We start from the raw sequence: 55,458 nt of genomic DNA, 5'->3' as shown, positions 1-55,458 counted from the left end.
GGTCACGGCCATGGGCCAGGCGGCCGTGCGGGCGCTCCTGGAAGAGGTCGGCGGCACTCCCGCACCGCACAGCGAATTCGTGTTCATGCCCGAACTCGTCGTCCGGGGATCCACTGCGTCCGGAGCAGCGGGAGCTCGTCCACAGGGATGAGCGGGTGCGGTCCGGACCCGACCGAGGGATGATCTGTGAGCAGCCCCGCATCTGGCAGACTGTCTCCCTATGGGTGCTGTGTCTTCCCGGGGGACGACCCCCGGACCCCCGGCCGTACAAGCAGTCCGGCCCAATGAGCCGGGCCCATCCCGCATGGTGATTTCCATGGAGCCTGCTGCACAGACCACCGAGAGCCGCCCGGAGTCCCCGCACAGCTCAATGGCACCACCCGCCCGGCCCAGCACGCTGATGGGGCGCCTGCGTACCCCCCGCCGACCGCGGATCTGGTTCGAAGTCCTTCTGATCGCGGTCAGTTACTGGACGTATTCGCTGATCCGCAACGCCGTTCCCGAGCAGAAGTCCCAGGCTCTGAAGAACGCCGACTGGGTCTGGAGCGTCGAGAACCACCTCTCCATCGCCGTCGAGCAGAGCATCAACCATGCCGTGAATTCGGTGACATGGCTGATCGTGGGGATGAACTACTACTACGCCACGCTGCACTTCGTCATCACCATCGGCGTCCTGGTCTGGCTGTTCCGCTTCCACCCCGGGCGGTACGCGGCGGCCCGCCTCGCCCTCTTCGCCACGACCGTCGTCGCGCTCGCCGGCTACTACCTCTACCCGCTGGCCCCACCCCGCCTGATGAACGGCGGGCACTTCATCGACACGGTCCTGGTGCACCACACCTGGGGCTCGATGGCCTCGGGCAATCTCAAGAACATGTCCAACCAGTACGCGGCGATGCCCTCGATGCACATCGGCTGGTCCCTCTGGTGCGGCCTGATCATCTTCGCCCTGGCGAAGGCGCCGTGGGCGAAGATCCTGGGCCTGCTCTACCCGACGGCGACCCTGCTGGTGATCGTCTCCACGGCCAATCACTTCTGGCTGGACGCGGTGGGCGGCATGCTCTGCCTGGCCTTCGGCTTCACGGTCGCCCGCCTCTGGTACGGAGCGCTCCCGCACCGCCTCCCCCGGCTCCCGGCCCCCCGCTAGCCGCTAACCCCCGTAGAACCGCTCCTCGACGACCGCGCGTGCCCTGCGTGTGATGCGGCGGTAGTCGTCCAGCATGTCGCCGACATGCCCGGGCTCGTATCCCAAATACCGCCCCACGGCGCCCAGTTCGCGCCCGTCGGAGGGGAAGGTGTCGCCTGCCCGGCCCCGTACGAGCATGACCGCGTTGCGCACCCGGGTCGCGAGGACCCAGGCCTCGTCCAGGGTCTGGGCGTCCTCGGTGGGGATCAGGCCTGCCGCATGGGCCGCGGCGAGCGCCTCGCGGGTGCGGGTGGTGCGCAGGCCAGGCTCGGCCCAGCCGTGCTGCATCTGCAGGAGCTGGACGGTCCACTCGACGTCGCTCAGGCCGCCTCGGCCCAGCTTGGCGTGGAGCGTGGGGTCGGCGCCGCGCGGCAGGCGCTCGGACTCCATACGGGCCTTGAGCCGGCGGATCTCGCGGACCGCGTCCTCGCCGATGCCCTCCGGCGGATAGCGGAGCGGGTCGATCAGATCGATGAAGCGTGCGCCGAGCTCGGGGTCGCCCGCCATCGGCTCGGCCCGCAGCAGGGCCTGGCTCTCCCAGACCAGCGACCAGCGCCGGTAGTAGGCGGCGTACGAGGCCAGGGAGCGGACCACGGGACCGCTCTTGCCCTCCGGGCGCAGGTCGGCGTCGATGAGCAGCGGGGGGTCCGCGGTGGGGATCTGGAGCAGCCTGCGCATCTCCGCGACCACCTTGTTCGCCGCCTGCGCCGCCTCGTGCTCGTCCACGCCCTCGCGCGGCTCGTGGACGAACAGGACGTCCGCGTCGGAGCCGTATCCGAGCTCATGGCCGCCGAAGCGGCCCATGCCGATGACCGCGAAACGGGTGGGGAGCAGGTCTCCCCACTCCGCGCGGACGGCGGCGCGCAGCGCGCCGGCCAGGGTGGCCGCGTTCAGATCGGTGACGGCGTTGCCGACGCGGTCCACGAGGGCTCCGGGGTCCTCCTCGGCTGGATTCTCCTCCGTGCCGTACGAACCGATGAGGTCGCCCGCCGCCGTACGGAAAAGCTCCCGGCGCCGGACCCCGCGCACCGAGGCCACCGCGCCCTCGGCCGTCTCCGCACGCCCGACCGCCGAGAGCACCTCCTGCTCCAGGGCCTGGCGGCCGCGCGGTTTCAGTCCCTCGGAGGCGCCGAGCAGCGCCACTGCCTCGGGTGCGCGGAGCAGCAGGTCGGGGGCGAGGCGGCCGGCCGAGAGGACCCGGGCGAGGTTCTCCGCGGCCGCCCCCTCGTCCCTGAGCAGGCGCAGATACCAGGGGGTCTTGCCGAGCGCGTCGGAGACCTTGCGGAAGCCGAGCAGCCCGGCGTCCGGGTCGGCGGAGTCCGCGAACCAGCCGAGCAGGACCGGCAGCAGCGTCCGCTGGATGGCCGCCTTGCGGGAGACCCCGGAGGAGAGCGCCTCCAGATGACGCAGGGCCGCCACCGGGTCGGCGTAACCGAGCGCGGTCAGCCGCTGCCCGGCCGCCTTGGGGCTGAGCCGTGTCTCACCTGGCGCCAGCTGGGCGACGGCGTCCAGGAGCGGCCGGTAGAAGAGCTTCTCGTGCAGCCTGCGGACCACGGAGGCATGACGGCGCCAGGCCTTGTTGAGCTCGGTGACCGGCTCGGCCCGCAGACCCATCGAGCGGCCCAGGCGCCGCAGATCGGCCTCGTCCTCGGGGACGAGATGGGTGCGCCGCAGCCGGTAGAGCTGAATGCGGTGCTCCATGGAGCGGAGGAAGCGGTACGCCTCGTCCAGCTGGGCCGCGTCCGCCCGCCCCACGTAACCGCCCGCGGCCAGCGCTCCGAGCGCCTCCAGGGTCGAGCCGCTGTGGAGCGTCGCGTCGGTGCGGCCGTGCACGAGCTGCAGCAGCTGTACGGCGAACTCCACGTCCCGCAGCCCGCCGGGACCCAGCTTCAGCTCGCGGTCCACCCGGTCGGCGGGGATGTTGTCGACGACCCTGCGGCGCATCTTCTGCGCGTCGGGGACGAAGTTCTCCCGCTCGGAGGCCTGCCACACCAGCGGATTCACCGCCTCGATGTACTCCGCCCCCAGCTCCTCGTCACCGGCGACGGCGCGGGCCTTGAGCAGCGCCTGGAATTCCCAGGTCTTGGCCCAGCGCTGGTAGTACGCCAGATGGCTGGAGAGCGAGCGCACCAGCGGGCCGTTGCGGCCCTCGGGGCGCAGGTTCGCGTCGACCGGCCAGATGGTGCCCTCGATGTTCGTCTCGGAGCAGATCCGCATCAGATGCGACGCGAGCCGGGTCGCGGCCTGCAGGGCCTTGGCCTCGTCCGCGCCGTCCGCCGGCTCCCCCACGAAGATCACATCGACGTCGGAGACGTAGTTCAGCTCGTGGCCGCCGCACTTGCCCATCGCGATCACCGCGAGCCTGCAGAGCGCGGCATCGGCGGGCGCGGCCGTGGATGCGATGGCGAGGGCGGCACGCAGTGTCGCGGTCGCCAGGTCGGCCAGCTCGGCGGCGGCCTGCGCCACGTCGGTCGTGCCGCAGACATCACGGGCCGCTATGGCCAGCAGGCACCGCCGGTAGGCGACCCGCAGCGCGACGGGGTCGTCCGCCCCTGCGAGGCCGCGCTCGAACTCGGCGACCCCCGGATGGAGGTCGGCCGTCTCGTACGTCACGAGCGCGTGCCAGTCCGAGGGATGGCGGGCCAGATGGTCGCCCAGCGCCTCGGAGGCGCCGAGGACCCCGAGGAGCCGGTCCCGCAGCGGCTTGGCGGCGACCAGGGTGTCGAAGAAGACGCGCCGCTCGTCGGGCTCCTGGGCCTCGGCGATCCGTACGAGACCGAGCAGGGCCAGATCGGGGTCGGCGGTGGCACCCAGGGCGTCCAGGAGCACCGGATCGGCCCGTACGGGAGCGAGCTCATGGGCGTCGAGCAGGCGCTCGGCGGCGGAGGGGTCGGTGAAACCGTGCCGCAGCAGCCGGGTGAACGTACTGCTCCTGCGCCCGGGCACCGTCATGCCGCCGCCTTCCATGGCCCTGGATCACGCTTCGGATTCCGAGCCTAGCCTCCAGGTCCGACAGCCTCCATGGGCCGGGCTCCCCGAGAGGCGGGTGACGCGGGCAACGGCTATTGCTGGGTGCAGGCGATGAACCGAATCGGCCGATCACCCCTCTTCACGACTGATCGGGTACCGATACCGGCTTCTCCGCCGTTCCAGGACAAAGGCGCACTCCTTATGACATCGTTCCGCCGCCATGGGCCTCTTGCCATGCTGCTCATAGCCGTCGCGGCGGGAACCGCTGCTGTCATCGGGACCGAGTCTGCGACCTCCTCCGCGCCCACGGTCAGGGCCAACGAGCCGATCGTGCAGCCGGTGCGCACCACCCATCAGTCGGTGATGCAGATCCTCGCCCACGAGGACGACGACCTGTACTTCATGAACCCCGACGTCAGCCAGGCGATCGCTTCGCACTCCAGCGTGACCTCGGTATATCTGACCGCGGGCGAGGCCGACGGCATCAACATGGCGGGCGGCAAGCGCGCCGGGAACCACCCTGCGGCGAACAAGGCGAAGTACGCGGAGGCCCGGCAGAACGGCATCCGCGCGGCGTACGCGCAGATGGCGACCGGCAACCGCAACAGCCCCTGGCAGCGCACCACGATCCCCACCGCGGGCGGCGGCACCGCCGAGCTCGACGTACTCAAGACGCGCCCTCAACTGAGTCTGGTGTGGGTGCAGTTGCACGAGGCGGGCAGCGTCGCGGCGTACCGCCCGCACAGCCTGCACGGACTGTGGGACGGCGAGGTGAAGACGCTCGGCTCCCAGCTGTCCTCCGACACCCCGGTCGAGGACCGTTTCTCGTACACCAAGCCCGAGGTCGTCTCGACGATCGCCGGACTTCTGGAGCGCTTCCAGCCGACCGCCGTACGCCTGCTCGACCCGACGCCGGGGCGCAACCAGAAGACCGGCAGCCTGCTCGACCACCAGGACCACGTGTACACCGCGCGGTTCGCCCAGGCGGCGCTCGCCCAGTACGCGAAGTCCAAGCACCACGCGCACTTCACGGTGCAGAACTACCTCGGCTACTTCACGGGCAATCTGGCGCACTCGCTGGACCCGGCGAACGCGGCCGCCAAGCGGCGCACCGTCGAGACGTACGCGTGGAAGGACAACCACTCCAACTACTGCAAGTCCTCGGCCGGTTGCGGCGACCGCAAGGTGGCGGCCCACGTCAACAGCCACGACTGGACACAGTCCGTGCGCTACACCCGCGGCGAGTCCACCTCCTGGCTGCAGCCGGGCGCCGACGGCAGCCTGACCGCCTTCGGCGTGCTCGACCAGCGCCTCGCCGTCTGGCACCGCTCCCCCGGCATCGACGGCACGTGGTCGGCGCCCGCGCTGAAGCCCGGCTCCGGCATCGACCCCGGTGTCTCCACGGTGATGCTCCCGAAGGGGCGGATCGCGGTCTTCGGCACGCGTACGACGATCGGCAGCGAGCCCTCCGACTACCGCCGCGATGTCGTGCTCACCGTGCAGAAGACCCGCGGCGGTCCTTTCGGCGCCTGGCACTCGCTCGGCACCCCCGAGCTCGCCGACCACTTCGGCACCTCCGACATCAGCGCCCCCGCGGTCGCCGTGGGCAAGGGCGGCCGGCTCACCGTCTATCTGCGCAACAGCACCTTCGGTCTCAGCGCCCGCGCCCAGCAGCCGGACGGCGGCTGGGCCAAGTGGCACTCGATCGGCGGCGCCAACCTGCACGGCGACCCCGCCGTCGCCACCGACAAGGCGGGCCGCGTCCATGTCTTCGCCGCCACCCTGAAGTCGGTGGCGGCCTGGACCCAGGCGAAGCCGGGCGCCGCGCTGAAGGGCCCGCTGCGCACCGGCCTCCCGACGACGACGCTGCCGCTGACCGCGCGCGCGGAAGGCGACGGGGTGCGGGTGTACTTCCGTAAGACCGACTCGGGAGATGTACGGACCGCCCTGGTCACCGGCGGCGCGACGCTCGCGTACTCCCCGGTCACCGACGCGGGCGGCGCCAAGGGCTTCGGACCGGTGAGCGCCACCGGCAAGACGCTCGCCGCCCGCACGGGCTCGGGCCACCTGGGCACCGCGCCCACCGCGACGGACACCTGGACCCAGGACAACTACCTCTTCGCGGGCGCCCCCGCGCTGGTCACCGACAGCTCGGGGGCGGCAAGCGTGGCCGCGGTGGGCCTCGACGGAAAGCTGCACTGGAACCGCGTGAGCTGACCACCCCGACCGAACCACCCCGTCCCCACACAGGAGCGGGCCCCCGGCAGAAGCCGGGGGCCCGCTCTCGTACTTCCGGCGGCTACAGCACCGGGAGGTTCTTGCGGAGCTCGAAGGCGGTGACCTCGCTCCGGTACTCCTCCCACTCCTGCTTCTTGTTGCGCAGGAAGAAGTCGAAGACGTGCTCGCCGAGCGTCTCGGCGACCAGCTCGCTGCGCTCCATCAGCGCGATCGCCTCGCCGAGGTTCTGCGGCAGCGGCTCGATGCCCATCGCGCGCCGCTCGGAGTCCGAGAGCGCCCACACGTCGTCGTCGGCGCCGGGCGGGAGTTCGTAGCCCTCCTCGATGCCCTTGAGGCCCGCCGCGAGGAGCACGGCGTACGTCAGGTACGGGTTGGCGCCCGAGTCGATGGAGCGGACCTCGACGCGCGCCGATCCGGTCTTGCCCGGCTTGTACATCGGGACGCGGATCAGGGCCGAGCGGTTGTTGTGGCCCCAGCAGATGTACGAGGGCGCCTCGCCGCCGGCGCCCGCCGTGCGGCCGCCGCCGCCCCAGATGCGCTTGTAGGAGTTGACCCACTGGTTGGTGACGGCGGAGATCTCGGCGGCGTGCTTGAGCAGACCGGCGATGAAGGAGCGGCCGACCTTGGAGAGCTGGTACTCCGAGCCCGACTCGTAGAACGCGTTGCGGTCGCCCTCGAAGAGCGAGAGGTGGGTGTGCATGCCCGAGCCGGGGTACTCCGAGAACGGCTTCGGCATGAAGGTGGCCTGGACGCCCTGCTCCAGCGCGACCTGCTTCATGACCAGGCGGAAGGTCATGATGTTGTCGGCGGTCGACAGCGCGTCGGCGTAGCGGAGGTCGATCTCCTGCTGGCCGGGCGCACCCTCGTGGTGGCTGAACTCGACCGAGATGCCCATCGACTCCAGCATGGTGATCGCCTGGCGGCGGAAGTCCATGCCGACGTTCTGCGGGGTGTGGTCGAAGTAGCCGGAGTTGTCGGCGGGGGTGGGGACGGTCCCGTCGAGCGGCTTGTTCTTCAGCAGGAAGAACTCGATCTCCGGGTGGGTGTAGAAGGTGAAGCCCAGGTCGGAGGTCTTGGCGAGGATCCGCTTCAGGACGTAGCGCGGGTCGGCGAAGGACGGCGAGCCGTCCGGCATCAGGATGTCGCAGAACATCCGGGCGGTGCCCGGGGCCTCGGCGCGCCAGGGGAGGATCTGGAAGGTGGAGGGGTCCGGCTTGGCGATCATGTCGGATTCGTAGACGCGCGCGAAGCCCTCGATGGCGGAGCCGTCGAAGCCGATGCCCTCGTCGAAGGCCTGCTCCAGCTCGGCGGGTGCGACGGCGACGGACTTGAGGAACCCGAGGACATCGGTGAACCACAGCCTCACGAAACGGATGTCGCGCTCCTCGAGCGTGCGGAGCACGAATTCCTGCTGCTTGTCCATATCTGCTGTTCCTACCCATCCTCGCCGGTCAGGCCGCCCCTGACGCCCCGAGCATTGCATGCCATGGTTTCGGGCGCGTTGCCCGCCGCCTCTGGCCCATTGTGAGGTACGTCGCTATGCGATGAAGGTGTCCGGGTCACTGGTTTCCCAGGCCCGCTGCCACTCCGCGGGCAGCGGATCACCGGAGACCAGCTGTCCGGGCTCCAGCCAGGTGAGCAGTTCCTCGTACGAGGCCACCTCGTGGTGGGAGATCCGGCGCTGCAGCATGTGCGGGCGCAGCTGGGCCGGGTCGTCGACGCCCATCGACGCCATGATCTTCATCGCGCTGCTCACGGTCGCCGCCTGGTAGCGGTGGACCCGCTGGTACTTGTCCTCCACGTCCAGCGCGTGCGCGCGCCGCGGGTCCTGGGTGGCCACCCCGACCGGGCACTTGTTGGTGTGGCAGCGCTGGGACTGGATGCACCCGACGGCGAACATCATGGCGCGTGCCGCGTTGGTGTAGTCCGCGCCGTGGATGAGCCGCTTGACGATGTCGGAGCCGGTGGCGACCTTGCCGCTCGCCCCGATCCGCACCCGGTCGCGCAGTCCGACCCCGACCAGGGCGTTGTGGACGATCCCGAGCCCCTCGGTGAGCGGCATCCCGACGTGGTCGGCGAACTCCATGGGGGCCGCGCCTGTGCCGCCCTCCGCCCCGTCGACGACGATGAAGTCCGGGGTGATGTCCTCCTCCACCATGGCCCGGCAGATCGACAGCACGTCGCGGCGGCTGCCCACGCAGAGCTTGAATCCGGCCGGTTTGCCGCCGGCGAGCTCGCGCATCCGGCCGATGAAGCGGATCAGTTCGCGCGGGGTGTGGAAGACCCGGTGGTAGCCGGGCGAGACGACGGTCTCGCCCTGGGGGACCTCGCGCACCTCAGCGATCTCGGCGTTGACCTTGGCGCCGGGCAGCACGCCGCCCATCCCGGGCTTGGCGCCCTGGGAGAGCTTCAGGGAGACACAGCGCACGGTCTCCCCCGCCGCCTTGCGCGCGAACTCCTTCTCGTCGAAGCCGCCGTCGGGCGTACGGCAGCCGAAGTAGCCGGTGCCGATCTCCCAGACCAGGTCGCCGCCGTGCTCCAGGTGGTACGAGGAGATCCCGCCCTCCCCGGTGTCGTGCGCGAAACCGCCCGCCGCGGCGCCCCGGTTGAGCGCGAGGATCGCCTGCGCGGAGAGCGAGCCGAAGCTCATCGCGGAGACGTTCAGCAGAGCCATGTCGTACGGCTGCGTGCAGCCGGGGCCGCCGATGCTCACGCGCGGGGCCTGTTCGGGGACCGGGCGCGGGGCGACGGAGTGGACGAAGAACTCGTATCCCGGTGCGTAGACGTTCAGTTCGGTGCCGAAGGGGTCCTGGTCGGCGGTGCCCTTGGCGCGCTCGTAGACGGTGGAGCGGGTGTCACGGTCGTACGGCATCCCGTCGTAGTCGCGCTCGATGAAGTACTGCTGCATCTCCGGGCGGATCGTCTCCATGAGATAGCGGAGATGTCCGACGACGGGGTAGTTGCGCAGCAGGGAATGGCGGCGCTGCAGTACGTCGTACGTACCGACGGCGGCAGCGGCCGCGGCTGCGGCGATCAGTCCTTTTCGCACCAGGGTTCCTCCTCGGCTCCGAACTGTTCAGGTCCCCCGTTCGCGTATGCCTATACCATCTCGGGCCATGGGGGGCCTGCGGCACAACCGGGGCCTCAAATGCCTCGCCCGTTACCGCAGAAGGACGCAGATCATGGCCTCCACCAGGACCTCGAAGAACGACCGCAAAGCGCGAATAGAGGAGATGCGCCGCGCCGAGCAGGCGCGCGAGCGGCGCAGTCGCATCATCGCGATCACCGTGAGCGTGGCGGTCGTCGCCGGTCTGGTCGGTTTCGGCGCGTACATGCTCAACAAGGAGTCGGACAAGAAGGACGCGAAGGCTTCGGCGGCCAAGGCGCCCGTCAAGGGCGAGAAGGACTGGGACGCCAAGAAGCTGGGGCGCAACCACGTCAAGACCGTGGTCACGTATCCGATGCACCCGCCCGTCGGCGGCGACCATCTCCAGGTCTGGCAGAACTGCAACGGCGATGTCTACACCAAGGCGCTCAACGACATGAACGCGGTGCACTCGCTGGAGCACGGCGCGGTGTGGGTGACGTACACGGACAAGGCCCCGGCGGGCGATGTGAAGAAGCTCGGCGACAAGGTGAAGCAGACCCCTTACTCGCTGATGAGCCCGTACCAGAACCAGTCCGGCGCGATCATGCTGTCCGCGTGGGGCAAGCAGGTCACGGTGGACAGCGCGGACGACCCGCGGGTCGACCAGTTCTTCACCAAGTACGTGCAGGGCGCGCAGACCCCGGAGCCGGGCGCAGCGTGCACGGGCGGGCTGTCCCAGTGACGCTGACGCGGACCCGGATGGCCGCCGTCGCCGCGGTCGTCCTCGCGCTGCTGTTCGCGGCCGCCGCGACGGTGGCCTCGGCCCGCAGCGACGGTTCGTCCTCGACCGCGGACAGCACGCCGGCCGGGGACTCCGCGGACGCCGGCTTCGCGCGCGACATGTCGGTCCATCACCAGCAGGCGGTGGAGATGTCCTTCATCGTCCGGGATCGTACGGACAATGCCGAGATCCGGCGCCTCGCGTACGACATCGCCAACACCCAGGCCAATCAGCGCGGCATGATGCTGGGCTGGCTGAACCTGTGGGGGCTGCCGGTGACCGACGCCGGCACACAGCCCATGTCCTGGATGGGGATGGGGGAAGAGCCGCCCACGAACGGCGCCCTGATGGTGGGGATGGCGACGAGCGCGCAGCTGCAGAAGCTGGGCAAGGCCGGCGGGAAGCAGGCGGAGATCCTCTATCTGCAGCTGATGACCGCGCACCACAAGGGCGGCATCCACATGGCCGAGGGCTGTGTGGAGCTGTGCAAGGTTCCGGTGGAGAAGAAACTGGCGCAGGGGATGGTCGACGCGCAGCAGTCCGAAGTGCTGCTCATGGCCGATCTGCTCAAGGCGCGCGGGGCGACGGCAACTGCTGCCCGGTGACTCTCACTTGATCTCTTCTTGACCAATGCATACCCCTGACGTGAACAGTTCATCGGCAAGGTGGCCTCTGCACGCGTCTATGCGCGTCCACCCACAATGAACCGCACCACAGGGGGTTCCATGAGTTCTCGCCGCACCAGAGTGCGCGCCGGTCTGAGCCTGGCAGCGACACTGCCACTGCTCGCCGGCGCGCTCGCGCTGTCCATACCCACGGCCAGCGCCGACACCGGACACGGCCGCCACGCGCTCCAGGGCACCAAGCCCACCTGGGCGACGTCTTCCGCGGACCGCGGCGCCACGGCCGATTCGAGCAAGGTCAGCGCACGCGTCTATCTGGCCGGGCGCGACGCCCAGGGCCTGGCGGCGTACGCACGCGCGGTGTCCGACCCGCAGTCCGCCTCGTACGGGAAGTACCTGAGCGCGAAGCAGACGCAGGCCCGCTTCGGCTCGACCCCGGCGCAGGTCAAGCAGGTCACCGACTGGCTGAAGTCCGCGGGCCTCACGGTCACGGGTTCCAACCAGCACTACGTCTCGGTGTCCGGCGATGTCGCCGCCGCCGAGAAGGCCTTCTCCACCCAGTTCCACAACTACCGCAAGGGCAGCCACACCTACCGCGCCCCCACGGGCACGGCGTCGGCTCCCCAGTCGCTGCAGAACGTGGTGCTGACGGTGGTCGGCCTCGACAGCGCGCCGCACGTCGTCAAGCACGACGACACGCTGCCGCCGCCGGAGGCCGTCTTCCGCAACGCGGGCCCGTTCTCGTCGTACTACGGCTCGAACGTCAACAAGAAGCTCCCGAGCGCCTACGGGTCCAAGGCCCCGTACGCGATCAAGGGCTACACCGGCAAGCAGCTGCGTGCCGCCTACGGTGCCGGCGACAAGACCGGCAAGGGCGTCACCGTCGCGATCACCGACGCGTACGCCTCGCCGTACATCGCCCAGGACGCCGCCAAGTACGCCTCGCTCAACGGCGACAAGGGCTACAAGAAGGGCCAGCTCTCCCAGGTCCTTCCGGCGGACTACACCAAGGTCGAGGAGTGCGGGGCCGCGGGCTGGTACGGCGAGGAGACCCTCGACGTCGAAGCCGTGCACGGAGTGGCACCCGACGCGAACATCGTCTACGTGGGCGGGGCCTCCTGCTACGACGACGATCTGCTCGACTCCCTCTCCAAGGTCGTCGACAACCACCTGGCCGACATCGTCTCCAACTCGTGGGGCGACATCGAGGCCAACCAGACCCCGGCGCTGGCCGCCGCCTACGACCAGGTCTTCCAGACCGGCGCGGTCGAGGGCATCGGCTTCTACTTCTCCTCCGGTGACAACGGTGACGAGGTCGCCAACACCGGGACGAAGCAGGTCGACACCCCGGCCAACTCGGCGTGGGTGACGGCGGTCGGCGGTACCTCGCTGGCCGTGGGCAAGGGCGACAAGTACAGCTTCGAGACCGGCTGGGGCACCGAGAAGGCCACGCTGTCCGCTGACGGCACGAGCTGGACCGGCTTCCCCGGAGCCTTCACCTCGGGCGCCGGCGGCGGCACCAGCGCGACGGTGGCGCAGCCGTTCTACCAGCGCGGTGTGGTCCCGAACTCGCTCGCCAAGGCGAACGGCAAGTCGGCCATGCGCACCGTTCCGGACATCTCGGCGGTCGCCGACCCCAACACCGGTTTCCTGGTGGGCCAGACCCAGACGCTGCCCGACGGCACCCTGGGCTACGACCAGTACCGCATCGGCGGCACCTCGCTGGCCGCTCCGGTCATCGCGGGCGTCCAGGCGCTGGCGCAGCAGGCACGTCACGGCATCCCGATCGGCTTCGCGAACCCGTCGATCTACAGCCGTTACGGCACCGGGCTGTACCACGACGTCACGGACCACCCGCTGGGCCAGGGCCAGGGTCTGGGCGTCGTACGGAACGACTTCGCCAACAGCACGGACGCCTCCGACGGCATCCTGACCTCGATCCGCACGCTGGGTCAGGACAGCTCGCTGAAGGCGGTCGTGGGGTATGACGACGTCACCGGCGTCGGCTCCCCGGCGAAGGGCTACGTGAGCTCGTACAGCAAGCGCTAGTCACGCCTGCGTTCGGTGCTCGGGGTGCACCCAGGATTCCTTCCGGAACTTCAGGAGGGCGACCGGGGCCAGCACTCCGAGCACCAGCAGTCCGCCGCCGACGATGAGCAGATAGCGCCAGAGCGGGTCGTTGCCGAACTGGTCCGGCGGTACGAAACCGATGACCAGCGCGGCGAGCGAGGCGACGAATCCGACGCTCGCGACCCAGGTGACGGCCGGCACCCGGAAGCCGCGTACGACGTCCGGCTGCTTCTTGCGCAGCACGACGATGGCGACGAACATCAGCAGATACGCGATGAGGTAGATCTGCACCGTGATGACGGAGAACATCCAGTACTGGCTGGAGACGTCCGAGCTGAACGCGTAGAGGATCCCGATCAGGGTGGTGAGCACGCCCTGCGCGACCATGATGTTCTGCGGCACCCCGAACTTGTTGAACTTCTGCAGCCAGGGCGGCAGATACCCCTCCTGGCGCGAGATCATCAGCAGCCCCTTGGAGGGCCCGGACAGCCAGGTGAGCATCCCGCCGAGCGAGGCGGCGACGACCATGATGCCGACGACCTTGGTCATCCAGCCGACGTGGAAGTAGTCGAAGAAGGCCTGGAAGGCCTGCATCAGACCGGCGGTGAGGCTGAGGTCCTTGGACGGCATGACCCAGCTGATGGCGAGCGCGGGCAGGATGAAGATGAGCAGGACGAGCCCGGTCGCCAGAAAAATGGACCTCGGGTACTGGCTCCCGGGCCTGCGGAGCGACGAGACATGGACGCCGTTCATCTCCATGCCCGCGTAGGACAGGAAGTTGTTGACGATCAGCACGAGGCTGGCGAGCCCGGTCCACGGCGGCAGCCAGTGGCTCGGGCTCATCGGGGCGGCGGAGGGATTGCCCTGCCCGAGGAAGACGAAGCCGAGGACGACGAGCAGGACGCCGGGGATCAGTGTGCCGATGATGAGCCCCGCGCTGGAGAGCCCTGCGACGGTCCTGGTGCCGCGGGACGAGATCCACACGCCGGTCCAGTAGACGACGATGATGACGATCGCGATGTAGAGCCCGTTGTCGGCGAGGCTCGGGTCGATGACGTACGCGAAGGTCGAGGCGACGAAGGCGAGCAGGCTCGGGTAGTAGGCGATGGTCATCGCGAACTGGCACCAGACGGCGAGAAAGCCGAGCGGCTTGCCGAGCCCCTCGCTCACCCACCGGTAGATCCCCCCGGACCACCCGGAGGCGAGCTCGGCGGAGGCGAGCGCGGTGGGGACCAGGAAGACGACGGCAGGCAGCAGATACAGAAAGATGGCCGCCAGCCCGTAGATGGCCATCGAGGGCGAGGGCCGCAGACTGGCGACGGACGCGGTGGTCATCAGCGCGAGGGTCACCCAGGAGATGAACTGCCGCTTCGTACCGTCGCCGGCGGGGATCTCGTCGTCCTGTACGGCTTCCGTGGTCGTCATGGGCCCATGATCAGCAGCATGCGGCGGGGTCGCATGCTGTCGGGGTCCGTATGGGAAACCGGCCCGCGCCAGGACATCGCGTCAGAAAGACGATTAGACTGGGGGCCGTGCCTCAACTACGCCTCGCACTGAATCAGATCGACTCGACCGTCGGCGATCTCACCGGGAACGCCGAGGCGATCCTCCACTGGACCCGGCACTCCGCCGGGCAGGGTGCCCACCTCGTGGCGTTCCCCGAGATGGCGCTGACCGGCTACCCCGTCGAGGACCTCGCGCTGCGCTCCTCCTTCGTCGAGGCCTCGCGGGCCGCGCTCAAAGCACTCGCGCGGCGGCTCGACGACGAGGGGTTCGGGGAGATTCCCGTCGTCGTCGGGTACCTCGACAAGACCGAGCAGGCCCAGCCCCGCTACGGCCAGCCGGCCGGCGCACCGCGCAATGCGGGGGCCGTGCTGCACCGGGGGCAGGTCGCGCTGACCTTCTCCAAGCACCACCTCCCCAACTACGGCGTCTTCGACGAGTTCCGCTACTTCGTGCCGGGCGAGACCCTGCCCGTCGTACGCGTCCACGGCATCGATGTCGCGCTCGCCATCTGCGAGGACCTCTGGCAGGACGGCGGCCGTGTGCCGGCCACCCGCAGCGCCGGGGCCGGGCTGCTGATCTCCATCAATGCCTCGCCGTACGAGATGAACAAGGACGACCAGCGCCTGGAGCTGGTGCGCAAGCGGGCCCAGGAGGCCGGGTGCACCACCGCCTATCTCGCGATGATCGGCGGCCAGGACGAGCTCGTCTTCGACGGGGACTCGATCGTCGTCGACGCGCGGGGTGAAGTCATCGCGCGCGCCCCGCAGTTCAGCGAGGGCTGCGTGGTCCTCGACCTGGAGCTGCCCGCCGCGGGCGCGGTGCCGAGCGGTGTCGTGGACGACGGGCTGCGCATCGAGCACGTCACCCTCGGCGAGGAGCCGCTGCCCGCGTACGAGGCGGAGTACGTCGGCGGATACGCCGAGCGGCTCGACGACGACGAGGAGCTCTACACCGCGCTGGTCGTGGGCCTGCGCGCGTACGCCGCCAAGAACGGCTTCAGCTCGCTCCTCATCGGCCTCTCCGGCGGCATCGACTCCGCGCTCGTCGCCGCCATCGCGTGCGACGCGGTCGGCCCCAAGAACGTCCACGGCGTCTCGATGCCCTCGAAGTACTCCTCGGACCACTCGCGCGGGGACGCCGCCGAGCTCGCCCGGCGTACCGGCCTCAACTACCGGACCGTCGCCATCGAGCCGATGTTCGACGCCTACATGGGCGCGCTCCCGCTCACCGGTCTCGCCGAGGAGAACCTGCAGTCCCGCCTGCGCGGCACCACACTGATGGCGATCTCCAACCAGGAGGGCCAGATCGTCCTGGCCCCGGGCAACAAGTCCGAGCTGGCGGTGGGTTATTCGACGCTCTACGGCGACTCGGTCGGGGCGTACGGACCGATCAAGGACGTCTACAAGACGGCGGTCTTCCGCCTCGCCGAGTGGCGCAACCGCGCCGCCGCCGAGCGCGGCCAGACCCCGCCGATCCCCGAGAACTCCATCTCCAAGCCGCCCAGCGCCGAGCTGCGCCCCGGCCAGGTGGACACCGACTCGCTTCCCGACTACCCCGTCCTGGACGCACTCCTGGAGATGTACGTCGACCGCGACCAGGGCCGCGAGGCGATCGTCGCCGCCGGGTTCGACGAGGAGCTCGTTATCAAGACCCTGCGGATGGTGGACACGGCGGAGTACAAGCGGCGCCAGTACCCGCCGGGCACCAAGATCTCCCCCAAGGGCTTCGGCAAGGACCGGCGGCTGCCGATCACCAACCGCTGGCGCGAGAGCAGTTAGGGGGTGTCCGGCGGATCAGGTCGCTCTTGCTCGGCGTTGAACCTTTCACTTCTGGTGAGCGGTGGTCTGGTGCGCTCCGTTCGCTTCGCTCTCTCCGCCTCGGCTCTTTGATTCATCCTTCGGATGCCGAGCGCAGCCGCAAGGCGGAGGAGGGCGGCAACGCGAATGGGGTCTCCCCTGCTCTTTAAGAGCTTGGGGAAGTTGACAACTGACGACAACGCGGCAGATGTGCGTGCCAGACCGGCGCGACCGCGGGATGATCCGCCGGACACCCCCTAGAGGCGGGCGGCCTCGCGTTCGTGCGCGGGCCGCGCCTCTTCTCGTACGGGAACGAATGGCGTCCGCGCCCGCCGGTCGACCCGTGCCGCGCCCACCGCGAAGGCCAGGCCGAGCACGGCGAGACCGGCGCCCGCGACGGCGGGCGAGACATAGCCGAAGCCCGCGGCGATCGCGACGCCGCCGATCCAGGCGCCGCCCGCGTTCGCCAGGTTGAAGGCGGCCTGGTTGGCGGAGGAGGCGAGCGAGGGCGCGCCCTGGGCCTTCTCCATGACCATCAGCTGGAGCGGGGAGCCGGTGACGAAGGCCGCCGCACCGAGCAGGACGACGCCCAGTCCGGCGCTCCACGGGGCCCGCATGAGCAGCGGGAAGAGGGCGAGGACCAGGGTGAGCGCCCCCAGCCCTCCGTACAGCGTGCGCTGCAGCGAGCGGTCGGCGAGGCGCCCGCCGAGCAGATTGCCCGCCGTCGCGCCGACGCCGAAGAGCGCGAGCAGGATCGTCACGCTGCCTTCGGAGAAGCCCGCGACCTCGGTGAGCATCGGGGTGATGTAGCTGTACGCGGCGAAGAGCGCGCCGAAGCCGACGACCGTGGTGCCGAGCGCCAGCCAGAGCGGCAGGGTGCGGAAGGCGGCGAGTTCGCGCCGTACGCCTGCCGCCTTCGGGTCCGCGGCGATGGCCGGGACCAGGGCGACGATCGCGGCGATGGCGACGAGGCCGATCGCGCTGACCGCCAGGAAGGTGGCACGCCAGCCGAGGTGCTGGCCCATCAGCGTCGCGGCGGGGACGCCGATGATGTTGGCGATGGTCAGACCGAGGAACATCATCGAGACCGAACGGGCCTTGCGCTCGGGGGCGACCAGACCGGTGGCGACCACCGCGCCGACGCCGAAGAAGGCGCCGTGCGGGAGCCCGCTGAGCACCCGGGCCGCGAGCAGCCAGTCGTAGCTCGGCGCGAAGGCCGAGAGCGCGTTGCCGACGACGAAGAGCACCATGAGACCGATGAGCACGGTGCGTCGCGGCAGCTTCGCGGTGAGCGCGGCGAGCAGCGGGGCGCCGATGACGACGCCCAGCGCGTACGCGGAGACGAGGTGTCCTGCGGCGGGGATGGTGGTGTGGAGATCGGACGCGACATTGGGCAGCAGGCCCATCATCACGAACTCGGTGGTACCGATCCCGAAGGCTCCGATGGCCAGCGCAAGCAGGGCCAGGGGCATGAAAGACCTTTCAGTGTCCGTATGTATAGCTACGGAACAAAGTCTCTCAGAGAAAAAGTCCCTGCTCGTAAACGGCGGATTGCGTCAGATCTGCACGCGGGCGGCGATCGGGAGATGGTCGCTGTCCGTCTGCGGCAGCGTCCACGACGACATCGGCTTCACGCCCTTGACCATGATCTGGTCGATCCTCGCCATCGGGAAGGACGCGGGCCAGCTGAAGCCGAAGCCGTTGCCCGCCGCGCCCTGGGTGGAACGCATCTGGGAGGTGATCGCGTTCAGCGAGCGGTCGTTCATGGTGCCGTTGAGGTCACCGAGGAGGATGACCTTGCCGGTGGTGTCGGCGGCGATCGCATGGCCGAGCGCGTCCGCGCTGGCGTCGCGCTGCGATGCGGTGAAACCGGCGTCGAGCTTCACGCGCACCGAGGGCATGTGGGCGACGAAGACCGCGACCTTGCCGGCCGGGGTCGCCACCGTGGCACGCATCGCGCGGGTCCAGCCCATCTGGATGTCGACGGAATCGGTGTTGCTCATCGGGTACTTGGACCAGAGGCCGACCGTGCCCTGCACCGAGTGGTACGGGTAGGTGGACGCGAGGGCGTCCTCGTACGTCGAGACCTTGCCCGAGGGGATCTCCTGGAGCGCCAGGACCTGCGCGCCCGAGGCCGCGACCGCCTTGGCCGTGCCCACGGGGTCGGGGTTGTCGGCGTTGACGTTGTGCGTGGCGACGGTGAGGTTCCCGCCGGAGTTCTGCTTGTCGGTGAGGAGCCCGCCGAAGAGGTTCAGCCAGACGATCACCGGCAGCAGCAGGGCGATCAGCGCGGTCGCCGAGCGGCGGAGCAGCGCGAAGAGAAGGATCAGCGGGATGCCGATCATGCCCAGCCAGGGCAGGAAGGTTTCGGTGAGACTGCCGAGGTTGCCGATCCGGTTGGGGATCTGTGCGTGGAAGAGCATCAGCAGCGCGATCAGGACCGCGAGGCCCGCCAGCACGAGGCCGCGCCGCCAGATGTCCCGGTCGCCGCGCCAGCGGCCGCCGAACAGGCGCCGGGGTCCGGATCCCGGCCGCTCGTCGTCCGAGCCTTCGTTCCCCGTCTCCTCCATGTACGCCTGCGCCATTCCGCTGCCCTCGCTGCCTTGCCGTGCACGCCGTCCCCGCCTCAGACCCTAGGCGATGGGACGGCGCTTTTCCCCGCCGTCCGTGGACGGCCGTACGGTCGTCAAGACGGCGGAGCGGCCACCACAGGTTGCACCTGTGACACAACGCGCACATCTCAGAGCTGCGGCTTCAGCCCCTGCAGAGCAAGATCCACCAGCCGCTCGGAGAGATCTTCGGGCAGTTCCGCGTCCGGCCGCATGACCGTACGGAGCAGCATCGGCCCGACCAGGATGTCGTTCAGCACATCGATGGGGACGTCCGCGCGGATGGCCCCTTCCGCGACGCCGCGTGCGATGAGCTCGCGACCCATCTCGCGCCGGGCCACGACCACGGTGTCGTGGTAGACGTCCCACAGCTTGGGCGAACTCTTCATCTGTGCAAAGACGTTGTGCAGGAGCGCAGACGAGCGCTGGGCGAGCCCCCGCTGGCGCAGCGATTCGAGCATGGCCACCAGATCGTCACGTACGGAGGTGCCCGGCAGCGGCGGATCCACCGGCTCGATCGCCTTCATGACGTCGCACAGCAGCTCCTCCTTGCCCTTCCAGCGCCGGTAGATGGTGGCCTTGCCGACGCCGGCCGTGCGGGCGATGCGCTCGATGGAGATCTCGGTGAGAGGCGCGCCCTCTTCGAGCAGATTCACGACAGCCTCGATGATCGACCGCTCGACCGCTTCGGAACGCGGCCTGCCGCGGCGGATCTCCTGCCGTACGTCTTCCTGCTCGGTCGAGGACACGCCCGCTCCACCTCTCATCGCACCGGCCGCCGTCAGTCGCTGCCGATTGTCGCCGACACCGGCTCCTCGGCCTGCGCCTTCGCCTCCGCAGGAGGCTTCCCGGGCAGGAAGAGGGCCACCACGACCGTACCGATCAGCGCTACAGCCGCACCACAGAGCGCGGTGGTGTGCATGGCGTCCAGGAAGGACTGGTGGGCCGGGCCGACGAGCGCCTGCCCCTTGGGGCCGAGCTTGGCGGCGACGCCGAGCGTGGCCTCGATGGACTCCCCCGCGGTGTGCCGCAGGTCCGCCGGGAGCAGACCGAGCTTGTCCTCGACTCCACTGCGGTACGCGGCGGACAGCACCGAGCCGAGCACCGCGATGCCCAGCGCACCGCCGACCTGGCGGAAGGTGTTGGAGAGCGCCGAGGCGGAACCGGCCTTCTCACGCGGCAGCGCCTGCATGATCACGACGCTGGTGGGCGTCATGATGTGCGCCATCCCGGTGCCCATCAGGAAGAAGATGACCTCCAGCTGCCAGATGGGCGTGTTCTCGTCCAGGATCGTGAAGGCGGCCAGCATCGCGGCGATCGTGAGCATTCCCGCGGTGCAGACGGCCTTGTTGCCGAAGCGGGCGACGACCAGGCGGGCGCGCGGCGAGAAGATGATCTGGGCCGCGGCGAGCGGCAGCATCAGCAGGCCGGTCTGCAGGGGCGTGTAGCCGCGGATGGACTGGGTGTAGAAGACCGAGAAGAAGGTCACGCCCATCAGCGCGAAGAAGACCAGGCCGATCGCGGCGATGGCCGCCGAGAAGACCTTGTTCTTGAAGTAGCTGATGTCGATGGACGGGTGGTCGCTGCGCTTCTCGTACAGCACGAAGCCGATCAGCACGACGAGGCCCGCGCCCGCGGTGGCCAGGACGGCCGGGTCGGTGAAGTCGGCGAGCTGGCCGCCCTTGATGATTCCGTACACGAGCAGGACGAGGCCGACGACGGAGAGCAGCACGCCGACGAGGTCGATCCGGCCCGGCTTGGGGTCGCGCGAGTCCGGGACGAGGAAGACCATCAGGGCGATCGCCACGATGACGATCGGGACGTTGATGAGGAAGACCGAGCCCCACCAGAAGTGGTCGAGCAGCACACCGCCGGTGATCGGGCCGATCGCGATGGCGAGGCCGACGCCGCCGGCCCAGATGCCGATCGCCTTGGGCTGCTCGTCGCGCTCGAAGACGTTCATCAGGATCGCGAGCGTCGCCGGCATGACGAAGGCCGAGCCGAGGCCCATCAGGGCGCGGAAGATGATGAGCTGGACCGGCGAGCCGGAGGACGCGGCGAGCGCCGAGCCGATGCCGAAGACCGCGAGGCCGAAGAGGAGCATCTTCTTGCGGCCGAGGCGGTCGCCGAGGAGGCCCGCGGTGAAGAGCAGCCCCGCGAAAACCAGGGTGTAGGAGTTGATGGCCCACTCGAGCTCACCCTGGGTGGCGCCGAGGCCGACGGGGTCCGGGGTCGAGATCGTCTTGATCGCGACGTTCAGGATCGAGTTGTCGAGGACGACGATCAGCAGGCTGAGCATGAGTACGGCGAGGATGGCCCAGCGGCGCCGGTGGACTGCTTCGGGTATGCGGGGCGCTGCGGGGGCCCCCGTGGATGTAGTCATGGCGTAAAGACTAGGCCATTTACGATACGAGACCGTCTCGTATTGGAAAGTCTTTACCCGCGCGCTGCGCGAATGTCTGGATAGGTGAACTCGACCTTGCCTATATAGGCAAGGTCGAGTTCACCTATCCAGACAGGGAGCCCGCACACCGGGGGCGCCGTACTGGCGATCTTCTCGATCCACGGCTTCCGGCCCGACCTCCGGCAGGCGGCAAGCGGCAGCGACGTACTGCTGGCGGACCTGGCCGCCCGATTCAGGGATGGCCCGGCGGGCAGACCGGCTGGCGCAGTGACCTCATCCACGCCGGATTACAACAAAAATGTTGTAGTAGGTTGGTGGGGTGACCTACCGCATCGTCTTCACCACCGAGTCCTCCGCCGAACGAGATCAGTTGCCTGCCGAGCGCCGCGACCTCCTCGACCGAGGTTTGGCCAATCTCGCCAAAGACCCCATGCGCCCTCACGTCTCCGCCCCCTACCGGGACCGCGAACACCTGCGATTCGGCCAGGTCGCACCAGGACTGACCGTCGTCTACGACATCGTCGACGACATGGTCATCGTCGTCATCCTGCGCATCCTCGACGCCACCTACATCGACGCTTGAGCACCCTCGATCTGACCGGAGCCCGCAAGCAGTGCGGCCTCACCCAGTCCGACGTCGCCCAAAGGATGGGCATCAGCCAGGCCCGCGTCTCAGCGATCGAGCGCACCCCGCCAGCTCTGCTGAAGCTCCAGACAGTAACGGCCTACTACCAAAGCCTCGGCATGGAACTCCTCTTCGAGCCCAAAATGCGCGTCCACCGCCGGTGAGGAAGTTTCATCGCGATTCATGCAGCCCACCGGGCCCGACGTGACCAGAGACTGGCAGAAGGCACCGGACCTGCTTGCCGACGGGTGTCGCCACGACGTCCCAGCCCGGGGCCAGTAGGTCCATGAGCGGCAGTCCGCGCCCGGACTCGGCGTGCGCATCGTCGAGCCGGACCCCCGGCGCGCGCTGCGGGCGGCGCGAGACGTCGGGATCGTGCAGGCGCACCCAGACCCCGGCCGCGCCCGCTTCGACCTCGGCGATGAGCGGGACGTAGTCGCCGCAGGCCCGGACCGCATTGCCGTAGAGCTCGGAGAGGACGAGCTGGGCGGCGTCGACGAGTTCGGGCGGCGCCCCCGCCCCGAGCAGGGCCCGGGCGGTGAGCCCGCGCGCGGCGCGGAGGTTCCGCGGGGATGCGGACATGTGGAGGGTGAAGCCAGTGGGGGTGGGAGCGAGGTAGTGGCCAAGCGCGGCGGTGGGAGCGAGGGGAAGCAGAAGGGGGTGCGGAGTGGAGGAGGGCATGGGGGCTCCTTGCGGCTCGGTCACCAACTTGGCGCAATTGCGCGCAAGTTGAGCCTGGCGCGAATCCATGATCGATCGCAAACTTTCTACCCAATCCGGTGAAGAACTTCCGAAATCCGCTCCTCCACGGGGCCAGTTGGAGTCAGACTCTCCACATGCCCAACTCCCCCATGGTCCCGACAGTCCGGCGGCGCCGGCTCGGAGCAACCCTGCGCACCTTCCGCAACAAGGCGGGCCTCAGCCTCGACGAGGCCGCGCAGACGATGGGCTGGAACGGCCCGAAGATGTCGAAGATCGAGAACGCGGTGCAGGCAATCCGCCCAGGCGACCTGACCACTCTGCTCACGACATACGGCGTCACCGACCCTCAAGTCCACACAGCCCTGGAGACATTGCGCCAGGACGCCCAGAAGAAGGGCTGGTGGCAGACCTACTCCGGGATCGTGCAGCCGCCGTACGCCGACTACATCTCCCTGGAATCGGACGCCCAACGGATCTGCGCCTGGTCGCCACTCCTGGTCCCCGGGCTGCTCCAGACCGCCGCGTACGCGCGCGAGACAATCACCGGCATCACGACGACCAGGACACCGGACGAAGTATCCGCACTGGCCGAAGTCCGCATGGCCCGCCAGTCCGTACTGACGCGCCCGGGCTTCCCCCTCGAACTGTGGGCCATCATCCACGAGGCGGCTCTGCACCACAGGTTCGCCGCCCGCCCCGGCACGATGCGAGATCAGCTTCGCCGCCTGCTCGACGCCTCCGAACTCCCCAACGTCACCGTGCAGATCATGCCCCTGGACTCCACCGCGCATCCGGGTCTCGTCGGAGGTTTCAGCATCGCGACGTTCCAGCCCCCGATGCCGGACGTCGTCGTCTTGGAGAACGCCAACAGCTCGGCATACGTTGAGGGCGAAGAAGCAGTCCCCTTCACGAGGGCGTACGAGCACATCCAGGCCACAGCGCTCTCGGTGGAGGACTCCCTAGTCCGCATCACAGAGCTGGAAGAAGGCCACAGAAAGTGACAGACCGGAAGACCGACCTGTACGCCCTCGACCTCACGAACGCCACCTGGCAGAAAGCCTCGGCAAGCGGCGCCGAGGGCGACTGCGTCGAAGTGACCGAACTCCCCGGCGGGGCAAGGGCACTTCGAGACTCAAAGAACCCCGACCGTGAAACCCTGCGTTTCACCGCATCGGAGTGGGCTGCGTTCCACAGCGGCGTCATAACCGGGGAACTCTGATGCAGAGGACCGTCGTCGCTACCAGGATGTCGGCGCGCATCGTCGCGGCCGCACTGCCCGTGGACGACTCAACGGCACTCATCGCGCGGATGGAAGAGGGAAGACGCACGTGACGGACCCCCGGGCAGAGCTGTACGCGCATGACCTCTCTGCCGCAACCTGGCGCAAGGCAACCGCCAGCGCCGGAGAGAACAACTGCGTCGAGGTGGCCGAACTGTCCGGCGGCGCTAGGGCAGTTCGGGACTCCAAGAACCCCGACCGCGAGCCCCTGCTCTTCACCACATCAGAGTGGACCGCATTCCGAACCGTCGTCATAGCCGAGGAACTCTGACTTTCTCGGCCCCGAATCACGCATCCATCGCGCACCCTTCACACGGTCGCACCCAGAATGCCTCAATCACGCCGATACCCCACGAGCACTCCGAGGAATCCCGACACTATTATGGCAACCCCACCCGCCACCCTTAGGGAAACCAAGGATGCGAGTATCGCGAGGACCGCAAATGAGATCACCATCGCCACGAATACCCGAAAGGCCTTTGGCTTTTCCAGAAACGAGCTCCATAGCTCCCTCACGTCAACAGCCTCCAATCTCAAATTCAGGTTCCAATTCTCCATTACTAATGGATTCAATAATCCAACAGAGCGCCACCCGGAAGTCGCTTGAGACCACCGTCGCGAGGCTTGGATCGCGCACTTACAAAACCTCCGGAGCGATTGCGATGAGCGCCGACATTTGACTTACCAGGCATCGCCCGCCGAGTCCCACATGAGGGCCGGCGGTGCCACAAAGACGTCCGACGCGTTCGCATCCACGGCCCGCAGGCCGCCCGCCGCACTCTCCGAAATCTTGAGACCCGCGGACTTCAGCGAGAACTCGATCTGCTTCAGCGCCGGATTCGCCGCGGCCTCAGGGGTCTTTACGATCAAGAAATCCTGTGCGCCCTCGACGGACGCAGCCATTTGTAGATCCACCCCGGGAAGCACTTCGCTGTACAGGGCATTCGCACCCTCCAGCGTCGGCTTCGGCAGCGTCCCGCGCCAGCCCAATTCCAACGACCGCCCGTCGCGCGCGATCTTCAGCAGCGGCGCATCCTTACCGCCACCGGAGAACGACATCTCCACCGCCGCCGCTTTCGGACCCACGCTGCCGTCTGCACGAACCGCCAGCGTCGCGTCCGGCGTGACCTATGCGCCGCCCGCCTGCTTGACCCGCACCGGCGTAACCGACTGCTCCAAATGGAAGGTGAACCCGTCCGGATTGGCATACGTCGTCGTGAACTCGGTGCGCTCACCCGTCACTTCGACCCGCTCACCGGAGTCAGCCGCCTCGGCAAGGGCCTGCTGCCCCTCGGACAGCTCAGCCGCCTCCGCCTCCGGAGCAAGATCCAGCCATCCACCCGGGACGGCCGGCACCCCCGCCCACAGGAGCGCTCCCACCACCGAACTCACAGCGGCTCTTCGCCACCTCCGTCGCGCACCACGCCTCGCCATGCCCAACCCCCACCCCTGGAAGCACAACCCACCCGTTGGTCACCTCCCTTGCGGCCTGCACTCACTCAACTGGCGAGGCGATCGGTCCACGAGGTGCACATGTGACGCACGAGATTGCCCCCGCGTGACTGCATATGACAAGGATCAGAGAGCTGGGCGCCCTGCGGCGCGGCCAAATCCAGCACCCCGCTGGCACGCACGCCACATCGCCGCTGTTTGCAGAATCCACTCAACATGGATTACCTGTAAGGGAGTTGCATGTCTGAACAACCGCAGACGGCAGCCATCGCGCAACCCGCCCACTCATTCGGTACTTGCTCCCGCGACGGTCGCGCGCATGCGCTATCGACACGCCTGCCGACCTTGACCGTCATTCAAAGTTGGCCGAAAGTCAGCCAACCGAGCCGACACCCCAAGATCGCTTGAGTTCGCGCCATGTCGACCAGCCCACTAACCGTCACACAGTGTGACCATTCAGTGGCTCTTGGAGGGCCAAACGGCGCCCACTTCCGTCCGGAGGGCACGAGGTGCCACCATGGAGGTGGTCCGGGGACGCCGTCAGGGCGCCTCGAGATGACGAAGAACAGGAGCCGTTGCGATGACGCAACCCCTTCAGGCTGCCCCGAAGAATGCCCTCTACGGCGGCAAGGGCACCCGCCGCATCACCGTCCACGACATCACCGCCGCCAAGGAACGCGGCGAGAAGTGGCCGATGCTCACCGCCTACGACGCGATGACCGCGTCCGTCTTCGACGAGGCCGGGATCCCGGTCATGCTCGTCGGGGACTCCATGGGCAACTGCCACCTCGGCTACGACACCACCGTCCCGGTCACCATGGACGAGATGACGATGCTGGCGGCCGCCGTCGTACGGGGCACCTCGCGCGCCCTGATCGTCGGGGACCTCACCTTCGGCTCGTACCAGGAAGGACCCGTCCAGGCGCTGCGCAGTGCCACTCGGCTGGTCAAGGAAGCGGGGGTGGGCGCCGTCAAGCTGGAAGGCGGCGAGCGGTCGCATGAGCAGATCCAGCTGCTCGTGCAGTCCGGGATTCCCGTCATGGGGCACATCGGTCTGACCCCGCAGTCCGTCAATTCCATGGGGTACCGGGTCCAGGGGCGGGGCGAAGAGGCCGCGCAGCAGCTGCTGCGCGACGCCAAGGCCGTTCAGGACGCGGGCGCCTTCGCCGTCGTACTGGAGCTGGTGCCCGCCGAGATCGCGGCCGAGGTCACCCGCATCCTGCACATCCCCACCGTCGGCATCGGGGCGGGCGCGGAGACGGACGCGCAGGTGCTCGTCTACACCGACATGGTCGGCCTCACCGGCGGCAAGGTGCCGCGCTTCACCAAGCAGTACGCGAACCTCCGCCAGACCCTCGGGGACGCGGCGAAGGCCTTCGCGGACGAGGTCATCGGAGGCACGTTCCCGCAGGAGGAGCACACCTTCCACTGATCGCGACAGACCACTGCCGCAGGAACCGACAGCCCGCCGACATCCCCCATCGGCGGGCTGTCGGCATCCTGTCGGCGGTCTGTCAGTGGGCACTGCTCCAATAGTGGACATGACGCGAATCGACAAGAACCCCGGCAACGGCACCAACGCCGTCGAAGTACGGGGGATGGTCAAGCACTACGGCGAGACCAAGGCGCTGGACGGCGTGGACCTGGATGTCCGTGAGGGCACCGTCCACGGAGTCCTCGGCCCCAACGGCGCCGGCAAGACCACCCTCATCCGAGTCCTGTCCACCCTCATCCAGCCCGACGCGGGCACCGCCTTCGTCGCCGGTTACGACGTACTGAGCCAGCCCCGGCAGCTGCGCCGCAAGATAGGGCTCACCGGCCAGTACGCCTCGGTCGACGAGAAGATCTCCGGCTTCGAGAACCTCTACATGATCGGGCGCCTGCTCGACCTCTCCCGCGCCGACGCCAAGCGCCGCGCCACCGAGCTCCTGGAGCGGTTCTCGCTCGAAGAGGCCGCCAAGCGCTCCGCGGGCACGTACTCCGGCGGTATGCGCCGCCGGCTCGACCTCGCCGCCTCGATGATCGGCCAGCCGGCCGTCCTGTACTTGGACGAGCCGACCACCGGCCTGGACCCGCGCACCCGTAACGAGGTGTGGGCCGAGGTCAAGCGCATGGTCGGCGAAGGCGTCACCGTGCTGCTCACCACCCAGTACATGGAGGAGGCCGAGCAGCTCGCCTCCGCCCTCACCGTCATCGACCACGGCAAGATCATCGCCAGCGGCGGGATCGAGGAGCTCAAGGCGAAGGTCGGCGGCCGCACCCTGCGCATCCGCCCGAGCGACCCGACGCAGCTGCGCGCACTCGCCGCCGAGCTGGACGGCTCCGGCCTGATCGGGCTCGCCTCCACCGCTCTGGACGCCGAGGACGGCGCGGTCATCGTGCCCGTACAGAGCGACGAGCAGCTCACCGCGATCATCGCGGCCGTCTCCTCGCGGGGCTACGGCCTCGCCGCTGTCACCACCGAACTGCCCAGCCTGGATGAGGTGTTCCTCTCCATCACCGGCGAGAAGGCCAGCGCCCCCCAGGACGCCGCCCCTGTCCTCGAGGAGGTCTCCGCATGAGTACCGCAACGCTGACCAAGCCGCCCGTCACCGAACCACCCGCCCTGCGCCAGGGCGAGGCCGACGGCCGTATCGGCCTGCGCGCCAACCTCCGCCACACCGGCGCGCTGATCCGCCGCAATCTGCTGTGGATCAAGAACGACCCGGAGTCGATGTTCGACGCCATCCTGATGCCGGTCATCTTCACGCTGCTGTTCGTGTACGTCTTCGGCGGGTCGATCGGCCAGTCGCTCGGCGGCGGTCAGCACCAGTACGTCCAGTACGTGATCCCGGGCATGCTCGCCATGATGAGCATGAACATCGCCCAGGGAGTCGGCACCGGCTTCAACGAGGACTTCCACAAGGGCATCATGGACCGCTTCCGGTCCCTGCCCATCGGGCGGTCGTCGGTCCTGGTCGCCAAGATCTCCGTCGAGCTGCTCCGTATGCTAGTCGCCACCACGGTCCTGATGATCGTCGCCGCCCTGGTCGGCTTCGACTTCAACAGCTGGCCCGGTCTGTTCGCGGCCGTCGGTCTGGCCGTGCTGTTCGGCTCCGGCATCATGTGGATCTTCCTGGTGCTCGGTGTGACCATGAAGAACGCCCAGTCCGTGCAGGCGATGGGCTTCCTGGTGATGATGCCGCTGCAGTTCGGCTCCTCGATCTTCGCGCCGACGAAGTCGATGCCGGGCTGGCTGGAGGCCTTCACCAAGTACAACCCGATGTCGGGTCTCGCCGACGCGTCCCGCGGTCTGATGCTGGGCGGCTCGTACCCGATCGCCCATGGGCTGATCGTGACGCTCGCCTGGACGGTCGGTCTGACGGCCGTCATGGCTCCGTACGCGATCTACAAGTTCCGTACGAAGAGCTGACGTTCAGGGTTCGCGCCGATCGCGTCGTGCGAGGGCGGTGGCCTCCTCCTTGGAGAGGCTGCCGCCTTCGGCGTGTGCGGTCTCGTACGCCGCATCTCCCAGGACCGCGCGGGTCGCCGACTCGGCGGCGTCGCGGGTTTCGCGTTCCACGGCCGTCGGGACGTGGGACGGGGAGAGCAACCCGTCCGAGGCGCCGATGAGTTGGGCCGCTTTCACTCCAAGCTCCGTGCCGCCGAGCCCGGCCATGGACCGCGCGATGATCCGCAGATACACCGGGGGCATCTGCGGGGCGACCATCTCGGTCAGCGGGTCGTCTGCCAGTTTCAGGGCGTCGACCGCCAGGGCCCACGCGGTGTCGTGGTCCCCGTCCACGCTCGACAGATGGGCGCGGATCCCCACCACGAAGCCGTCGAAGACGGAGAACGACCCCTTGGTGAACTCCTTGCTCAGTTCCTCGAGATGGACGCGCGCCTCGTCCGTACGGCCGGTGCGACCCAGCCACATCGCGAGGAAGATGCGGGCGGCCGGGTTCGCCTCCGTCCCCACACGGGGGCCCTGCGCGAGGACCTCGCGCAGCAACACCTCGCCCGCCTCGCCCTCCCCCATCTCGGCCATCACGCCCGCGAGCCTGACCTGCAGTATCGACATCTGCGCCTTCGCGCCGAGGCTCTCCGCATAGCCGACGGCCGCCTTGAAGTCCTCGACGGCCAGGGCGTATTCACCTCTGCGCTCGCGCGCCTCGCCGCGCGCCGACAGCGCCTCGGCGACACCCCAGTCGTCGCCCAGCGCCGTGAACAGCTCCAGGCTCTCCTCGGCGTCCCGGTCGGCGTCGCCCGCCCATTCGGAGCGGTTGGCAAGGACGTTGGCCCGCATCTCCAGTGCGTTGGCCAGCTCCCACACGTATCCCAGTTCGCGGCTGGTCTCGACGGTCGCGTCGATCATGCCCCGCAGGTCGTCCGCGTTCCCGGTCAGCAGGACCGCGAAGAACCACATGTTGGCCGGCGGCCGGCAGGTCTGCGGGAGACCCGGCCGGTAGGCGGCCCTGATGCCGGTGGCCAGCTTCGCCATCGCCGGGGACGACCACCGTTCGGTGTCCTGGTCGCTGGAAGCCAGCTGGATCAGCCGCACCCCGCGCCGTGCCTCCATGAGCTGCTCGGAAGACATGGGCGGCGGGGTGTCCGTGCAGCGCTCGTAGAGTGCGGGCGCGAGCTCCACCGGATCGGCGGCGAAGGGATCGGGGCCGAGCTCCGCGATCGCTGCCGACCAGTGCCTGATCTCGGAGCGCTGGCCGCGCATCTGCCAGAACCCGTGCAGCGCGTGGATCAGGCAGAGCGCCTCGTGCTCGTCGCGGGCGGCGACGGCGCGGCGCACGGCGGTGCGGAGATTCTCGTACTCGCGCTCCAGTGCGGCGATGGCCTCGCGCTGTCCGCTGCCGCGCAGCTTCGGGTCCTCGGCGCGGGCCATCTCGCGGAAGTACACCAGGTGCCTGCGCTCGGTGTCGGCGCGCTCTCCGGACTCGTCGAGGCGTTCGGCCGCGTACTCCGCGACGGTCTCCAGGAGGCGGTAGCGCATACCTGAGTCGGCCGAAGGGGCCGTCACCACAAGGGACTTGTCGACGAGGGAGCCCAGGGCGTCCATCGAATCGGGGCCGCACACGGCTTCCGCGGCGGCGAGGTCGCAGCCGCCCGCGAAGACGGAGAGCCCGCACAGTACGGACCGTTCGTCCTCGCCGAGGAGGTCCCAGGACCAGTCGACGACGGCGCGCAGGGTCTGCTGGCGCGGCAGTACGGTCCTGGCTCCGCCGGTCAGGAGACGGAAGCGGTCGTCGAGGCGGTCGGCGATCTGGCGCGGGGTGAGCATCCGCAGCCGGGCGGCGGCCAGTTCGATGGCCAGGGGCAGTCCGTCGAGGCGCCGACAGATCTCGGCGGCGGCCTCGGGGTCCTCGTCCGTACGGAACCCGGCCCTGGCGGCGGCACCGCGTTCGGCGAAGAGACGGAGCGCGGTGGGCTGAGGCAGGGGTTCCAGGGGGTGCAGGAGCTCGCCCGGTACGCCGAGGGGTTCGCGGCTGGTCGCCAGGATCGTCAACTCGGGGCAGCGCGCGAGGAGTTCGTCGGCGAGACGAGCGGCCGCGCCGATGACGTGCTCACAGTTGTCGAGGAGGATCAGCATCCGTCGGCGGGCGCAGTGCGCGGCGAGCTTGGCGAGGGGGTCGCCGCTCTTGCGGTCCTGTACGGCGCGCATCTTCTCGGCGCCCGCGCCGTGGAGGACGGTCTCGCGGGCGCCCAAGGCGGCGAGTACGGCCTCGGCGACGTTGTCCGGGTCGTCCACGGGGGCGAGTTCGGCGAGCCAGACGCCGTCGGGCCAGGTGTCCGCGGTGGCCTCGGCGGCCTCCTGCGAGAGGCGGGTCTTGCCCGCCCCGCCGGGGCCGAGAAGGGTGACGAGACGGGCGCGGCCCAGGTCGCCCCGGAGGGCATCGATGTCGCGCTCGCGCCCGACGAAGGAGGTGAGCCGGGACCGGAGATTGCCAGGCCGCTGCGGCTCCGCCGCACCGGGGGCGCTGCCCCCGGACCCCCGCTCCTCAATCGCCGGAGAGGCTTGATTTTGCCCGACATCGGCTTGAACGTGCGGACCGTGAGTTTGGATTCGGCCGGCACCGGCGTGCCCCTGCGGGCCGTGAGCCTGGTTTTGGCCGGCGCCCTCATACCCCTGCGGGCCGTTCCTGTGGGCCGTATCGGCCCGCGCATCAAAGCCTGGTCCAGCAAAATTCAGCCCGTCCGGCGATTGAGGACCGGGGCCCGCGGCAACCCCCCAGGGCGGGGGCGGCGCGAGCAACTCCGCGTGCAAGGAGCGGAGTTCGGGGCCGGGGTCCGCCCCGAGTTCCTCCGCCAGGCCTCGGCGCACACCCTCGTACGCCTCGAGCGCCTGTGCCGTACGCCCCGCCGCCCGCAGCGCCCGTATCCGGAGGACCTGCAGCGGTTCGTCGAGGGGATGCTCGTCGCAGAGCGCCCCCAGTTCGGGCAGCGCCTCCTCGGGGCGGCCCAGTTCCACCGCCGCCGCGAGCGACGCCCGCAGCGCCTCCAGACGCCGCGCCTCCCACCGCGCGGCGAGCGCCGTACGGTCGGGGAGGTCGGCCAGCGCCTCGCCCTGCCACAGCCCCAGCGCATCCTCCAGCAGGGCCGCCGCCTTCACCGGGTCCCCGGCCTCCAGCGCCCGCGTCCCCTCCCCCGCGAGCCGCTCGAAGCGGTACAGGTCCACGTCGTCGGAGTCGGCGCACAGCCGGTAGCCTCCGTCGTCCGAAGCCACCGCTCCAGGCCCCAGCGCCCGCCGGAGCCGGGCGACCAGCGCCTGCAGCGCCCCCGCCTCGTCGGCGGGCGGCTCCCCGTCCCAGACCTCGTCGACCAGTACGCCCACGGGCACGGTCCGCCCGGGCCGCAGCGCGAGCACGGTCAGCAGTGCGCGCAGCCGCGCACCTCCGAGAGGGACGGCCGTGCCGTCGTCGCGTACTGCCTGCGTGGTCGTGAGTAGCCGATAGCGCACGGCACCATTCTCCGTTACGCGGCAAGCCCCAGCCGCCCGCGGTCTCCGGTTCGACGAGAACGCCCGCCCCGTCACCGTCCGCGCCGCCCCGGAACTCCCGCCCGCCCACGAGACGTTTGCGCAGTGTCACCTGTACGGTCGGGGCTCGCCAGGTCCGGCCACCCACGCACCAGGAGCCCTGCCCATGACCACCGCCACCTCCCGCAACAGCGACCGGCGGATCAGTCCCGTCTTCCTCGGGATCCTCGCCGTCATGGCGGTCACCGGCTGGGCGGTCTGGACCGACTTCGCGGCCAAGCCGGGCATCGCCGTCTTCCTCTTCGTGACCGCGGCCTGGATCGTCTCGCTCTGTCTGCATGAGTACGCGCACGCCCGTACCGCCCTGCACAGCGGTGACATCTCGATCGGGTCGAAGGGCTATCTGACGCTCAACCCTCTCGCCTACACCCACGCCGTGCTCTCGATCGTGCTGCCCGTCATCTTCGTGATCATGGGCGGGATCGGTCTCCCCGGCGGCGCGGTCTTCATCGAGCGCGGCCGGATCCAGGGCCGCTGGAAGCACAGCCTGATCTCGGCCGCGGGACCGCTCACCAACGTCCTGTTCGCGGTCGTCTGCACAGCGCCGTTCTGGCTGCACGCCCTGGACGGCGTCCCGACGGCCTTCCGTTACGCGCTCGCCTTCCTGGCGATGCTCCAGGTCACGGCGGCGATCCTGAACTTCCTGCCCGTCCCCGGCCTCGACGGCTACGGCGTGATCGAGCCCTGGCTGTCGTACTCGATCCGCCGCCAGGTGGAGCCCTTCGCGCAGTGGGGCCTGCTGGCGGTCTTCGGTCTCCTCTGGATCCCGGAGATCAACCACGTCTTCTTCGACATGATCGACTGGATCCTGGGCGGCCTGGGCATCGGGCGGGGCGAGGTCGGCTGCGGCCAGGCGTTCTACCAGTTCTGGAAGGGCGGCCCGGAGGCCGGCTTCTGCGGCGTCAGCCAGTGACCGTGGCGGCGGCGGCCTTCTCGGCCTTGGCCTTGCGCAGGTAGAACCAGGCCATGTTGGACGACAGGCCCGCCATCAGCACCCACACGATCCCGAGGAAGCTGCCCTGGGCGAAGGACACCACCGCTGCGACGACGGCGAGGGTGCAGACGACGAGGGCGTACACGGCGAGGCGGGGCATGGGATGCGGCTCCTGTCGGGGGGTGCGTCGGTCGAACCCTCACAGTGTCCCCCATGCCCCGTTGCGTCCTAGACGTCGGTGACCCGAAGCCCCGCGTGCGCCTTGTACCTGCGGTTCACCGAGATCAGGTTGGCGACCAGGGACTCCACCTGGTGCGCATTGCGCAGCCGCCCGGAGAAGACCCCGCGCATCCCCGGGATCCGCCCGGCCAGGGCCTGCACGATCTCCACGTCGGCGCGCTCCTCGCCCAGCACCATCACATCCGTGTCGATCTCCTCGACGTTCTCGTCCTGCAGCAGGACGGCCGAGAGGTGGTGGAAGGCGGCGGCGACCCGCGAGTCCGGCAGCAGGGCGGCGGCCTGCTCGGCGGCGCTGCCCTCCTCGGGCTTCAGCGCGTACGCGCCCTTCTTGTCGAATCCCAGAGGGTTGACGCAGTCCACGACGAGCTTGCCCGCGAGCTCCTCGCGCAGCGACTCCAGGGTCTTGCCGTGGCCCTCCCACGGCACGGCGACGATCACCACGTCGCTGCGCCGCGCGCACTCCGCGTTGTCGGCGCCCTCGACGCCGAACCCGATGCCGTCGGCGGCGGACCGCGCGCGCTCGGCCGCACGCGAGCCGATGATCACCTTCTGCCCCGCCCTGGCCAGCCGGTACGCGAGCCCGCGCCCCTGGTCGCCGGTCCCGCCGAGTACGCCGACCACCAGGCCGGAGACGTCGGGGAGGTCCCAGGGGTCCTTGGGCGCGGGCTTCTGCACACTCTCAGTGGAAGTCATGGCCCGACCCTAGCCGTCGGACGGCCACTGCCACTTGGGCACCTCGCGCAGCGGGTGGAGTTCGTCGTCCGTCTCGGCCAGGGAGTTCTGCTGGGCGACCCGGGTCCCGAAGGCGATGTGCGAGCGGATCGCCTCACGGAAGGCCTCGTCCTTGGGGAGGCCCGCCTCGTCCACGGCCTCCTCGTACAGCTCCGCGAAGCGCTCGCGCTGGACGTCGGTGATCTTCAGATGGCGGTGTACGTCGATGAGATGGGCGAAGCCGAGCTCGGCGGTGAAGCGGTCGGGGCCGCCGAAGGACTCCGCCGTGAACCAGGTCAGATGCTCCACATGGTGCGGTCGGCGCTCCGGGAAGAGCGGGCTCAGGACGGGGTCGGCGAGGACCTTCGTGTAGAAGATCTCCTCCAGGCGGTGGAGCGGGCCGTCGCCGCCCGCGTGGTCGTAGAGCGTGGTGTTCGGCATGCTGCCGGTACTCCTCCCCCGGGGCCGGGGCGGCCCCCTTCGGGTGAGTCTGACCCAACCCGCCCTCACCGCACACCTGTTGGCGGCATGATTCCGGGCCATGGATGCAGTGAGGGTGGCTCTGCTGAGGGAAGTTCTCGACGGGACCGAGTGGCCGCGCGCGACCCGGCGGTTCGCCGCCGCCCTGCGTTCCTCGGTGGTGCCGCACGGCGGCGGGCTGCTCCTGGTGGGGACCGAGGCGTACGAGCCCTGGCATCTCGCCGCGCATCTCGTCGACGAGGCGGCCTGGTCGGGCACGCCGGAGCTGGCACCCACGCTCGTACGCCACCGGGTGGAGGCCGGGGAGCCCGCGCATCTGTCGGTGGGGCTCGGCAGGATCGAGGCGGCGGGGCGCGGGCAGACGCTGCTCGTGGTCGCGCCGGAGCGGCCCGGGGACGGTCTGTTGGAGCGGGTGCACGGGGCGCGGCGGGCCGGGGCGACCGTGCTGTCGCTGGACGGCGGGGATCTGGAGGTCCACGGGCTCGCGCACGAGACGCTGACCGTGGCGCAGGGCGGCGAGGTCGATCTGGACACCGTGCAGCATCTGGTGAGCGCGGCCGCCGGGGAGAACAGCCTGCCGGTGCAGCGCGGGAAGCGGGGGTTCAGGGACCGGCTTTCGCGGCTGGCCGACCAGCTGACGGCGCCGCCGCCGGCCCGCTGGTAGCCCGCCGGTAAAGCACTTGTATTACCCACGGGGTTCGGCTGAACATGACCCCTCGTGGCATCGATACTCCCCGACCTGACTCCCTTGCGGACCTCGCACGACTTCCGGCTGCTCTGGGTGCAGGGGCTGATCACCAACTTCGGCTCCAGCATGGCGATGGTCGCGCTGCCGCTGCAGATCGCCCACCTCACCGATTCGCCCGCCGCCGTGGGCGCGATGGGTGCGGTCGAGCTGGTCCCGCTGATCGTCTTCGGGCTGTACGGAGGCGCGCTCGCCGACTCCGTCGACCGCCGCAAGATGATCCTGGGCACGGAGGCGGCACTCGGCGTACTGGCCATGGTCCTGCTGGCCAACGCCCTGCTCCCGGATCCGCTGCTCTGGCCGCTGTACGTCGTCGCGGGCGGGGTCGCCGCCCTCGCCGGGCTCCAGCGCCCGGCGCTGGACTCGCTGATGGCGCGGATCGTGCCGCACGACCAGCTCACCGCCGCCGCCGCGCTCAATGCCCTGCGCTGGCAGATCGGGGCGATCGCGGGGCCCGCGGTGGCGGGCTTCGTCGTCGCGTACGCGGGCGCGTCGGTGGCGTACGGAACGACCGTCGCGAGCTTCGCCGTCTCGGTGCTGATGTGTCTGCGCCTGGCGCCCGCTCCGGCCGCGCACGACGCCGAGAAGCCCTCGCTGCGCGGGATCGCGGAGGGGGCGCGCTACGCGTGGAGCAAACCGGTGCTGCTCGGGACGTACGCCATCGACCTGGCCGCGATGTTCTTCGCCTTCCCGCTCGCGATCTTTCCGTTCCTCGCCGAGGACCTGGATGCCCGGTGGGCTCTCGGACTGATGTACGCGGCGATCCCCCTGGGCTCCGTCCTGACGAGCCTGACCAGCGGCTGGGCCTCGAAGGTGCGGCGGCACGGGCGGCTCGTGGTGTGCGGCGCGGGCATGTGGGGGCTGGCGATGACGGCCGCAGGCTGGGCGGGGAACGTCTGGCTGCTCCTGTTCTGTCTGATGCTGGCGGGGGCCGGGGACATGCTCAGCGGGCTGGGCCGCTCCACCATCTGGAACCAGACCATCCCCGAGGAGCTGCGCGGGCGCCTGGCGGGGATCGAGGTCCTTTCGTACAGCTGCGGACCCCAGCTCGGCCAGCTGCGGGCGGGCACGGTGGCCGGGTGGAGCGGGGCGCGGGCCTCGGTGTGGAGCGGTGGGGCCGCGTGCGTGGTGGCGGTGGGGGTGCTGGCCGCCGTACTGCCGAAGCTGATGTCGTACGACGCCGAGACGGACGAGGACGCGCTGCGGCGGCGGGACCAGAAGGAGCAGGCCCTGGCCGCCACCGCAGCCGCGACGGCCTAGGAGTCGTTCCCCGGCGGGGTGCCCTTGTCGTGCCACTTGGGGTCGGTCTCCCACTCCAGGTTCCGCTCCTGCGCGGTCTCCATGGCGTGGTTCGCCTCCTCACGGGTGGCGTACGGGCCGAAGCGGTCCTTGGCCGGGCATTCCGGGCCCTCTTCGACCTTCTTGTGCTGGAGGCAGTAGTACCACTCGCCCGGTTTCCCGGCCGTGCGCTTCTTGAACAAAGCCATGGTCGGCTCCTCTCTCATACACTCGCTGCCATGTCTGGCCAGTCACTGCTTGTACCAGGGGAGCTCTCTCCCACCCGTTCCGTACCCGGAAACATCCGGCGTCCCGAGTACGTGGGGAAGCCCGCGCCGACGCCGTACACCGGTCCGGAAGTCCAGGATGCCGACACCATCGAGCGGATGCGCATCGCGGGCCGTATCGCCGCACAGGCGATGGAGGCCGCTGCGGCGCACATCGCCCCGGGTGTCACGACCGACGAACTCGACCGTGTGGCACATGAGTTCATGTGCGACCACGGCGCGTATCCGTCGACGCTCGGCTACCGCGGATTCCAGAAGTCGCTGTGCACGTCGGTCAACGAGGTGATCTGTCACGGGATTCCCGACTCGACCGTGCTCCAGGACGGCGACATCGTGAATCTCGACGTCACGGCGTACCTCAACGGAGTGCACGGCGACAACAACGCCACCTACTTCTGCGGCGATGTCGACGAGGAGTCGAAGCTGCTGGTCGAGCGGACGCGGGAGTCGCTGGTCCGGGCGATCAAGGCGGTCAGGCCGGGACGCCAGATCAACATCATCGGGCGGGTCATCGAGTCGTACGCCAAGCGCTTCGGCTACGGCGTCGTGCGGGACTTCACCGGGCACGGGATCTCGACGTCCTTCCACTCCGGGCTGATCATTCCGCACTACGACAGCCCGTACGCGACCGAGATCATCAAGCCCGGCATGACCTTCACCATCGAGCCGATGCTGACGCTGGGGACCCACGAGTACGACATGTGGGCGGACGGCTGGACCGTGGTCACCAAGGACCGCAAGCGGACGGCGCAGTTCGAGCACACGCTGGTGGTGACGGAGACGGGGGCGGACATTCTCACGCTCCCCTAGCCCTCCGTACGCGCTTTGGACGAGGCCCCCGGCTCCCTGCCGGGGGCCTCTTCCGTGTTCGCGCGCTCTTGACCGGGACAGGCGTACGGTTTGTTTTACCGACAGCTCGTCGGGAAAGTATCCGACAAGGCGTCGACATCTTGACTTAGGCAAGGCTAACCAAAGATGATGATGCACCAAGGTTCTGCCACACCAGTACTCCGGAGATCCCCATGACCACGGCCGCAGACACGTCCTTCTCGACCGTCATCCGCATGGCATCGCACGAACAGCACACGGAGGCGGAGACCTCGACGTTCATGAGCGATCTGCTCGGCGGAGCCCTCGGTGTGGATGCGTACACGCGCTACACGGAGCAACTCTGGTTCGTCTACAAGGCACTTGAGGACGCGGCCGACGCCCTGGCCGACGACCCGGTGGCCGGCCCCTTCATCCAGCCGGAGCTGCTGCGGCTGGCGGAGATAGAGCGGGACCTCGCCCATCTCAAGGGTGCGGACTGGCGCGCGACGCTGTCCGCGCTGCCGGCCACGCAGGCGTACGCCGACCGGGTGGCGGAGTGCGCGGCGAGCTGGCCCGGCGGGTACATCGCCCATCACTACACGCGCTACCTCGGCGACCTGTCGGGCGGCCAGATCATCCGCGACAAGGCGGAGAAGACCTGGGGGTTCGCGCGCAAGGGCGACGGTGTGCGCTTCTACGTCTTCGAGCAGGTCGCCAACCCGGCCGCTTTCAAGCGGGGTTACCGCGAGCTGCTGGACGCGGTGAATGCGGACGATCTGGAGAAGCAGCGGATCGTGGACGAGTGCAAGCGCGCCTTCGCGCTGAACACCGGGGTTTTCCGGGAGCTGGGCTCGGAGTTTCCGCTCAGCGCGTAGGGCGGCACGCGACGTTCGGTCGCGTTGCTCATGACGCCAACCTCACCCGGCCGCCCAGTTCGATCGTGCCGTCGGGGGCCGGGGCTGTGAGCAGTTGGGAGCCTTGGCCCTGGGTGATGTTGAGGGCGCGGCCCAGTTCGGCGGTGAGGAGCAGGGCCGCGGCGCCGGTCGCCTCGTCCTCCGTGATGCCGTCGCCCCGGCGCGGGAAGCCCCTGGCCCGTACGCGTCCGGCCGCCTCGTCCTCCCACGCCCAGGCATAGAGCCAGCCCTCGCCCGGCGGGGGGCTCGGCAGGGCGTCGACCTCTGCGGCGGATCCGTAGCGCGTGAGGATACGCGGCGGGGCCCATTCCGCGCGGGCGGTGATCCAGCTGAACTCCCCGTCCTGGCGCGCGAATACGTCGCCGACCGCCAGTTCGAGCACCTCGATGTCGAGCAGCCAGGCGGCACCCACCAGGGGGTGTCCGGCGAAGGGCAGCCGTCCGCTCGGCGTGTAGATGTCCACGTGCCCGCGCTCGGGGTCGTCGACGAAGACGGTCTCGCTGAACTCCAACTTCCGCGCCAGCGCCTGGCGTTCGTCCTCACCGGGGCAGGCGGAGCCTTCGCGTACGACGCCGAGCGCATTGCCGTGCCGGCCGTAGGGGTCGCAGAAGACCCGCAGGACGTCGAGGTCGTACGGCGGCGGGGGTTCGGGGTGCGCGTGCTCCATGGACCAAGGAGACCACGAAAGGCGTATCGGAACGGGTCCGCCCCCGGCGTGATGCCGGGGGCGGACCCGTCTTCACTGCGTCACCGGCTCAGCGCACGGCGCCTGCGGCCGAGGGTGACCGCTCCCGCGCCCGCCGCGACCACCAGCGCCGAGGCGCCGAGCAGTGCGCCCGCCGGGACGTCCGCGCCGGTTTCGGCCAGGCTGCCCGTGCTGCCGGTGGGAACCGTGCCCCCGGTCGTCGTGCCGCCCGTCGTACCGCCGTCGGACGAACCGCCGGTGGTGGCACCGCCGGTGTCCCCGAGGTCGGCGCCGTCCTTCAGCGCGACGGAGACGTCGAGGGCGTCGAGGGCGGTGCCCGCCGGGTAGAAGCCGCCGAAGGCCTTGGCGCCCGCCGTGGTGACCGTGGCGGCGACGCCCTTGACCTTGACGACGTCGTTCTTCTCCGTCAGGGCGGTGGAACCGGCCTTCAGGGTGGCCAGTTCGACGTCGTCGGACTTCGTGCCGAGGCTGTTCACGTCGGCGGTCAGCGTGCCCTTGCCGTCCTTCAGCTCGACCTTGAGGTCGGAGAGCGTGAGGTCGAGACCGTAGGCGGTGCCGCTCTTGTGGGCCTTGAAGTCGACCGCGCCCTTGAAGGCGGCGGACAGGGTGTTGCCGTCGACGGTGCCGGTGGCATCCCCGAAGGTGAACGGGCCGTTGGAGGCGGCCTGGGCGGCGCCCCCTGAGACGGTGATCGCGCCGTCGGGGTCGCCCTTCACGTACGTACGGAAGGTCTCCTTGACGCCCCAGCCCAGGTTGCCGTCCTTGATGTCGCCCGTGGCGGCGGCCGGTGCGGAGTCCGAGGGGGACGCCGTGGCGGAGGCCGTCGCGGAAGCCGTGGCGGAAGCCGACGCGGTTGCGGTGGGCGTCGGGGACGCGGAGTTGGTCCGGGTGGGCGAGGGCGACGGGGCCGGAGCCTTGGCGACGGTGAGCGGGTCGCCCGCCGCACCGGCGTACTTGTCGCTGCCGAGGGCCTTGCCCGCCTCGGCGGTCAGCACGGTCGCCATGCCGGCCATGCTCTGGCTCACGGTGACATTCGCGAGCGGGATGTCGTCGTAGAACGTGGTGTTGTTGGTGACGTCGGCGATGACCTGGGCCTTCGCGCTGTCGAACCGCACATCGGTGATCTTGACGGTGAAGGCGTGCAGCTTCGAGGTCGCCGTGACGCCGCCCTTGAAGCCGAGCGAGACCGCGTGCGTGGTCGAGTCGTACGTGCCGGTGCCGTCCGTGAAGGTGAACGCACCGTTGGAGGCCGCCTGGGTGGCGCCGTCCGCCGTGGCGAACGAGCCGGCCGCGATCGTCGTGACGTAGGAGCGGTAGGAGTCCTTGATGCCCCAGATCAGCTGGTAGTTGCTGAGCGGGGCCTCGGCGGCGCTGGCGCTCTGCACGGTCATGGCGGCCGCGCCGAGTGCCACTGCGGTGGCGGTCGCGGCGGCGAGGGCTATCGGGCGTCGTCGGGTGAGGGACATGTCGGTCGGGCTCCTGAGGAGTGGTTGTTACAGGGCGGGGGTGTCGTCGGATGCGGCCGCGGTTGCGCGGCGCCTGCGTACGACCGTGAAGGCGGTCGCGGCGAGCAGCAGCACGGAGGCGGCGGCGATGCCGGCGGGGAGGGCGGCGGAGGAATCGGAGGAGGCCGCTGTGGCCTCCGCCTTGACCGGGGAGGCCTTCGCGGAGGGCGGGGCGGTGGCGGTCGGGGCGCTGCCGAGGTCGGGGAGGGCGGGCAGCTTCGCGCTGTCCGTCAGGGCGATGGACAGGGTGAGCGGGTCCATCGAAGTGCCCTTGGGGTACATGGAGTTGAAGGCCTTGGCGCCTTCGGCGGTCAGCGTGGTCGGGACCTCGGTGAGGGCGACCAGGCCGCCCGTGGCCTTGAGGTTCTTCGCGGCGAAGGTGACCAGGGGGACGTCGGATTTCGCGGCGGCACCGGCGGTCGTGGCTCGGAGCGTTCCCGCGCCGTCCTTCACCGTGACGTGGAGGTCGCTGAACGACAGGTCGAGGCCGTGGGCGCCGGTGAAGCGGACCGAGCCCTTGAAGGCGGCGGTCAGCGTCTGCTTCTCGGCGTCGAAGGCGCCGGATCCCTCGCCGAAGCGGAAGAGCGCTCCACCGTCCTTCGCGCCGTCGGCGAGCGCCCACTTGCCCTTGGCGATGTCCCCGGTGACGTACTCACGGAAGGTGCGGCGCACGCCCCAGTCGACGGCGCCGTCGTCGATCTTCCCGGGGGTGGTCGTCTTCTTCCCCGCGTCCGCTGACTTCGACGCGGAGGCGGTGGGCGACGGCTTCTTCGTGGCGGCCGCCCGCACATCCGCCGACAGGGATACGGGATCGAGCGCGGTGCCCGCCGCGTAGTAACCGGCGAACGACCTGGCGCCGGCCGCCGTCAGGGTCGCGGGGAGGCCGCCGAGCCGGACGGAGTTGCCGCCGCCCTTCATGTCGACGGAGCCCGTGGACAGGGTGGCGAAGGCGACCTGCCGCTGCGAGGTGACCGCGCCGCTGCCCTTGGCCTTGCTGGTGATGTCGGCGTAGAGCGTGCCGCCGCCACCGCTGAGGCTGACCGTCGGGTTGCTGATCGTCATGTCGAGTTCGTACGACCCGTTGGACTTCTTGTGGCCGACGAAATGGACTCCGCCGGAGAATCCGGCACGGAACGCCCCGGTGTCGCCGTCGTACGTACCCCTCGCGGAGGCGAACCGGAACTGGCTGCTGCCGACCGTGGCCGCGCCGCCGGTCAGCGAGTAACTCCCCTTCGCCACCGGTCCCGTGACGTACGACTGGAAGGACGACTTGATGCCCCAGTCGAGCCGGCCGCCCTGCACCGTACGGCTCGACGCATGGGCCGCGACCGCCGGGAGCAGGGCCGCGAACAGCGCGGCGAGCACCGCCACAGCGCTCACGCGGGCAGCACGAATCGACAACACCATGGGTTCATCCCTCTTCAAAGGCCCCACCAAGGGCTGGTCAATGAGGTGAGGCTAACCTAAGTTAATACCGGCCAGGTTCGGAACCCCACCGGCCGCGGCAAACTCCGGGATCGCAGGTCCCCCGACCCGAACGACAGGACGGTGCCCTGGTGCGCACACGACTGACCGGCGCACTGATATCGGTGCTCGCCCTGGCGCTGACCGCGACCGCTTGCGGCGGAGGAGGCGGCGGCAGCAGCACCTCGGCGGGTACGGACACCAAGGCCGCGGCAGCGTCGGCCGACCGGGTGGAACCCCTGACCGGCACCGCCCGGCCCGCCCTCCCGGTGAGCGTGAAGTCCGCCGACGGGAAGAGCGTGACGGTGGCCGGGGCGGACCGGATCGTGCCGCTGTCGGGTTCGCTCAGCGAGATCGTGTTCACGCTCGGCCTCGGCAAGCGGGTCGTCGCCCGCGACATCACCACCACCTTCCAACAGGCCGCGAAACTCCCGGTGGTGACCCGCAACCACGACGTGTCGGCGGAAGGCGTGCTCTCGCTCCGGCCCGACCTGGTGCTCGCCGAGCGGACGACCGGGCCCGACGAGGCGATGGAGCAGATCCGCGAGGCGGGCGTCCCGGTGATCGTCGTCGCCCCCGCGCTGAGCCTCGGCGACATCGACACCCGCATCAAGGACGTCGCGAGGATCCTCGGAGTCGACGCCGCGGGCGCCCGGTTGGTGCAGCGCACCGACCAGCGCCTCGCCGCCGTCGAGAAGGACATCCCGAAGCGCGAGAACGAGCTGCGGGTCGCCTTCCTGTACGTACGCGGCTCCGCCTCCGTCTATCTCATCGGCGGGAAGAACTCGGGTGCGACCTCCCTCATCGAGGCGGCGGGCGCGACCGACGCCGGGGTCGAGGGCGGCCTGGAGAAGGACTTCTCGACGATCACCGCCGAGGCGATGGCTCAGGCCGCCCCGGACGTGATCCTCGTCATGAGCAAGGGACTTCAGTCCGTGGACGGCGTGGACGGCCTGGTGAAACTGCCCGGCGTCGCCCAGACCCCGGCCGGCCTGAACAAGCGCGTCGTCTCCGTCGACGACGGCGTCCTGCTCAGCTACGGCCCCCGTACCGACCAGGTCCTGCGCTCCCTGGTCGAGCAGCTCTACGGCTCCGGAAAGAGCGCCAAGTGACCACCGTCCAGGCCCCACAGAAGGCCCCCGACGCCCCCGCGCCCTCGTCCTCGCCCGCACCCCGCCGTTCCGCCGCCTGGCTGCTCGGCGCCGGCATGGTCGTTGCCCTCTTCGCGCTGCTGCTCCTCTCCGCGGGCATGGGCGCGTACGAGATCTCCCCCGGCGATGTGCTGCGCTCGCTGACGGGACACGAGCTGGACCGGGTCGCCGAGTCCGTCCTGTGGAACGTACGGCTGCCGCGCATCGTGCTCGCCCTCCTCGTCGGGGCCTCGCTCGGCTGCGCGGGCGCCCTGATGCAGGGCGTGTTCGGCAATCCGCTCGCCGAGCCCGGGGTGATCGGGATCAGTTCGGGCGCTGCGGTCGGCGCGGTCTGCGTCATCTCGCTCGGCCTGAACTTCTTCGGCACCTGGACGGTGTCCGTGGCCGCCTTCGTCTCCGGTCTGGCGACCGTGCTCCTCGTGTACGCGATGTCGCGCTCCGGCGGGCGCAGCGAGGTCGTCACCCTCATCCTCACGGGCATCGCGGTAACTGCCTTCGCGGGTGCGCTGATCGGGCTCTTCATCTTCTTCGCCGACACCGCGGCGGTGAACCAGATCACCTTCTGGCAGCTCGGCTCGCTCTCGGCCGCGACCTGGCCCAAGGTCCTCGCAGTCCTGCCGTGCGCGGCGATCGGCCTCGCCGTCGCCCCCTTCTACGCGCGCCGGCTCGATCTCCTCGCGCTCGGCGAACGCCCGGCCAGGCACCTGGGGGTGGACGTGGAGAAGCTGCGGATCGCCCTGATCCTGGTGATCGCGCTGCTCACCTCCGCCGCGGTCTCCGTTTCCGGGGTCATCGGTTTCGTCGGCCTCGTCGTACCGCACCTGCTGCGCATGGTGGCCGGGCCAGGCCACCGCTTCCTCATCATCGGCAGTGCGCTGGGCGGGGCGGTGGTGCTGCTCGCCGGGGATCTGGCTGCGCGCACGCTGGTCGCCCCGGCTGAGCTGCCGCTCGGGGTGCTGACCGCGTTCGTCGGCAGCCCGTTCTTCTTCTGGCTGCTGCGCCGTACCCGTAAAAAGCAAGGAGGCTGGGCGTGATGGCTCCGCTGGTGAGGTCGTTCTTCGCATCGCGCACCAGGGTGCTGCCCGCCCCGTTCGGCGCGGGCGAGGTGGTCGCGGAGGCGGCAGGCGTACGGCTGGCACTCGGCGGCCGCCCGGTCCTGGACGGGATCGACCTGGAGGTCAGGGCGGGCGAGGTTCTCGCGCTGGTCGGGCCCAACGGCGCGGGCAAGTCCACCCTGCTCGGCGCGCTCGCCGCCGATCTGACCGCCGACGCGGGCGAGATCCGTGTCGCGGGCCGCCCGGTCGACCGGTGGACCGCGCCCGAACTCGCCCTGCGGCGGGCGATGTTGCCCCAGTCCGCCTCGGTCGCTTTCCCGTTCCCGGTCGGCGAGGTCGTACGGATGGGCCGCGCGCCCTGGGCCGGCACCGAGCGCGAGACGGAGGACGAGGAGGCCGTGGCGGCCGCCATGGCCGCGACGGAGGTCGCCGGGTTCGCCGCGCGCCCCTTCAGTGCCCTCTCGGGCGGGGAGCGCGCGCGGGTCGCACTGGCGCGCGTACTCGCCCAGCGCGCTCCCCTGTTGCTGCTCGACGAGCCGACCGCCGCCCTCGATCTCCGGCACCAGGAGCTGGTGATGCGGGTCTGCCGGAGCCGGGCCGCGGCCGGGGACGCCGTGGTCGTCGTCCTGCACGACCTGGGGCTCGCCGCCGCGTACGCCGACCGCGTCGCCGTGCTCGAAGGGGGCCGGATCGCCGCTGCGGGGCCGCCTGCCGAGGTGTTCGACGAGGTGCTCCTGAGCCGGGTCTACCGGCAGCCGGTGGAGGTGTTCCCGCACCCCGGGTCCGGGGTGCCGCTGGTCGTTCCACGGCGTTACTTGACGATTCCTTGACCGACCCATGAGGCAGCTGTGATTCAGCTGTGATCACAGGGCGAGAGCGGGACCGCAGTGAGAGCTGAATCACCACCCGGGTGGGTATCGGTGAGGTAAGCCTCGGTTAAGTTAGGCCTGCCTCACTCGACCACTCGCCCAAGCGTGGAGCCCGTATGCGACCCGTCCGCTTCTCCGTCGTCACCGCCGTCACCGCCGTGGCCGCCCTGACCGCCGTCACGGGCTGCGCCGAGAAGAGTGATGCCAAGTCCGGTGGCAGCGGGGCTGTCCAGGTCACCGCGACCGACACCGCCTGCAAGGTCTCCAAGACCGAGATCCCCGCCGGGCACGTGCAGCTGGCGGTGGAGAACAAGGGCTCCAAGGTCACCGAGGTCTACCTCCTCTTCCCCGACGACCGCATCGTCGCCGAGCGCGAGAACATCGGCCCCGGCCTGAAGCAGACCGTCACCGCCGAGGTGAAGGCCGGTTCGTACGAGATCGCGTGCAAGCCCGGCATGAAGGGCAACGGCATCCGCCAGAAGATCACCGTCACCGGTGGCGGCGCGACGGCCAAGCGCGACCCGAAGCTGGACGCCGCGGTCGCCGCGTACCGCAAATACGCGCAGGAGCAGGCCGACGCGACGATCCCCAAGGTGAAGGTCTTCACCGACGCGGTCCGCAGCGGCGACCTGGAGGCGGCGAAGAAGGCGTTCGCCCCCTCGCGTCTGGGCTGGGAGCGCACCGAGCCGGTCGCCGAGTCCTTCGGGGACATCGACCCCAAGACGGACGTGCGCGAGGACGGCCTGGAGGCCGGCCAGCAGTGGACCGGCTGGCACCGCCTGGAGAAGTCGCTCTGGCAGGACAAGAAGATCGGCTTCGAGGAGAAGACCCTCGCCACCCGGCTCGACGCCGACCTGGCCGACTGGCAGAAGCGGGTCGGCACCGCCGAGATCACCCCGACCTCGATGGCCAACGGCGCCAAGGAACTCCTCGACGAGGTCGCCACGGGCAAGGTCACCGGTGAAGAGGACCGCTACAGCCACACCGACCTCTCCGACTTCAAGGGCAACGTCGAAGGCGCCCAGAAGGCGTACGAGCTGCTGAAGCCGATCGCGTCGAAGAACGACGCGGCGCTCACCAAGGAGCTGGACACCCAGTTCGCGGCGATCTCCACCGTCCTCGACAAGTACCGCCCGGACAAGACCTCCTACGACTTCGTCTCCTACGACAAGGTCACCAAGGAGCAGCGCAAGGAGCTCTCGGACGCGGTGAACGCCCTCGCCGAGCCCCTGTCCAAGCTCGCCGCGGCCGTCGTCAAGTAGCGGGACCAGGCAAGAAGAGCAGGAGAGAACTGGATATGAGCGAAGAGAACACCTGCGCCGACACCGCCGCCAACTCCTCCGCGCCCTCCCGGCGTTCACTCATCGGCTGGGGCGGTGCGGGTCTGGCACTCGGCGCCGTCGCGGCCGGCGGTGCGGTCGCCGCCGTGCGTACGGGCGATGATGCCGCGCCCGTCGCCGACAGCGGCGCGGCGGTGGCCTTCCACGGCGCGCACCAGGCGGGGATCGCCACGGCCGTCCAGGACCGGCTGCACTTCGCCGCGTTCGACGTGACGACCAAGGACCGCGCCGAGCTCGTCCAGCTGCTCAAGGACTGGACCGCCGCCGCGGCCCTGATGACGGCCGGGCACCCGGTCGGCGAGGGCGCGTACGGCGGTCTCGCCGAGGCCCCGCCGGACGACACCGGTGAGGCGCTGGGCCTCAAGCCCTCCCGGCTCACACTCACCATCGGCTTCGGCGCCTCGCTCTTCGCCAAGGACCGGTTCGGTCTGGAGTCCCGGCGGCCCGACGCGCTCGTGGACATCGAGAAGTTCCCCGGCGACAACCTCGACGCGGCCCGCTCGGGCGGCGACCTGTGCGTCCAGGCCTGCGCGGACGACCCTCAGGTCGCCGTGCACGCGATCCGCAATCTTGCCCGTATCGGCATGGGCAAGACCGCGATCCGCTGGTCGCAGCTGGGCTTCGGCAAGACGTCGTCGACGACCCCCGATGCCCAGACCCCGCGCAACATGATGGGCTTCAAGGACGGCACCCGGAACATCGCGGGCACCGACACCGCCGAGCTCGACCGCCATGTGTGGGTCTCCGAGAAGGACGGCGCGAAGGGCAACTCCGCCTGGATGACGGGGGGTTCGTACCTCATGGCCCGCCGCATCCGGATGCACATCGAGACCTGGGACCGCACCTCGCTCCAGGAGCAGGAGGACGTCTTCGGCCGCGACAAGGGCGAGGGCGCACCGGTCGGCAAGGCCAAGGAGCGCGACGAGCCGTTCCTGAAGGCGATGAAGCCGTCCGCGCACGTGCGCCTCGCGCACCCCGACTCCAACGCCGGGGTCAAGATCCTGCGCCGCGGCTACTCCTTCACCGACGGTACGGACGGACTCGGCCGCCTGGACGCGGGGCTGTTCTTCCTCGCGTACCAGCGGGATGTCCGCAAGGGGTTCATTCCGCTGCAGCGCTCCCTGGCGCGCCACGACGCGCTCAACGAGTACATCCAGCACGTGGGTTCGGCGCTCTTCGCCGTCCCGCCGGGCGTCCGCGACAAGGGCGACTGGTGGGGCCGGGCGCTGTTCTCGTAACCCGGCGTCCGTCCCAGCGAAGAGAAAGGCACCGACGTGTTCGGCAACTACCTGACCGGTCTGCGTGAGGGCCTCGAAGCCTCCCTGATCGTCTGCATCCTCATTGCCTATCTGGTGAAGACGGGCCGGCGCGACGCGCTGCGCCCGGTCTGGATCGGCATCGGGGCCGCCGTCGCGGTCGCCTTCGGTTTCGGCTTCGCGCTCGAATACGGCTCGCAGGAGCTGACGTTCAAGGCCCAGGAAGCGCTCGGCGGTTCGCTGTCGATCATCGCGGTGGGCCTGGTGACCTGGATGGTCTTCTGGATGCGGCGCACCGCGCGGCATCTGAAGAAGGAGCTGCACGGCAAGCTGGACGCGGCGCTGCAGATGGGCACGGGCGCACTCGTCGTCACGGCGTTCCTCTCGGTGGGCCGTGAGGGCCTGGAGACCGCGCTCTTCATCTGGGCCTCGGTGCACACCTCGCAGACCGGTACGTCGCAGCCGCTGATCGGGGCACTGCTCGGCATCGCGACGTCGGTGGTGCTCGGCTGGCTCTTCTACCGGGGCGCGGTCCGCATCAACCTGGCGAAGTTCTTCACCTGGACCGGCGGCATGCTGGTGGTCGTGGCGGCGGGCGTTCTCGCGTACGGCGTCCATGACCTGCAGGAGGCCGACTTCGTCCCGGGCCTCGGCAAGCTGGCGTTCGACATCAGCGCGCAGATCCCGCCGGACAGTTGGTACGGCACCCTGCTGAAGGGTGTCTTCAACTTCCAGCCGGATCCGACCGTGCTTCAGGTCACGGTGTGGGCGCTGTATCTGGTCCCCACGCTCTTCGTGTTCTTCGCCCCGGTAGGGTTCGCGAAGTCGGTGGGAACGAAGGGGCAGAAGGCAGCACATGAGCAGGCTGAGTCGGCTGGCGGCGGGGATCACAGCGGTGGCACTGGTGTCGCTGACAGCGAGCGGGTGCATGACGGTGCACGGCGAACTGGAAGTCGTACCGTCGGCGACGAAGGCTGAGGCCACGCAGGCGCTGCAGGACTTCCTCACCGCGTACAACAAGGCCGACAAGGCCTACGATCCGACCCTGGACCAGGGCCGGGTCACCGGTGCGCTCGGGGCGATCAACCAGGCCGGGCTGAAGGCGCGGCACATCACCGATCCCGGCGGCAACAAGGCGCACCAGGAACTCGAGCTGACGGACGCGAAGTTCGCGATCCCCAAGAAGGCGGGGTGGCCGCGGTACTTCGTGGCGGACACCGACTCCAACCGGGACATCGACAAGGGGCCCCAGGACACGCGCTGGGTGCTCGCCTTCGTACAGGACGGCCTGAAGCAGCCCTGGAAGGTCGCCTACCTGTCGATCCTCGCGCCCTCCCAGGTGCCCGCCTTCACGACGGACAAGGACGGCTGGGCGCAGCCTGCGGAGCCTGCCGACGCGGCGCTCGCGGTGGCCCCGAAGGACCTGCCCGGGCACTACACCTCGTACCTGAACAAGGGCACGCCCGCCGATTTCGCTCCGGGCACGCACACCTCGGACTGGCGTGCCACGCGCAAGAAGAACGCGAGCGTGCCGGGTTACTCCACGCAGTACGTCGACCAGCCACTGACCGACGGCTCGTATCAGCCGCTCGGGCTGCGCACGAAGGACGGCGGGGCGCTGGTCTTCTTCGCGTCCAAGCACTTCGAGCAGCTGACCGCGGCCCCGAACGTACGACTGCCGGAGCTCACCGCGGACGTGAAGGCGCTGACGACGGGCACGATGAAGAAGAAGATCACCAAGGAGCGGATGTCCAACGAGGTCGCCCTGGTGCCCGCGAAGGGCGCAGGCTCCGTGCAGGTGAAGCTGCTGGGCCGGCTCCAGGGACTGACCTCGGCCCAGGGGTCCTAGGACCCCGGGACCTCAGCGCCCGTCCGGCCTCAGCGGCCGCCGAGCGGCCAGGCCACCGCGTGGGCGTCGTACCCCTCGGCGCCGGTGTCCGCGTACTGCGCACAGGCGTCGGTGAGGACTTCGAGCAGCGTCAGCGGGTCGGGCAGCGGGTGTTCGAGCCCGCGCAGCCATTCCACGCCGAGCTCACCGGGGAGCCGGGCGGGCGGCAGCAGTACGTAACTGCCGCGGCAGTGCCAGCGCAGACCCGGGTGCTCGTCGGCCGTCTCGGGGTGGCAGTCCAGCTCGCACGGCCACCACTCGTCCTCGTCCTCGGGGGTGCCGCGCGTCGCGGTGAAGAAGAGGAGGCGGTCGCCGCCGGACTCGGCCACGGGGCCGACGTCGATGCCCGCGGCGAGGAGGCGCGAGAGCGCGCTGTGCCCGGCGTCGAGGGGGACGTCGAGGACGTCGTGGACCATGCCGGTGGCGGTGATGAAGTTGGCCTCGGGCTGGTTGCGCACCCAGCGCTCGACCTGGGAGCGGTCCGTCGTGGACTGCGTCTGCCAGGCGAAGGAGACGGGGTGGCGGGCCGGCGTGGGACAGCCCACGCGGTCGCACGAACAGCGGTAGCCGACGGGGTGCGCGGCCGGGGCGAGCGGAAGTCCCGCTGCGGCAGCGGCCAGCAGCAGTCTCTCGCGGGCCAGGCCTGCGTCGGCCGCGGCGTCAGCCTTCGGACGTCGGCGCAGCCACTGGGGCATCCTGCTCTCTGAGCCGCGGTAGCGGCCGATCCCGTCGCCCATCTATCCCCTCACCTCACCGTCGTCCCGGCGGACTCTCCCCATGCTGCCACCATCCTGGCCCCTGGATGACCACAGTCCGGATCCCGGGTGGCCCTGCGGGGGCGCGACGGGGGCTCACCGAGGCCTCAGCGGGGCGCGATCCCGCGCAGGACCTGGTCGACGCAGGTGTCGGCGAAGTCATACGTGAGGGGGTTGGTGCGCTGCAGCCAGCGGTGGGTGAGCGGCCCGACGATCATCTCCACGGCGATGCGCACATCGATGCCCGGGTCGACCTGGCCCGCTTCCTGGGCGGCGCGCAGCCGGGTCTCGTAGAGGAGCATGGCCGGTTCGAGGAGCTGCCGGGTGAACTTTTCGCCGAGCTCGGGGTCCATGGCTCCGGCGGCGGTGAGTGCGCGGGCCGGCCCCTCGTACTTCTCGTCGTTGAACTGGTCGACGGTGAGACGCAGCACATACTTCAGATCAGCCGCGATGTCCCCGGTGTCGGGGAAGCCCGACCACTCGTACTCCTCCCCCTCCTGGGCGTCGCCCGAGAGTGCGATGGAGGCATCGAGGAGCACGGCGGCCTTCGAGGGCCACCAGCGGTAGATCGTCTGCTTGCCGACCCCCGCGCGGGCGGCGATGGCCTCGATCGTCAGCTTGTTGTAGCCGACCTCACCGACCAGTGCGAGAGCTGCTTCCAGGATCGCGCGGCGGGAGCGTTCGCTGCGGCGCGAGGAGTCGGGGGGCTTGGTTTCTGCCATGGGGCCGAATCTAGCACCGGATGAGGCGAGACGTATCGTCTTGACAAGACGCAACGTCTCGTCTCATAGTGGAGCTCGTGCCGAGACGACCCGTCTCGCCGGACAGTGGAGGAACAACCATGACCCGTGGTGGATCAGGCAACATGCTCGGCGTCGGCGGCACCCGCAACCACCTCTCCCGCAAGGCCCTCCGGGGCGGCGGAAAGGGCGGGGCGGGAGCCGGCGGACCGCTGGACCCGATGGCACAGAAGCGCGAACTCCTGCGCAAACTGCAGGAGAGCCGTACGGCATCCGAGGGCACCATGCGGTGAACCACCCGATCGGTGCACAGCGCAGGAGCTCTTCACGGCGGACCATGAGCAGCAGTGGGCCGTACGACGCATCCCGTACGGCCGTGTCCGCCGTGAGGAGCCCTCATTGCCTCGTGAAGCCCGACCCCGGCGCTACCTGATGTGCCCACCCGCGCACTTCAGAGTGACGTACTCCATCAACCCGTGGATGGACCCCGCGAAGCCGGTCGAGCTACCGCTCGCACTCGCCCAGTGGGAAGACCTGCGCGACCGCTATCGCGCACTCGGCCACACCGTCGAACTCCTCACCCCCCGCCCCGACCTGCCCGACATGGTCTTCGCGGCCAACGGCGCGACGGTCGTCGACGGACGGGTGCTCGGTGCCCGCTTCGCCTACGCGGAACGGACGGCGGAGGCGCAGGAGCACCTGGACTGGTTCCGTGCGCACGGCTACACGGACATCCGCACCCCGTCCCACATCAACGAGGGCGAGGGCGACTTCGCGGTCACCTCCACCTACCTCCTGGCCGGCCGGGGCTTCCGCTCCAGCCCGCTCTCGCACGACGAGGCGCAGGAGTTCTTCGGCCGCCCGGTGATCGGCCTGGACCTGGTCGACCCGCGCTACTACCACCTCGACACGGCGCTGTGCGTCCTGGACGACGAGGCGGACGAGATCATGTACTACCCCGGCGCTTTCTCCCCGGGGAGCCGGGCGGTACTGGCCCGCCTCTTCCCGGACGCCCTGATCGCCGGGGAGGCGGATGCGGCGGCCCTCGGCCTGAACGCGGTCAGCGACGGCCACCACGTCCTGCTCCCACAGGCGGCGGTGGGCCTGTACGAACCGCTGCGGGCGCGCGGCTACGACCCGATCGGCATCGATCTGGGCGAGCTGCTCAAGGGCGGCGGCAGCGTGAAGTGCTGCACGCAGGAACTACGCGCCTGACGTGTCGGTGTGGGGCGGCGGCCACTCGTCGCCCCATGCGATGTCGCGGGCGTCGCGATAGAGCGCACCGTGCCGCTTGGTGACGGTGGCCCGCTCCAACTCGCCCTTGTCGGTGCAGAGTTCGAGCAGTACCTGCCCCTTGCGGATCTGCGGCCTGCGGACGATGCGGGCGGCGGGGGCGCGGACGTCACCCTTGACCGCGGCGACGTAGGCGAACTTCTCGTCCTCGTACGCGAGCGACCCGCCCTTGATCTTCCGGTGCAGCGACGACCTGCTGACGCGCGCGGAGAAGTGACACCAGTCGGCGCCGCGCTCGATGGGACAGGCCGAGCTGTGCGGACAGGGCGCGGCGACGTTGAACCCGGCCTCGACGAGCCGGTCCCTGGCCGCCATGATCCGCAGATACCCGTCGGGCGTACCGGGCTCGACGACGACGACGGCCTGCGCGGCGGCAGCGGCGGCGTCGACGACGGCGCCCCGGTCGTCCTCGGTGAGCTCGCCGAGGACGTACGAGACGGTGACGAGATCGACGGCGTCGAGGGCCAGCGCCTTCCCGATCCGGGCCCGGGTCCAGGTGGCGTCGCGCAGCGAGCCGACCCCGGACGCACGCGCCAGCTCCTTGCCCAGCGCCAGAGCGGGCTCGGCCCAATCGAGAACGGTGGTGGCCTGCTCCCCCCAGGCTTCGGCGACGGCCCAGCTGGCGGACCCCGTACCGCCGCCGATGTCGGTGTGGGTGGCGGGCGCCCAGTCCGGAACGGCGTCCTGGAAGGCGCCGAGCGCGGACCGTACGGCCTCAAAGGTGGCGGGCATGCGATACGCGGCGTACGCGGCGACGTCGGACCGGTCCCGCAGCACGGGCGCATCGGTAGGGGTGGTCCCCCGGTAATTGGCGATGAGCCGCTCGACGGCCTGCGAGGCCTGCTTGGGCGGCAGCCCGTCGAGGAGACCGGCGAGTGCGGCGCGCAGGGCTTCGGGGGCACGGAGGGAGTCGTTCACCGGAGGAGTTTAGCGGCGCGGCGCGGACGCGGGCGCGCTGCGGCCCGGCGACCGCACCGAGGCATATCGGCTTCCGCCCTTGCGATGGCATCCTTGGCCGGTGCTCCCCTCCGACTCCGATCACGCGGCCGCGGTGTTCTTCGACGTCGACGGCACCCTCGTCCCGCGGACGAGCTCGTCGGTGTTCCTGGCCGGCTTCCTCGGGCACCACGACGGCCTGGCGAGAGCCGAAGACGCTTACGCCGCAGGCGAGATGGACAACGCGCAGGTGTCGGAGCTGGATGCCGCAGGGTGGGCGGGAGCGTCCGAGGAGCAGATCCGGGAGTGGCTCATCGACCTCCCCCTGGCCTCCGGAATCGCGGAGACGGTGGCGTGGTGCCACACAAACCACGTGATGCCCATACTGGCGACCCTTGCCTGGACCCCGGTCGGCAGCCACCTCGCCGACCGCTTCGGCTTCCACGCGTTCAGCGGCCCCCGGCTGGAAACTTCGGAGGGCCGCTTCACGGGCCGCGTGGCCCACCACTTCGACGAGCACGACAAGCGGGACTTCGCCGCGGCACAGGCACAAGCGCTCGGGCTCGACCTCCACTCGTGCGGCGCGGTCGGAGACAGCCGCTCCGACCTGCCCCTCTTCGCCTCGGTCGGCCTGAGCGTGGCATTCAACGCCTCGGCAGCAGCGCGGACAGCCGCGACCACGACAGTGAACAGCGACGATCTGCGCGACGTGCTCCCGCTGCTGAACCGATTGATCACAGCCACGCGTTGACGCCGGCAGCCCCCGTCAGCGGCGACCGGTGGCCAGGATGACGAGGAACTGACCGCCGCCCGGCTCGATGTCGGCGGTCACCGGCAGCCCGGGCACCAGCCGGGAGAACCGGTCCAGCAACCAGTCCGCCGATTCCTGGGCGTCCCGCTTGGTCGGACAACGCCCCACCATCTCGCGACCACCCTTGCGCTCCAGCCGCGCGGCAACGGTGATCAGCGGCGCGGGTTCGACCACGTACAAACGGTCCGGCCATTCGATGACCACCTTGACGGCACCCTTGCGGGAGTTGCACCCACGGTGCGCGAGCCGCTCGGCGACCTTGGCCTTGCGGTCCGCGGTCCGGCTGTCAACGCTGGGCCCCTGCTCGTCGTTCACCGACTTGTCGGGGTCGACCGGTTCGTCGCACACCCAGCAGCGCCAGTTGTCGCGCTCGGCCACATCATCGAGAAGACTCATCCGAGCAAACTAACCTGCCCGGCCGCCACCCCGGCACCAGGGCCTTGGCAGTCAGGCAGGCGAGCCGATCTCCATCGGACCGTAGAGGGCTGCGGTCCCTCCGGTGAGCAGCGCCCAGTAGCGGTCGCCGAACGACCAGTGCCACCACTCGGTGGGGTAGTTCACCAGGCCCGCAGCGCTGAGCACGGAATCCAGCAACTTCCGGTTGACGCACGCCTCCTCGCTGATGTTGGCGGCGTGGGTGTAGCAGGCGCCCTTGCTCTCCTCGGGGTCTGCATTCATGCGGGTACCCAGGTCCAGCTCGCGCCCCTCGGCATCAGCCAGGGTGAGGTCCACGGCCGCGCCCGCGCTGTGCGGCGCGATGTCGGGCGGCGATACGTAGCGGCTCGCCGCCGAGTGGACCTCCTCAGCAGACCAGTCGGGGCGGGCGGCCCGCAACTGGCCGGCGTACTCCTCGAAGTACGCACGCTGGAGCGAGGCCTGCCGGTATCCCTCGACGAACAGCAATCGCACCCCCTGCGGAAGCAGGATTTGAGCCTCG

General features: G+C 69.8%; 55 protein-coding genes (2 of these 55 running past the window's edge). 30 read left to right on the top strand and 25 right to left on the bottom strand.

The annotated features are described in order from the left end of the window. On the top strand, positions 1-151 hold the final stretch of the coding sequence (locus tag AB0H78_RS27720) for a LacI family DNA-binding transcriptional regulator (RefSeq protein WP_363237330.1). 884 nt of this gene lie to the left of the window's left edge; the window shows 151 of its 1,035 coding nt (coding positions 885-1,035); its start codon lies off the left edge, out of view; the stop codon is at positions 149-151. Positions 152-370: 219 nt separating this feature from the next. Then, complete coding sequence (locus AB0H78_RS27715) at positions 371-1,144, top strand: phosphatase PAP2 family protein (protein ID WP_363237420.1); 774 nt, start codon at positions 371-373, stop codon at positions 1,142-1,144. A 3-nt stretch (positions 1,145-1,147) separates the two neighbouring features. Here the strand turns inward: AB0H78_RS27715 and AB0H78_RS27710 are convergent, their stop codons facing one another. After that, entirely contained in the window at positions 1,148-4,135 is a 2,988-nt protein-coding gene (locus AB0H78_RS27710; protein WP_363237328.1) for a bifunctional [glutamine synthetase] adenylyltransferase/[glutamine synthetase]-adenylyl-L-tyrosine phosphorylase, read from the bottom strand. A 219-nt stretch (positions 4,136-4,354) separates the two neighbouring features. Here AB0H78_RS27710 and AB0H78_RS27705 point away from each other — a divergent pair, with 219 nt between their 5' ends. Further along, positions 4,355-6,370, top strand: a complete 2,016-nt coding sequence (locus AB0H78_RS27705) for a PIG-L family deacetylase (protein ID WP_363237327.1) — start codon at positions 4,355-4,357, stop codon at positions 6,368-6,370. 82 nt (positions 6,371-6,452) lie between these two features. Here the strand turns inward: AB0H78_RS27705 and AB0H78_RS27700 are convergent, their stop codons facing one another. Next, positions 6,453-7,814 (bottom strand): glutamine synthetase family protein, encoded by a 1,362-nt coding sequence (locus AB0H78_RS27700; RefSeq protein WP_363237326.1) that lies wholly within the window; start codon positions 7,812-7,814, stop codon positions 6,453-6,455. 114 nt (positions 7,815-7,928) lie between these two features. After that, positions 7,929-9,443 (bottom strand): FMN-binding glutamate synthase family protein, encoded by a 1,515-nt coding sequence (locus AB0H78_RS27695; RefSeq protein WP_363237419.1) that lies wholly within the window; start codon positions 9,441-9,443, stop codon positions 7,929-7,931. A 130-nt stretch (positions 9,444-9,573) separates the two neighbouring features. On the opposite strand from AB0H78_RS27695, the gene AB0H78_RS27690 reads away from it, so the two are divergent. The 3 genes from AB0H78_RS27690 to AB0H78_RS27680 all read left to right on the top strand — a co-directional run bounded on the left by AB0H78_RS27690 (position 9,574) and on the right by AB0H78_RS27680 (position 12,932). Next, positions 9,574-10,221 (top strand): DUF3105 domain-containing protein, encoded by a 648-nt coding sequence (locus AB0H78_RS27690; RefSeq protein WP_363237325.1) that lies wholly within the window; start codon positions 9,574-9,576, stop codon positions 10,219-10,221. A 17-nt stretch (positions 10,222-10,238) separates the two neighbouring features. Further along, positions 10,239-10,865, top strand: coding sequence for a DUF305 domain-containing protein (locus AB0H78_RS27685; protein ID WP_363237418.1), 627 nt, complete (start codon positions 10,239-10,241; stop codon positions 10,863-10,865). Positions 10,866-10,985: 120 nt separating this feature from the next. After that, entirely contained in the window at positions 10,986-12,932 is a 1,947-nt protein-coding gene (locus AB0H78_RS27680) for a S53 family peptidase (RefSeq protein WP_363237324.1), read from the top strand. Here AB0H78_RS27680 and AB0H78_RS27675 read toward each other — a convergent pair whose 3' ends face one another. Beyond that, positions 12,933-14,378, bottom strand: a complete 1,446-nt coding sequence (locus AB0H78_RS27675) for an APC family permease (RefSeq protein WP_363237323.1) — start codon at positions 14,376-14,378, stop codon at positions 12,933-12,935. Between the two features lie 107 nt (positions 14,379-14,485). On the opposite strand from AB0H78_RS27675, the gene AB0H78_RS27670 reads away from it, so the two are divergent. Next, positions 14,486-16,237 carry an NAD+ synthase gene (locus AB0H78_RS27670; RefSeq protein WP_363237322.1) on the top strand — a complete coding sequence of 584 codons (1,752 nt, stop codon included), beginning with the start codon at positions 14,486-14,488 and terminating at the stop codon, positions 16,235-16,237. A 275-nt stretch (positions 16,238-16,512) separates the two neighbouring features. Here the strand turns inward: AB0H78_RS27670 and AB0H78_RS27665 are convergent, their stop codons facing one another. The 4 genes from AB0H78_RS27665 to AB0H78_RS27650 form a co-directional block, all read right to left on the bottom strand. Then, complete coding sequence (locus AB0H78_RS27665) at positions 16,513-17,727, bottom strand: MFS transporter (RefSeq protein ID WP_363237321.1); 1,215 nt, start codon at positions 17,725-17,727, stop codon at positions 16,513-16,515. Between the two features lie 84 nt (positions 17,728-17,811). After that, positions 17,812-18,840 (bottom strand): endonuclease/exonuclease/phosphatase family protein, encoded by a 1,029-nt coding sequence (locus AB0H78_RS27660; protein WP_363237320.1) that lies wholly within the window; start codon positions 18,838-18,840, stop codon positions 17,812-17,814. A gap of 155 nt (positions 18,841-18,995) precedes the next feature. Continuing rightward, positions 18,996-19,613 (bottom strand): TetR/AcrR family transcriptional regulator, encoded by a 618-nt coding sequence (locus AB0H78_RS27655; protein WP_363237319.1) that lies wholly within the window; start codon positions 19,611-19,613, stop codon positions 18,996-18,998. Between the two features lie 32 nt (positions 19,614-19,645). Beyond that, on the bottom strand, positions 19,646-21,247 hold the full coding sequence (locus AB0H78_RS27650) for an MFS transporter (RefSeq protein WP_363237318.1): 1,602 nt from the start codon (positions 21,245-21,247) through the stop codon (positions 19,646-19,648). A gap of 340 nt (positions 21,248-21,587) precedes the next feature. On the opposite strand from AB0H78_RS27650, the gene AB0H78_RS27645 reads away from it, so the two are divergent. Continuing rightward, positions 21,588-21,851, top strand: coding sequence for a hypothetical protein (locus tag AB0H78_RS27645; RefSeq protein WP_363237317.1), 264 nt, complete (start codon positions 21,588-21,590; stop codon positions 21,849-21,851). After that, complete coding sequence (locus AB0H78_RS27640) at positions 21,848-22,057, top strand: helix-turn-helix transcriptional regulator (RefSeq protein ID WP_363237316.1); 210 nt, start codon at positions 21,848-21,850, stop codon at positions 22,055-22,057. The genes AB0H78_RS27645 and AB0H78_RS27640 overlap by 4 nt, the downstream gene beginning before the upstream one ends. A 7-nt stretch (positions 22,058-22,064) precedes the next feature. On the opposite strand, the gene AB0H78_RS27635 is transcribed toward AB0H78_RS27640, so the two are convergent. Further along, positions 22,065-22,574, bottom strand: a complete 510-nt coding sequence (locus tag AB0H78_RS27635; protein ID WP_363237315.1) for an ATP-binding protein — start codon at positions 22,572-22,574, stop codon at positions 22,065-22,067. A gap of 155 nt (positions 22,575-22,729) precedes the next feature. Between AB0H78_RS27635 and AB0H78_RS27630 the strand changes: the two genes are divergently transcribed. The 3 genes from AB0H78_RS27630 to AB0H78_RS27620 all read left to right on the top strand — a co-directional run bounded on the left by AB0H78_RS27630 (position 22,730) and on the right by AB0H78_RS27620 (position 24,145). Next, positions 22,730-23,596 (top strand): helix-turn-helix transcriptional regulator, encoded by an 867-nt coding sequence (locus AB0H78_RS27630; RefSeq protein WP_363237314.1) that lies wholly within the window; start codon positions 22,730-22,732, stop codon positions 23,594-23,596. Continuing rightward, the gene (locus AB0H78_RS27625) at positions 23,593-23,814 is read left to right on the top strand and encodes a DUF397 domain-containing protein (protein ID WP_363237313.1); all 222 of its coding nucleotides are present in this window, start codon (positions 23,593-23,595) and stop codon (positions 23,812-23,814) included. Before AB0H78_RS27630 ends, AB0H78_RS27625 begins: the two co-directional genes overlap by 4 nt. Positions 23,815-23,923: 109 nt before the next feature. Beyond that, complete coding sequence (locus tag AB0H78_RS27620) at positions 23,924-24,145, top strand: DUF397 domain-containing protein (RefSeq protein ID WP_363237312.1); 222 nt, start codon at positions 23,924-23,926, stop codon at positions 24,143-24,145. 62 nt (positions 24,146-24,207) lie between these two features. On the opposite strand, the gene AB0H78_RS27615 is transcribed toward AB0H78_RS27620, so the two are convergent. From AB0H78_RS27615 to AB0H78_RS27605, 3 genes are all read right to left on the bottom strand, one after another. Continuing rightward, on the bottom strand, positions 24,208-24,432 hold the full coding sequence (locus tag AB0H78_RS27615) for a hypothetical protein (protein WP_363237311.1): 225 nt from the start codon (positions 24,430-24,432) through the stop codon (positions 24,208-24,210). A gap of 123 nt (positions 24,433-24,555) precedes the next feature. After that, positions 24,556-24,960 (bottom strand): hypothetical protein, encoded by a 405-nt coding sequence (locus tag AB0H78_RS27610; protein ID WP_363237310.1) that lies wholly within the window; start codon positions 24,958-24,960, stop codon positions 24,556-24,558. Positions 24,961-25,002: 42 nt separating this feature from the next. Then, positions 25,003-25,266, bottom strand: a complete 264-nt coding sequence (locus AB0H78_RS27605) for a hypothetical protein (RefSeq protein WP_363237309.1) — start codon at positions 25,264-25,266, stop codon at positions 25,003-25,005. A gap of 640 nt (positions 25,267-25,906) precedes the next feature. Between AB0H78_RS27605 and panB the strand changes: the two genes are divergently transcribed. The 3 genes from panB to AB0H78_RS27590 all read left to right on the top strand — a co-directional run bounded on the left by panB (position 25,907) and on the right by AB0H78_RS27590 (position 28,738). Further along, entirely contained in the window at positions 25,907-26,758 is an 852-nt protein-coding gene (gene panB, locus AB0H78_RS27600) for a 3-methyl-2-oxobutanoate hydroxymethyltransferase (RefSeq protein ID WP_363237308.1), read from the top strand. A 109-nt stretch (positions 26,759-26,867) separates the two neighbouring features. Further along, positions 26,868-27,887 (top strand): ATP-binding cassette domain-containing protein, encoded by a 1,020-nt coding sequence (locus tag AB0H78_RS27595; RefSeq protein ID WP_363237307.1) that lies wholly within the window; start codon positions 26,868-26,870, stop codon positions 27,885-27,887. Next, positions 27,884-28,738, top strand: a complete 855-nt coding sequence (locus AB0H78_RS27590; RefSeq protein WP_363237306.1) for an ABC transporter permease — start codon at positions 27,884-27,886, stop codon at positions 28,736-28,738. The genes AB0H78_RS27595 and AB0H78_RS27590 overlap by 4 nt, the downstream gene beginning before the upstream one ends. Positions 28,739-28,741: 3 nt before the next feature. Here the strand turns inward: AB0H78_RS27590 and AB0H78_RS27585 are convergent, their stop codons facing one another. Next, entirely contained in the window at positions 28,742-32,275 is a 3,534-nt protein-coding gene (locus AB0H78_RS27585) for a BTAD domain-containing putative transcriptional regulator (protein WP_363237305.1), read from the bottom strand. A 184-nt stretch (positions 32,276-32,459) separates the two neighbouring features. On the opposite strand from AB0H78_RS27585, the gene AB0H78_RS27580 reads away from it, so the two are divergent. Then, entirely contained in the window at positions 32,460-33,266 is an 807-nt protein-coding gene (locus AB0H78_RS27580; protein WP_363237304.1) for a site-2 protease family protein, read from the top strand. Here the strand turns inward: AB0H78_RS27580 and AB0H78_RS27575 are convergent. From AB0H78_RS27575 to AB0H78_RS27565, 3 genes are all read right to left on the bottom strand, one after another. Further along, positions 33,256-33,447: a hypothetical protein gene (locus tag AB0H78_RS27575; RefSeq protein WP_363237303.1), complete on the bottom strand. Its 192-nt coding sequence runs from the start codon at positions 33,445-33,447 to the stop codon at positions 33,256-33,258. The two genes, AB0H78_RS27580 and AB0H78_RS27575, sit on opposite strands and share 11 nt — an antisense overlap. 68 nt (positions 33,448-33,515) lie before the next feature. Further along, positions 33,516-34,220: an NADPH-dependent F420 reductase gene (gene npdG, locus AB0H78_RS27570; protein ID WP_363237302.1), complete on the bottom strand. Its 705-nt coding sequence runs from the start codon at positions 34,218-34,220 to the stop codon at positions 33,516-33,518. A 9-nt stretch (positions 34,221-34,229) separates the two neighbouring features. After that, positions 34,230-34,679, bottom strand: a complete 450-nt coding sequence (locus tag AB0H78_RS27565) for a group II truncated hemoglobin (protein WP_363237301.1) — start codon at positions 34,677-34,679, stop codon at positions 34,230-34,232. 100 nt (positions 34,680-34,779) lie between these two features. Here AB0H78_RS27565 and AB0H78_RS27560 point away from each other — a divergent pair, with 100 nt between their 5' ends. Beyond that, a complete protein-coding gene (locus AB0H78_RS27560) occupies positions 34,780-35,382 on the top strand; it encodes a hypothetical protein (RefSeq protein ID WP_363237300.1) in 603 nt (200 codons plus the stop codon). 54 nt (positions 35,383-35,436) lie between these two features. Further along, positions 35,437-36,723, top strand: coding sequence for an MFS transporter (locus AB0H78_RS27555; protein WP_363237299.1), 1,287 nt, complete (start codon positions 35,437-35,439; stop codon positions 36,721-36,723). Here the strand turns inward: AB0H78_RS27555 and AB0H78_RS27550 are convergent. Then, the gene (locus tag AB0H78_RS27550) at positions 36,720-36,950 is read right to left on the bottom strand and encodes a hypothetical protein (RefSeq protein ID WP_363237298.1); all 231 of its coding nucleotides are present in this window, start codon (positions 36,948-36,950) and stop codon (positions 36,720-36,722) included. The genes AB0H78_RS27555 and AB0H78_RS27550 overlap by 4 nt on opposite strands. Positions 36,951-36,980: 30 nt before the next feature. On the opposite strand from AB0H78_RS27550, the gene map reads away from it, so the two are divergent. Continuing rightward, positions 36,981-37,838 (top strand): type I methionyl aminopeptidase, encoded by an 858-nt coding sequence (gene map, locus AB0H78_RS27545; protein ID WP_363237297.1) that lies wholly within the window; start codon positions 36,981-36,983, stop codon positions 37,836-37,838. 212 nt (positions 37,839-38,050) lie between these two features. Continuing rightward, on the top strand, positions 38,051-38,713 hold the full coding sequence (locus AB0H78_RS27540; RefSeq protein ID WP_363237296.1) for a biliverdin-producing heme oxygenase: 663 nt from the start codon (positions 38,051-38,053) through the stop codon (positions 38,711-38,713). Between the two features lie 28 nt (positions 38,714-38,741). On the opposite strand, the gene AB0H78_RS27535 is transcribed toward AB0H78_RS27540, so the two are convergent. The 3 genes from AB0H78_RS27535 to AB0H78_RS27525 all read right to left on the bottom strand — a co-directional run bounded on the left by AB0H78_RS27535 (position 38,742) and on the right by AB0H78_RS27525 (position 42,370). Then, positions 38,742-39,419 (bottom strand): PhzF family phenazine biosynthesis protein, encoded by a 678-nt coding sequence (locus AB0H78_RS27535; protein WP_363237295.1) that lies wholly within the window; start codon positions 39,417-39,419, stop codon positions 38,742-38,744. A gap of 80 nt (positions 39,420-39,499) precedes the next feature. Further along, complete coding sequence (locus AB0H78_RS27530; RefSeq protein WP_363237294.1) at positions 39,500-40,924, bottom strand: HtaA domain-containing protein; 1,425 nt, start codon at positions 40,922-40,924, stop codon at positions 39,500-39,502. 27 nt (positions 40,925-40,951) lie between these two features. Continuing rightward, positions 40,952-42,370 (bottom strand): HtaA domain-containing protein, encoded by a 1,419-nt coding sequence (locus AB0H78_RS27525; protein WP_363237293.1) that lies wholly within the window; start codon positions 42,368-42,370, stop codon positions 40,952-40,954. A gap of 149 nt (positions 42,371-42,519) precedes the next feature. On the opposite strand from AB0H78_RS27525, the gene AB0H78_RS27520 reads away from it, so the two are divergent. From AB0H78_RS27520 to AB0H78_RS27490, 7 genes are all read left to right on the top strand, one after another. Next, a complete protein-coding gene (locus tag AB0H78_RS27520) occupies positions 42,520-43,539 on the top strand; it encodes an ABC transporter substrate-binding protein (protein ID WP_363237292.1) in 1,020 nt (339 codons plus the stop codon). After that, positions 43,536-44,612, top strand: a complete 1,077-nt coding sequence (locus AB0H78_RS27515; RefSeq protein ID WP_363237291.1) for an iron ABC transporter permease — start codon at positions 43,536-43,538, stop codon at positions 44,610-44,612. The genes AB0H78_RS27520 and AB0H78_RS27515 overlap by 4 nt, the downstream gene beginning before the upstream one ends. Then, a complete protein-coding gene (locus AB0H78_RS27510) occupies positions 44,612-45,463 on the top strand; it encodes a heme ABC transporter ATP-binding protein (RefSeq protein ID WP_363237290.1) in 852 nt (283 codons plus the stop codon). Before AB0H78_RS27515 ends, AB0H78_RS27510 begins: the two co-directional genes overlap by 1 nt. Positions 45,464-45,618: 155 nt before the next feature. Further along, on the top strand, positions 45,619-46,764 hold the full coding sequence (gene efeO / locus AB0H78_RS27505) for an iron uptake system protein EfeO (RefSeq protein WP_363237289.1): 1,146 nt from the start codon (positions 45,619-45,621) through the stop codon (positions 46,762-46,764). 35 nt (positions 46,765-46,799) lie between these two features. Continuing rightward, positions 46,800-48,080 carry an iron uptake transporter deferrochelatase/peroxidase subunit gene (gene efeB, locus AB0H78_RS27500; RefSeq protein ID WP_363237288.1) on the top strand — a complete coding sequence of 427 codons (1,281 nt, stop codon included), beginning with the start codon at positions 46,800-46,802 and terminating at the stop codon, positions 48,078-48,080. Between the two features lie 36 nt (positions 48,081-48,116). Beyond that, complete coding sequence (gene efeU / locus AB0H78_RS27495) at positions 48,117-49,076, top strand: iron uptake transporter permease EfeU (RefSeq protein ID WP_363237287.1); 960 nt, start codon at positions 48,117-48,119, stop codon at positions 49,074-49,076. Then, complete coding sequence (locus tag AB0H78_RS27490; RefSeq protein ID WP_363237417.1) at positions 48,964-49,947, top strand: hypothetical protein; 984 nt, start codon at positions 48,964-48,966, stop codon at positions 49,945-49,947. The genes efeU and AB0H78_RS27490 overlap by 113 nt, the downstream gene beginning before the upstream one ends. A 29-nt stretch (positions 49,948-49,976) precedes the next feature. On the opposite strand, the gene AB0H78_RS27485 is transcribed toward AB0H78_RS27490, so the two are convergent. Next, a complete protein-coding gene (locus tag AB0H78_RS27485) occupies positions 49,977-50,723 on the bottom strand; it encodes a bifunctional DNA primase/polymerase (protein ID WP_363237286.1) in 747 nt (248 codons plus the stop codon). A 125-nt stretch (positions 50,724-50,848) separates the two neighbouring features. Next, positions 50,849-51,463 carry a TetR/AcrR family transcriptional regulator gene (locus AB0H78_RS27480; RefSeq protein ID WP_363237285.1) on the bottom strand — a complete coding sequence of 205 codons (615 nt, stop codon included), beginning with the start codon at positions 51,461-51,463 and terminating at the stop codon, positions 50,849-50,851. Positions 51,464-51,582: 119 nt separating this feature from the next. Between AB0H78_RS27480 and AB0H78_RS27475 the strand changes: the two genes are divergently transcribed. Together AB0H78_RS27475 and ddaH are read left to right on the top strand one after the other, a co-directional pair. After that, positions 51,583-51,774, top strand: coding sequence for a DUF6243 family protein (locus AB0H78_RS27475; protein WP_363237284.1), 192 nt, complete (start codon positions 51,583-51,585; stop codon positions 51,772-51,774). A gap of 106 nt (positions 51,775-51,880) precedes the next feature. Next, on the top strand, positions 51,881-52,696 hold the full coding sequence (gene ddaH / locus AB0H78_RS27470) for a dimethylargininase (RefSeq protein ID WP_363237283.1): 816 nt from the start codon (positions 51,881-51,883) through the stop codon (positions 52,694-52,696). Here the strand turns inward: ddaH and AB0H78_RS27465 are convergent. Continuing rightward, positions 52,685-53,692: a small ribosomal subunit Rsm22 family protein gene (locus tag AB0H78_RS27465; protein ID WP_363237282.1), complete on the bottom strand. Its 1,008-nt coding sequence runs from the start codon at positions 53,690-53,692 to the stop codon at positions 52,685-52,687. The two genes, ddaH and AB0H78_RS27465, sit on opposite strands and share 12 nt — an antisense overlap. 133 nt (positions 53,693-53,825) lie before the next feature. On the opposite strand from AB0H78_RS27465, the gene AB0H78_RS27460 reads away from it, so the two are divergent. After that, positions 53,826-54,461, top strand: a complete 636-nt coding sequence (locus AB0H78_RS27460; RefSeq protein WP_363237416.1) for a haloacid dehalogenase-like hydrolase — start codon at positions 53,826-53,828, stop codon at positions 54,459-54,461. 15 nt (positions 54,462-54,476) lie between these two features. On the opposite strand, the gene AB0H78_RS27455 is transcribed toward AB0H78_RS27460, so the two are convergent. Continuing rightward, positions 54,477-54,917 carry a hypothetical protein gene (locus AB0H78_RS27455; protein WP_363237281.1) on the bottom strand — a complete coding sequence of 147 codons (441 nt, stop codon included), beginning with the start codon at positions 54,915-54,917 and terminating at the stop codon, positions 54,477-54,479. Between the two features lie 51 nt (positions 54,918-54,968). Then, a protein-coding gene (locus AB0H78_RS27450; protein ID WP_363237280.1) for a M15 family metallopeptidase crosses the window boundary here: on the bottom strand, positions 54,969-55,458 show its 3' portion. Its footprint extends 173 nt past the window's final position; 490 of the gene's 663 nt are visible here — the last part of the coding sequence; its start codon lies beyond the right edge, outside the window; the stop codon is at positions 54,969-54,971.

The organism is Streptomyces sp. NPDC050738 (assembly GCF_040654175.1).
In the GTDB taxonomy this organism is placed as follows: domain Bacteria; phylum Actinomycetota; class Actinomycetes; order Streptomycetales; family Streptomycetaceae; genus Streptomyces.
The sequence above is the reverse complement of the archived record's forward strand: the minus strand, read 5'-3'. Positions and strand labels throughout refer to the sequence as shown.

What these genes read in the sequence shown, in the direction of transcription:
- AB0H78_RS27715 (WP_363237420.1), top strand. Translation starts at nt 371, where the DNA reads ATGGCACCACCCGCCCGGCCCAGCACGCTGATGGGGCGCCTGCGTACC.
- AB0H78_RS27710 (WP_363237328.1), bottom strand. Translation starts at nt 4,135, where the DNA reads ATGACGGTGCCCGGGCGCAGGAGCAGTACGTTCACCCGGCTGCTGCGG.
- AB0H78_RS27705 (WP_363237327.1), top strand. Translation starts at nt 4,355, where the DNA reads ATGACATCGTTCCGCCGCCATGGGCCTCTTGCCATGCTGCTCATAGCC.
- AB0H78_RS27700 (WP_363237326.1), bottom strand. Translation starts at nt 7,814, where the DNA reads ATGGACAAGCAGCAGGAATTCGTGCTCCGCACGCTCGAGGAGCGCGAC.
- AB0H78_RS27690 (WP_363237325.1), top strand. Translation starts at nt 9,574, where the DNA reads ATGGCCTCCACCAGGACCTCGAAGAACGACCGCAAAGCGCGAATAGAG.
- AB0H78_RS27685 (WP_363237418.1), top strand. Translation starts at nt 10,239, where the DNA reads ATGGCCGCCGTCGCCGCGGTCGTCCTCGCGCTGCTGTTCGCGGCCGCC.
- AB0H78_RS27680 (WP_363237324.1), top strand. Translation starts at nt 10,986, where the DNA reads ATGAGTTCTCGCCGCACCAGAGTGCGCGCCGGTCTGAGCCTGGCAGCG.
- AB0H78_RS27675 (WP_363237323.1), bottom strand. Translation starts at nt 14,378, where the DNA reads ATGACGACCACGGAAGCCGTACAGGACGACGAGATCCCCGCCGGCGAC.
- AB0H78_RS27665 (WP_363237321.1), bottom strand. Translation starts at nt 17,727, where the DNA reads ATGCCCCTGGCCCTGCTTGCGCTGGCCATCGGAGCCTTCGGGATCGGT.
- AB0H78_RS27660 (WP_363237320.1), bottom strand. Translation starts at nt 18,840, where the DNA reads ATGGCGCAGGCGTACATGGAGGAGACGGGGAACGAAGGCTCGGACGAC.
- AB0H78_RS27650 (WP_363237318.1), bottom strand. Translation starts at nt 21,247, where the DNA reads ATGACTACATCCACGGGGGCCCCCGCAGCGCCCCGCATACCCGAAGCA.
- AB0H78_RS27635 (WP_363237315.1), bottom strand. Translation starts at nt 22,574, where the DNA reads ATGCCCTCCTCCACTCCGCACCCCCTTCTGCTTCCCCTCGCTCCCACC.
- AB0H78_RS27630 (WP_363237314.1), top strand. Translation starts at nt 22,730, where the DNA reads ATGCCCAACTCCCCCATGGTCCCGACAGTCCGGCGGCGCCGGCTCGGA.
- AB0H78_RS27615 (WP_363237311.1), bottom strand. Translation starts at nt 24,432, where the DNA reads ATGGAGAATTGGAACCTGAATTTGAGATTGGAGGCTGTTGACGTGAGG.
- panB (WP_363237308.1), top strand. Translation starts at nt 25,907, where the DNA reads ATGACGCAACCCCTTCAGGCTGCCCCGAAGAATGCCCTCTACGGCGGC.
- AB0H78_RS27595 (WP_363237307.1), top strand. Translation starts at nt 26,868, where the DNA reads ATGACGCGAATCGACAAGAACCCCGGCAACGGCACCAACGCCGTCGAA.
- AB0H78_RS27590 (WP_363237306.1), top strand. Translation starts at nt 27,884, where the DNA reads ATGAGTACCGCAACGCTGACCAAGCCGCCCGTCACCGAACCACCCGCC.
- AB0H78_RS27580 (WP_363237304.1), top strand. Translation starts at nt 32,460, where the DNA reads ATGACCACCGCCACCTCCCGCAACAGCGACCGGCGGATCAGTCCCGTC.
- AB0H78_RS27575 (WP_363237303.1), bottom strand. Translation starts at nt 33,447, where the DNA reads ATGCCCCGCCTCGCCGTGTACGCCCTCGTCGTCTGCACCCTCGCCGTC.
- npdG (WP_363237302.1), bottom strand. Translation starts at nt 34,220, where the DNA reads ATGACTTCCACTGAGAGTGTGCAGAAGCCCGCGCCCAAGGACCCCTGG.
- AB0H78_RS27565 (WP_363237301.1), bottom strand. Translation starts at nt 34,679, where the DNA reads ATGCCGAACACCACGCTCTACGACCACGCGGGCGGCGACGGCCCGCTC.
- AB0H78_RS27560 (WP_363237300.1), top strand. Translation starts at nt 34,780, where the DNA reads ATGGATGCAGTGAGGGTGGCTCTGCTGAGGGAAGTTCTCGACGGGACC.
- AB0H78_RS27550 (WP_363237298.1), bottom strand. Translation starts at nt 36,950, where the DNA reads ATGGCTTTGTTCAAGAAGCGCACGGCCGGGAAACCGGGCGAGTGGTAC.
- map (WP_363237297.1), top strand. Translation starts at nt 36,981, where the DNA reads ATGTCTGGCCAGTCACTGCTTGTACCAGGGGAGCTCTCTCCCACCCGT.
- AB0H78_RS27540 (WP_363237296.1), top strand. Translation starts at nt 38,051, where the DNA reads ATGACCACGGCCGCAGACACGTCCTTCTCGACCGTCATCCGCATGGCA.
- AB0H78_RS27535 (WP_363237295.1), bottom strand. Translation starts at nt 39,419, where the DNA reads ATGGAGCACGCGCACCCCGAACCCCCGCCGCCGTACGACCTCGACGTC.
- AB0H78_RS27530 (WP_363237294.1), bottom strand. Translation starts at nt 40,924, where the DNA reads ATGTCCCTCACCCGACGACGCCCGATAGCCCTCGCCGCCGCGACCGCC.
- AB0H78_RS27525 (WP_363237293.1), bottom strand. Translation starts at nt 42,370, where the DNA reads ATGGTGTTGTCGATTCGTGCTGCCCGCGTGAGCGCTGTGGCGGTGCTC.
- AB0H78_RS27510 (WP_363237290.1), top strand. Translation starts at nt 44,612, where the DNA reads ATGGCTCCGCTGGTGAGGTCGTTCTTCGCATCGCGCACCAGGGTGCTG.
- efeO (WP_363237289.1), top strand. Translation starts at nt 45,619, where the DNA reads ATGCGACCCGTCCGCTTCTCCGTCGTCACCGCCGTCACCGCCGTGGCC.
- efeB (WP_363237288.1), top strand. Translation starts at nt 46,800, where the DNA reads ATGAGCGAAGAGAACACCTGCGCCGACACCGCCGCCAACTCCTCCGCG.
- AB0H78_RS27485 (WP_363237286.1), bottom strand. Translation starts at nt 50,723, where the DNA reads ATGGGCGACGGGATCGGCCGCTACCGCGGCTCAGAGAGCAGGATGCCC.
- AB0H78_RS27480 (WP_363237285.1), bottom strand. Translation starts at nt 51,463, where the DNA reads ATGGCAGAAACCAAGCCCCCCGACTCCTCGCGCCGCAGCGAACGCTCC.
- AB0H78_RS27475 (WP_363237284.1), top strand. Translation starts at nt 51,583, where the DNA reads ATGACCCGTGGTGGATCAGGCAACATGCTCGGCGTCGGCGGCACCCGC.
- AB0H78_RS27455 (WP_363237281.1), bottom strand. Translation starts at nt 54,917, where the DNA reads ATGAGTCTTCTCGATGATGTGGCCGAGCGCGACAACTGGCGCTGCTGG.